The organism is Streptomyces sp. NPDC093598 (genome assembly GCF_044764825.1).
Lineage (GTDB): Bacteria > Actinomycetota > Actinomycetes > Streptomycetales > Streptomycetaceae > Streptomyces.
The window spans coordinates 57,672-113,046 of record NZ_JBIWIV010000016.1; the positions used below are offsets into that span (position 1 = coordinate 57,672).

Below are 55,375 nucleotides of genomic sequence, written 5' to 3' on the forward strand. Positions count from 1 at the left end.
GGACGGCGTCCATCGCCTCCCGGCACCTGGTGGAACTGCCGGTGCAATTCTCGCCCAAGCCGCCGCAGGACGTGCAGGAGGTACCGAACCACAAGCCGGTCGCCGCGCAGCGCTCGGACTGGCAGATCGGCATCGCGCAGCCGCAGGCCGCACCGGCCGTGGCACAGCCTCAGCCGGCCGTCGCACAGCCCCAGCCCCCGGCCGCGCAACCGCAGCCGGACCCGGTGCTGCCCCAGCCGGTCCCGGCACCTCCGCTGCAGGCCGTCGCGGAACCGCCCCGCCGCAAGGGTGCCTGGCAGCGCTTCCTGAGCTGGTGGATCGGCTACTGACCGTCTGACGGGCCGTCGTACGTCCCGGCGGCCCACCGGTCGTACGACGCCCAGGCCGCGAGCACCCGGCCGCTGTGGAACCGGTGCTCCTCGCCCGTGACCGGGTCGGTGAACTCCAGGGACCGCGCCAGCAGTTGGAGCGGACGCCGGAAGTCGCCGGCCGGCACGGGGGCGGTCGGCTCCGGGTAGAGCGGGTCGCCGAGGATCGGCACGCCCAGGGCGGTCATGTGAACGCGCAACTGGTGCGTCTGCCCGGTGGCGGGGGCGAGCCGGTACCGGGCGAGTCCGCCGGACCCACCGGGGCGGTCGCGGTGCTCGACGAGCTCGACGCGGCTCACGGCGTTGGGCTCGCCCGGCACCTCCCGGGCGGTGAGCACCCCGCGCTCCTTCACGATCCGGCTGCGCACGGTCCGGGGCGAGGCGAGGGCGGGGTCGTACGGGGCGACGGCCTCGTACTCCTTGCGGATCCGGCGGTCGCGGAACAGCGTCTGGTACGCGCCGCGCTCCTCGGGGCGCACGGTGAACAGCACGAGTCCCGCGGTGAGCCGGTCCAGGCGGTGCGCGGCGGTGAGCGCGGGAAGGTTCAGCTCGCGGCGGAGCCGGGCCAGCGCAGTCTCGGCGACATGGCCGCCGCGCGGGGTGGTGGCGAGGAAGTGCGGCTTGTCGGCGACGACGATGTGCTCGTCCCGGTGCACGACCTCCAGCGGGAAGGGCACCGGCACCTCGTCGGGCAGGTCCCGGTGGAACCACACGAACATCCCGGGCACGTAGGGGGCGTCCGCCGCGACGGGCCGTCCGTCCGCCCCGACGATCCGGCCCGCGTCGAACATGCCGTCGACGACCCCGGCGCCCGCCCCGGAGAGCCGCTCCACCAGATGCTCGCGCACCGTGCCCCACGTCCCCGCGACGGGCAGCCGCACCCGCACCGGGTCCACGCCGTGGCGCTGCGGCAGGGGAGAGGGCGGGGTGTGGGTCTTGCGTCTCATCGCGGCCCAGCGTACGAGCCCGGTGTGCGGGGCGGAAAACCACTGGGACCGCCCCGTGGACCTTGCCAGGATGCGGGTATGCCGTTCCTCATCAGCCCGGTCCTGACCCCCGGGACGCTCGCAGGCCGCCCGCAACCCACGCTCCCCGCCGACGGCGGACTCGTACTGCGCCCCTGGCGGGCCGGCGACGCGCCCGCGGTGTACGAGGTCTTCCAGGACCCCGTGATGCACCAGTGGCACGCCCGGGCCGCGGACTCCGTGACGGAGGTCGGCGACTGGATCCAGGAGTGGCACCGGGCGTGGAAGGGGGAGCGGGAGGCGCACTGGGCCGTGGCCGACACGGACTCCGACGCGCTGCTGGGCCGGGTGGCGCTGCGCGAGCTGCGGCTCGACGACGGGACGGCGGAGGTGGCGTACTGGACCGTCCCGGCGGCCCGGGGCCGGGGGGTCGCCGCCCGCGCCACGACCGCACTCACCCAGTGGGCCCTGGACGAGGCAGGCTTCCACCGGCTGGAACTCCTGCACGCCGTGCGCAACGAGGCGTCCTGCCGCGTCGCCGGCAGGACCGGCTTCGCCCTGGAGGGCACCAAGCGCAGTGCGGTCCTCCAGCCGGACGGGTGGCACGACATGCATCTGCATGCGCGGGTACGGGGGGACTGAGCCGCCTCCCGCGCACCACGCTGCCCTCAGGCGGCGGACACGCGCTCCTGCTCCGCCTCGATCCGGGCGTTCCACTCGCGCTTGGAGGCCTGCCAGCCGTCCTCGTTGTGGCCACGGCGCCAGTAGCCGGAGATCGAGAGGTCCTCGCGCGGGATATGGCGCTCGACGCGGAGCAGATGGCGCAGCTGCTTGACGAAGTGCGCCTCGCCGTGGACGAAGGCGTGCACCCGGCCCGCGGGGAACTCCAGGCCCCGCACGGCCTCGACCAGGGCCTCGCCGTGAGGCCGGGCGCCGCGATGCAGCCACACGATCTCCACGTCCGAGTCGATCTTCTGCTCTTCCTCGGGGCCGGAGACCTCCACGAAGGCGTACGCCCTGGCCCCGCGCGGCAGCGCCTCAAGGGCGCAGGCGATCGCGGGCAGCGCGCTCTCGTCACCGGCGAGCAGATGCCAGTCGGCGTCCGGGGCGGGCGTGTACGCCCCACCGGGTCCCATGAAGCGCACCGTCTCGCCCGGCCGGACGCGCACGGCCCACGGACCGGCCAGGCCCTCGTCACCGTGGATGACGAAGTCCAGCGTCAGTTCGCGATGTTCGGCGTCCCACTGGCGGACCGTGTACGTCCGGGTCACCGGCCACTGTTCGCGCGGCAGCTCGTCCCGGACGCGCTGGAGGTCGAAGGGTTCCGGATAGGTCACGCCCACGGGCGGGAACAGCAGCTTCACATAGTGGTCGGTGCACGTGCCCGCCGCGAAGTCGGCGAGGCCCTCGCCGCCGAGCACCACACGCTGCATGTGCGGGGTCAGCCGCTCGGTGCGGACGACCTGCGCGGAGTGGAGCCGACGCGGCTGGCGTCCCGGTCGCTCTGCCATGAGGACCTCCCTGTCTCGCATAGTTAGGGTTACCTAAGTTAGCACCTTGTCCTCACTTCACACCTCTCGTGCGGGCAGTCACGTCGTTCTCTTACGAAAGAGTCAGGTCGCAAGCGTCGTCAGCAGGCGCTCCAGTGATCCGCCCAGTCCCCATCGGGCCGCCAGCGCCTCCAGTGCCTCCGGGTCGCGCGGCGCCCGCGGCAGTGCCGTGGAGACGTCCGGCAGGGGCACGTCGTCCGCGACCCGGACCACCTTCGGCGCGACGGCGAGATACGGACGCGCCTCGTCCAGCCGCCTGCGCTGCGTCGGAGTCAGCTTCGACCGCCGGTCCTCGACCGCCGCCATGATCCCGGCCAGGTCCCCGAACTCGGCCAGCAGCTTGGCGGCCGTCTTCTCGCCGATGCCCGGCACGCCCGGCAGACCGTCGCTGGGGTCGCCGCGCAGCAGGGCCAGATCCGCGTACCCGCTGCCGCCGACCCCATACTTCTCACGCAGCACCGCCTCATCGGTGTGCTGCAGCGTGCCCACGCCCTTCAGCGGGTACAGCACGCGCACCCCGCGCGCGTCGTCCACCAGTTGGTACAGGTCGCGGTCGCCCGTGACGATGTCGACCGGGCCCTTTGCCCGCGCGGTGAACGTGCCGATCACGTCGTCCGCCTCGTATCCGGCGACGCCCACGCGCGCGATGCCCACCGCGTCCAGCACCGCCTCGATGACCGGCACCTGCGGCGACAGCGTGTCGGGCACCTCCTCCTCGTCCGGGCCCACCGCGTGCTCCTCGGCGACGCGGTGCGCCTTGTAGGACGGGATCAGCTCCACCCGCCAGTGCGGCCGCCAGTCGGCGTCCATGCAGGCCACCAGAAGGTCCGGCCGGTGGTCCTTGACCAGGCGGTCGATGAAGTCGAGCAGGCCGCGCACGGCGTTCACCGGCGTGCCGTCCGGGGCCCTGACCGAGTCCGGGACGCCGAAGTAGGCGCGGAAGTACAGGGAAGCGGTGTCGAGGAGCATCAGTCGTCCGGTCACGCCACGCATCATGCCGTACGCCGCCGACAGCCACCCGCCGCTGCGCAACGCGTTGCGCCCTGCGCCTCGGGTGTGAAGCGCCACACCTTTCCGTTTGCTTTCGGGGATCGAGGGGAGGCGCCGCCCCGGAGCGAGGCTGGTTGCGCATTTCAACTGTTTGCGCCCTGTCCTCGCTCTGTTCTGTTGCCAAGGAAATAGAGGTGCACGTGTCAGCGACGCTGGAAGCGACGAGTCTGTACAAGGTGTTCGGCAGGAGACCGGACCGGGCCGTCGAGCGGCTGCGCGGCGGAGCCGACCGCGAGGAGCTGCGGGCCGAGGGCACGACCGCCGCCGTGATCGACGCGTCCTTCACCGTCGAGCCCGGGCAGATCTTCGTCGTCATGGGCCTGTCCGGCTCCGGCAAGTCCACCCTGCTGCGCATGCTCAACGGCCTGCTCGAGCCGACCGCCGGACAGGTGCGCTTCGACGGCCAGGACCTGACCGCGCTGAGCGACCGCGAGCTGCGCCAGGTCCGCTCCAAGAAGATCAGCATGGTGTTCCAGCACTTCGCGCTCTTCCCGCACCGCAGCGTGCGCGAGAACGCCGCCTACGGTCTGGAAGTGCAGGGCGTGCCCCGCGCCGAGCGCGTACGCCGCGCCGACGAGGCGCTCGCCCTGTGCGGTCTGGCCGGCTGGGAGAAGTCCTGGCCCGACGAGCTGTCCGGCGGCATGCAGCAGCGCGTCGGCCTCGCCCGCGCGCTCGCCACCGACGCCGACCTGCTGCTGATGGACGAGTCCTTCAGCGCCCTGGACCCGCTGATCCGCCGTGACATGCAGGACCAGCTGCTGGAGCTCCAGCAGAAGCTCAAGAAGACGATCGTCTTCATCACCCACGACCTGAACGAGGCCATGCGCCTGGGCGACCGCATCGCCGTCATGCGCGACGGCCGGATCGTGCAGATCGGCACCGCCCAGGACATCCTGCTGCGGCCGGCGAACGACTACGTCGCCTCCTTCACCCAGGACGTCGACCGATCCCGCGTCCTGACTGCGGGCGAGCTCATGGACACCTCGGTCACCGCCGACGACCCCGGCTGCCACTGCGAGACCGCCACGCCCGACACCCCCTTCACGGAGCTGTGCGCCATCAGCGCCCGGCTCACCCACCCCGTCTCGGTCGTGGACCAAGACAACAGGCAGATCGGCGTCATCCCCCGGCAGCGCCTGATCGGCTTCCTCGGCGACGAGCAGGACGCCACCCCGGAGCCCTGCGACTCCCCGCGGGACAAGGGCGGAGAGAAGGTGACCGCCCGTGCCTAGGATTCAGCTCGGCACCTGGGTCAACGACGCGGTCGACTGGCTCACCACCCACATGGCGTGGCTGTTCGACTTCTGCAAGACCGTCTTCCTCGGCCTCTACGACGGCATCAACGCCGTCCTCCAGGCCCCCGAACCGCTGCTCCTCGCCGGCATCTTCGCCGTGATCGCCTTCTGGCTGCGCGGGACGCTCGCCGGTGTCCTCACGTTCGCCGGATTCGCGTTCATCGACTCCCTCGAACTGTGGGAGAACGCGATGATCACCCTGGCGCTCGTCCTCGTGGCGACCGTCATCGCGCTGGTGATCTCCCTGCCGGTCGGCATCTGGGCGGCCCGCTCGGACCGCGTCAGCTCACTGGTACGGCCCGTCCTGGACTTCATGCAGACGCTGCCCGCGATGATCTACCTCATCCCGGCGATCCTGTTCTTCGGCACCGGCGCCCCCGCCGGCATCGTCGCCACCCTGATCTTCGCGCTCGCCCCGGGCGTGCGCATGACCGAGCTGGGCATCCGGCAGGTCGACAAGGAACTGGTCGAGGCGGCCGAGGCGTTCGGCACCTCGCCCCGCAACACTCTGCTGCGCGTCCAGCTGCCGCTCGCCCTGCCCACCGTCATGGCCGGCGTCAACCAGGTCATCATGCTCGGCCTGTCCATGGCCGCGATCGCCGGCATGGTCGGCACCGGCGGCCTCGGCGGCGACGTCAACGAGGCCATCGGCCAGCTCAACGTGGGCCTCGGCTCCGAGGCCGGTGTGGCCATCGTGATCCTCGCGATCTACCTGGACCGGATGACCAGCGCCCTGGGCACCCAGGTCTCCCCGCTCGGCCGCCGCGCCGCCGCCAAGCTGCGCGCCGCGCAGGGGCTGAGGATCTGGTCCTACCGGCCGCGCCCGGCGGTCGCCGTGATCGGCGTCGTCGTCCTCGCGCTCACCGCGGGCGGCATGGGTGTCCTCGGTGGCGGCACCGGCACCGAGGCCGCGGCGGACGGCAAGAACGTCGGCCAGGGCAAGAAGATCAGCATCGGCTACATCCCCTGGGACGAGGGCGTCGCCTCCACCTTCCTGTGGAAGGAGGTCCTGGAGCAGCGCGGCTACGAGGTCGAGGCCAGGCAGTTCGACGCCGGCCCGCTCTACACCTCCCTCGCCCAGGGCGACGTCGACTTCCAGACGGACGCCTGGCTGCCCACCACGCACGCCCAGTACTGGAAGAAGTACGGCAAGCAGCTCGACGACCTCGGCGCCTGGTACGACAAGACGTCCCTGGAGCTCACCGTGCCCTCCTACATGAAGGGCATAGACTCCCTGGCGGACCTCAAGGGCAGGGCCTCCGAGTTCGGCGGCGAGATCACCGGCATCGAGGCCTCCGCCGGTGAGATGGCGCTGCTGAAGAGCAAGGTCCTCAAGGAGTACGGCCTCGACAAGGAGTACGAGGTCGTCGACAGCTCCACGCCCGCCATGCTGGCCGAGCTGAAGCGCGCCTACGCCCAGAAGAAGCCGATCGTCACCACCCTCTGGTCGCCGCACTGGGCGTACAACGACTACGACCTCAAGAAGCTCAAGGACCCGAAGGGCGCCTGGGGCGAGGGCGACGGCGTGCACACCCTGTCCCGCAAGGGCTTCGCGGACGACGACCCGACGGTCGCCGAGTGGCTGAAGAACTTCACGATGAGCGAGAAGCAGCTCACCAGCCTCGAGGCCGAGATCAACAAGGCGGGCAAGGGCAACCAGCAGGACGCCGTCCGCGCCTGGCTGAAGCAGAACCCCGGCGTCGTCGACAAGCTCGCCCCGGTGCGGAACACCGGCGGCAGCACGCCGGCCGAGGCGAAGCAGCCCCTGGACGTCGCCTGGTTCCCCTGGGACGAGGACATCGCCGTCACCTACCTCTGGAAGAACGTCCTGGAGCGGCGCGGCTACACGCTGAACCTCAAGCAGATGGACGTCGGCCCGGTCTACACGGGGCTGGCCTCGGGCGACCTCGACCTCAACTTCGACGCCTGGCTGCCCTACGCCCAGAAGAACTACTGGGACAAGAACAAGGACCGGCTCAAGGACCTCGGCACCTGGTACGAACCGACCTCCCTGGAGCTCGCCGTACCGTCCTACGTGAAGGGCGTCGACTCCCTGGAGGACCTCAAGGGCAGGTCCGGCACCTTCAAGGGGAAGATCATCGGCATCGAGCCGGGCACCGGCGAGATGGACCTGCTGAAGAACAAGGTTCTGCCCGGCTACGGCTTGGACAAGGAGTACGAGGTCGTCGACGGCTCGACGCCCGCCATGCTGGCCGAGCTGAAGCGCGCGTACGCCGAGAAGGAGCCGATCGCCGTCACCCTCTGGTCGCCGCACTGGGCGTACAGCGACTACGAGCTGACCAAGCTGAAGGATCCGAAGAAGGCCTTCGGTGAGGGCAACACGATCCGCACCATCTCCAACGAGAAGTTCCCGGAGGAGTACCCGCAGCTCACGAAGTGGATCAAGAACTTCACGATGAGCGAGGCCGAGCTCGGCAGCCTGGAGAGCGAGATCAAGGATCGCGGCCAGGGCCATGAGGAAGAGGCCGTGGCCGAGTGGCTCGAGCAGCACCCGGACATGGTGAACCGCATGACTCCGCAGTAGGGTTCCGGGGTGGGACGCGCGACACACCGCGTCCCGCCCCGCCCGCCGATCCCACGAGCGGGATCCGGACAACCACAGAGCGCCACGCCACCCCCTGAACCCCCTCTTCCGCCCTGATCCTCCGGCGAGCGAACGGCCCGCCCCGTTCCCTTCGGCGGCGGATCCCCTGGCGCGAAGCGTGAGGTCGGCACCGTCCCGTATGACGTCCATGTGACGGGCGCGGGAAACGGTTTGCCGAACATGCGTAGGGTGCAGACAACTCAACAGAAGCAGTGCGCCGGGACACCGTCGCACAGGGAGCGGATCGACGGGCGAAGGAGGGAGCCGGAGCGATGGGCGACCACAAAGAACAGCCTCTTCGGGTGGGCGCGGCCGTGCGCCGGCGGCGCCGCGCGCTGGGGCTCACACTCGCCGTCGTGGCCGCGCGCAGCGGCCTGTCGGTCCCCTTCCTCAGCCAGATCGAGAACGACCGGGCGCGGCCCAGCACCAGTTCCCTGGAGAAGGTCGCCGACGCCCTGCGCACCACCGCCGTGGAACTGCTCGCCGCGGCCGACCCGGCGTGCAGCGTGGACGTCGTCCGCGCCGACGGCACCGAGCCGCTGCTCCAGCCGCAGGCGCGCTCCCTGGTCCGCGGCCACCACCAGATGCACGCCTCCGAGTTCATCGGCGACCATGACGCCGGCCGTGAATTCCAGTACCGCAACGACCAGTTGATGTACGTCGCCGACGGCGCGGTGGAGATCGAGGCGGAGGGCCGCGCCTACCGCCTGGGCCGCGGCGACACGCTGTACCTGACCGGCGGTGTACGGCATCGCTGGCGGGCGGCCGAGTCGGACACCCGCGTGATCGTCGTCGCCGTGGCGGAGCACATCGAGGCGGTCCGGGACCGGCCACGCCGGTGAGAGTCGTCTCGCTGGTCCCCTCGCTGACCGAGGCCGTGGCCCGGTCCGCGCCCGCAACCCTGGCCGGCGCCACCGACTGGTGCACGCATCCCCCCGACCTGGACGTCGTACGCGTCGGCGGCACCAAGAACCCGAAGACCGACCGGATCCTCTCCCTCGCGCCCGACCTGGTCATCGCCAACGAGGAGGAGAACCGCGCACCCGACCTCGCGGCCCTGCGCGCCGCGGGAGCCGAGGTCCTGGTGACCGAGATCCGCGACGTGCCGCAGGCCTTCCGGGAACTGGCCCGGGTGCTGGACGCCTGCGGGGTGACGGGCCGCCCGCGCTGGCTGGACGAGGCGGAAGCCACCTGGGCGTCTCTGCCGGAGCCCGGTACGCGAGCGACGGCGCTCGTGCCGATCTGGCGCCGCCCGTGGATGGTCCTGGGCCGCGACACCTTCGCGGGCGACGTCCTCGCCCGCCTCGGCGTCGACCTCGTGCACGCCACGCACCCCGACCGCTATCCCCGCGTCCCGCTGGAGGAACTCCGCGCCTCGGCACCTGACCTGGTGGTGCTCCCGGACGAGCCGTACCGCTTCACCGCGGACGACGGCCCCGAGGCCTTCCCCGGCCTGCCCTGCGCGCTCGTCAGCGGACGGCACCTGACGTGGTACGGGCCGTCGCTGGCCGAGGCGCCGAGGGTGCTGGGCCGGGCGCTGCGAGCAGCTCGCCCCTGAGCAGCCCGCGCACGGTGCCCGCGACGGCGGTGCCCCACGCCGCGACCAGCACCGCGTACAGCACGACCGCCGGCCCCGTGTACGCCACGAGCCCGGTGTGCCGGCCCAGCGCCTCGGCGCCCGTGACACAGGTGCCCACCGGGAAGGTGAACGACCACCAGGTCATCGAGAACCGCATCCCGTGCCGCCGGGCACGCAGCACATGGACGGCGGCCAGGCAGAACCACAGCAGCGCGAACCCCATCACGGGCACGCCGTAGAGCACGGCGAGGACCCCGAAGCCCTCGCTGTACGGCGGGGACACGACCCCTGGCGCGACGTCCGCGAACGCGCCGACGGCGGTCGTGGACTGCCCGAGCGGGCCCAGCACCAGGACCAGCGTCGGGGTGAGGGCGAGGGGCAGCGGCCCACCGGTGAGCAGCCTGGCGAAGACCAGCGGCAGCATGACCAGGGTCGCGAGCAGGCTGAGCCCGAACAGCGCGAAGCAGCCGAGGAGCAGTGTCCCCCGGGCCTGACCGGACGGCAGATGCGGCACCAGCGACGGCCCGACGGCGGCCGACACCATGGGCGCGACGAGCGGCAGCAGCCAGACGGGCGTGGCCTGCCCCGGCTCCACGCGATGGCGCACGGCCATCAGATACGGCACGGCGACGGCAGCGGCGAGCCCGAGCACCGTACCGGCGGTGAAGAGCACCACGTCGAGGGCGACGGCCGCCCGTATGCCGATCCAGTCCCGGCCGACCGTGAGGGCACCGCCGCCCACGGCGAGCAGGGCCATGGCGAGGCAGCCGTAGAACGGTGCCGTAGCCGGGTCCAGGAGGTGGACGCGGGCCTGGTCCCGGTGCCGGCTCCAGTGCGCGGCCCGTCCGGCGAACAGCGCCAGGAGCAGGGCGAGCGAGAGGGCCCACACCCCCGCCAGCACGCCGCGCAGCCCCGGGACGTGCGCTGGAAGGGCTGACCCGGCGGTGGCGACGACGGCGGTCCCCATCACGGTGGCGTACCAGTTGGGTCCGAGATGCCGGACGGAGAGCGGGTAGGTGACGGGCTGGGCTGCGGTGACCATGACGCCACGGTGGGGCCGGGGGAGGCGCACCACCAGGGAGGACGCCTCTATGGCGACATAAACTGGGTTTATGAGCAACGCGGATGAGCAGGCCGGGCCGTCGGCCGCCGGGCCCCTGGGGCACCGGGTGCCGGATCTGGGCGCCCTGGAGCTGCTGCTGGCGGTCGCACGGCTCGGCAGCCTCGGTGGTGCCGCGCGGGAACTCGGTATCACCCAGCCCGCGGCCAGCAGCCGGATCCGGTCGATGGAGCGGCAGCTCGGGGTGGCGCTGGTCGACCGGTCGCCCCGCGGGTCCCGGCTCACGGACGCCGGGGCGCTGGTGACGGACTGGGCGCGGCGGATCGTGGAGGCGGCGGAGGCCTTCGACGCGGGGGCGCAGGCGCTGCGCGTCCGCCGCGACTCCCGGCTGCGGGTGGCCGCGAGCATGACCATCGCGGAGTACCTGCTGCCGGGCTGGCTGCTCGCGCTGCGCGCGCAGCGGCCCGACACGGCGGTGTCGTTGCACGCGGGGAACTCGACCGTGGTGGCGGAGCGGCTGCTGTCCGACGAGGCGGACCTGGGGTTCGTGGAGGGGCTGTCGGTGCCGGCCGGTCTCGACTCGGCGGTCATCGCCCACGACCGGCTGATAGTGGTGACCGCGCCGGGGCATGCGTGGGCGCGGCGGCGGCGGTCGCTGGCCGCGGAGGAACTGGCGTCGACGCCGCTGATCCTCCGGGAGAAGGGCTCGGGCACGCGTCAGGTCCTGGACGCGGCGCTGGGTGGCCTGGCCCGGCCGCTGATCGAGCTGTCCTCGACGACGGCGGTGAAGGCGGCGGCGGTGAGCGGCGCGGGCCCGGCGGTGCTGAGTGAACTGGCGGTGGGAGAGGAGCTCTCGATGCGCCGGCTGGTGCGGGTGCCGGTGGACGGGGTGGCGCTGGCACGGGACCTGAGGGCGGTGTGGCCGACAGGGCACCGCCCTACCGGGCCCGCACGGGACCTGCTGTCGCTGACGCGGGGATAGCCCCTGCCCGTCCGACTGCTGCGGATCAGGCGCCGGAAGCCGCCTCCACCAGCGCCCGCATCACCCGCACGTCCTCCCCCATCTCCGGATGCCACTGCACGCCCAGGACCCAGTCGGCCGAGGGGAGTTCCACCGCCTCCACCGTCCCGTCCGCCGCGTACGCCGAGGGGACGAGGCCCGCGCCCAGGCGATCCACGGCCTGATGGTGGTACGTCGGCACGAACGTCTCCTCCGGCACGACACCGGCGTACAGACTCCCCGGCACCGGCTTCACGGCATGGCCCCCGAAGACGCCCACGACCTCGGCATGCCCGTCGATGTGCTGCACGAGCGTCCCCCCGAGGGCGACGTTCAGCAACTGCATCCCCCGGCAGATCCCCAGCAGGGGCACCCCGGCCGCCAGCGCGGCGTCGATCAGCGCCAGCTCCCAAGCGTCCCGCTCCGGCGCCGGCGGCCCCGTCCGCTCCTCGCGCTCCGCCCCGTAGCGGACCGGCTCCACGTCCGGACCGCCAGCGATGACCAGCCCGTCCAGCCGGGCCACGGCGGCCGCCGCGTGGCGCGGGTCGTCCGGTGGCAGCATCGCGGCCAGGCCGCCCGCCTGCTGCACCAGCCGGGGGTAGCCGACCGGCAGCAGGGCCGCCTCCAGCTCCCACACGCCCCAGCGCGCACCCGATTCCAGATAGGTGCTGACCCCGATCAACGGCCTGACCACGACAACTCCCTCACCACTCGACGCCTCAGTCCCGTGCCAACTCTGCCTCGGCCGCCGCCAGCGCCGCGAACTCCTCCTCCGGCGCCTTCGCCACCAGCCGCTTACGGCTGTACAGGCCGAAGTACCCGACGGCCACGACGTACACCGCGAGCGCGATCAGTGCCGCCGTCACGTCCACCAGGAACGTCGCGACCAGCGCCGCGCACGCCAGCACCAGGGCGACCGAGGACGTCAGCACCCCGCCGGGCGTGCGGTACGGCCGTGGCAGCTCCGGCTCGCGGCGGCGCAGCACGATGTGCGACAGGGACATCAGCGCGTAGGAGATGGTCGCGCCGAAGACGGCGATGTTCAGCATCCGGGCCCCGTTGCCCGACACCGCCGCCAGCAGGAAGCCGATCGTGCCGGGCACCAGCAGGCCCAGGTAGGGCGCCTTGCGGCGACTGGTGAGGGAGAGGAAGCGGGGCAGATAGCCCGCGCGGGACAGGGCGAACAGCTGGCGCGAGCCCGCGTAGATCAGGGAGAAGAACGACGCCACCAGGCCGGCCAGGCCCGCGTAGTTCACGATCCGGCTCAGCGTCGTCGCCTCGCCGTTCGGCTGGAGCGCCTCGACCAGCGGGTTGCCCGCCTCCTGGATCGCGTCGGAACCGCGTGCTCCGGCCGCCGCGAAGAAGGTCACCACCGCCAGCACCACCAGGATGCCCATCGACCAGCGGATCGCCTTCGGCAGCGTACGGGCCGGTTCCCTGGTCTCCTCGGCGGCCAGCGGCACGCCCTCGACACCGAGGAAGAACCACATGCCGAAGGGGAACGCCGCCCAGATGCCGAGCAGGCCGAACGGCAGCCAGGAGTTCGACCCCGCGGCGGAGGAGTCGACCGGGATGTCGTCCAGGGACGCGAAGGAGAAGTCGGGCAGCGCCGCCAGCGCGAACACGATCAGGGCGACCACCGCGATGCCGGTGACGACGAAGCTGAAGCGCAGCGCCTCGCCCACGCCCCACAGATGGATGCCGAGGAAGATCGCGAAGCAGACCAGGTACATCGGCCAGCCGGACTCCAGGCCGAACAGGCCCAGCGACTCGACGTAGTCGCCGATGAAGATGACGATCGCGGCGGGCGCGAGGACGTACTCGATCAGGATCGCCGTGCCGGTCAGGAAGCCGCCCCACGGGCCGAGCGCCCGCCGGGCGAAGCCGTAGCCGCCGCCCGCCGTGGGCAGGATCGAGGACAGCTCGGCGAGCGCGAAGACCATGCACGCGTACATCGCGCCCATGAGCACCATGGCGATCGCGAGACCCCCGAAGCCGCCTTCGGCGAGGCCGAAGTTCCAGCCCGAGTAGTCGCCGGAGACGACGTAGGCGACGCCGAGGCCGGTCAGCAGCACCCAGCCGGCGCTGCCCCGGCGCAGTGCTCTGCGTTCCAGATAGTCGTCGCCCTCCGGGGCGGCGGGTGTGACGGTGGGTTCCTGGGACATGGGCAGACTCCCGACGGGGCGGCGGCGGTCACGGGGGCGAGCGGACTGCGACTCAATGGAATGGAGCCATACCTTTGCGGTGCCGACCGAGCGAAGGCAAGACCCGTGCGTTAATCGCCCGTAAATCCTCACCGCGCGAAGACACCGCCCGGCTCAGCCGAGGAAGCCCCGCAGCAGCGCCGCCGTGCCCCCGCAGTGCTCGCGCATGATCTCCCGCGCCTGGTCGGCGTCGCCCTCGATCACCGCCTCCACCAGGGCGGTGTGCTGCCGCTGGGAGTGCTCCAGGTTGCGCACCAGCAGCGGAATGCAGTCGAGCAGGTCGTTGACCCTCGCGCGGACGGCCGCGTACTGGGCGGTGAGCGTCGGGGAGCCGGACAGCTCGGCGAGCGTGAGGTGCAGCAGCGTGTCCAGGCGGCGGTACTCGGCGAGCGGCGCGTCGTGCGTGCGCGCCAGGGCCTCGCGGAGCCGGTCCGCCTGCTTCTCCTCCAGCCCGTGCGCCGCGCACAGCCCGGCCGCGCCCACCTCCAGCACCTCCCGGAACCGCAGCACGTCCTCGATGTCGACCTCGGCGACCCGGCGCCGCAGCTCGTCCTCGCCGACGGCGTCGGTGCGCGGCAGCACGAACGTCCCGCCGTACCGGCCGCGCCGCGACTCGACGAGACCCTGGTCCTGGAGCACCTTCAGCACCTCGCGCAGCGTCACCCGGCTGATCCCCAGCCGCTCCGCCAGCTCCCGCTCGGCCGGCAGCCGCTCGCCCCCCGGCACCAGACCCAGCCGTACGACCTGCAAGATCTGCTCCAGCGCCTCCTCGAAGCCGTTGCCCGCGCGCACCGGCCGCAGCACCGGCGTCAGCCCGTCGCGCTCCACCCCGCCGCCGTCCGCTTCCTCCGGCATGGGCCGTGCCCCCTTCCCAAGCAATGGTTCTCCGCAATACCTTATGGCTCCCGGCGGACCCAAGGAGCCAAGGAGGCCCTCCCGTGGCAGACCGCACACCCCCGCTGAGCGTCGAGGAGCTGCACACCCTCGTCGCCGGCGGTGAGATCGACACTGTCGTCCTGGCCTTCCCCGACATGCAAGGGCGACTCCAGGGCAAGCGGTTCGCCGCACGCTTCTTCCTCGACGAGGTCCTCCGGCACGGCACCGAGGGCTGCAACTACCTGCTCGCCGTCGACACCGAGATGAACACCGTCGACGGCTACGCGATGTCCTCCTGGGACCGCGGCTACGGCGACTTCGCCATGCACCCGGACCTGACCACCCTGCGCCGCGTTCCCTGGAACGAGGGCACGGCCATGCTCCACGCCGACCTCGCCTGGAGCGACGGCTCCCCGGTCGTCGCCGCCCCCCGCCAGATCCTGCGCCGCCAGCTGGAGCGCCTGGCCGAACTCGGCTACACCGCCCAGGTCGGCACGGAGCTGGAGTTCATCGTCTTCAAGGACACCTACGAACAGGCCTGGGACGCCGGCTACAAGGGCCTGACCCCGGCCAACCAGTACAACATCGACTACTCGGTCCTCGGCACCGGCCGCATCGAGCCCCTGCTGCGCCGCATCCGCAACGAGATGGCCGGCGCCGGCCTCACCGTCGAGTCCGCCAAGGGCGAGTGCAACCCCGGCCAGCACGAGATCGCCTTCCGCTACGACGAGGCCCTGGTCACCTGCGACCAGCACTCCGTCTACAAGACCGGCGCCAAGGAGATCGCCGCCCAGGAGGGCATGTCGATCACCTTCATGGCCAAGTACAACGAGCGCGAGGGCAACTCCTGCCACATCCACCTCTCGCTCGCCGACGCCGACGGCACCAACGCGATGGCCGGGGACGGCGAAGGCGGCATGTCGGACGTCATGCGCCACTTCCTCGCCGGCCAGCTCGCCGCCCTGCGCGAGTTCTCCCTCCTCTACGCCCCCAACATCAACTCCTACAAGCGGTTCCAGCCGGGCTCCTTCGCGCCGACCGCCGTCGCCTGGGGCCAGGACAACCGCACCTGCGCGCTGCGCGTGGTCGGCCACGGCCGCTCCCTGCGCTTCGAGAACCGCCTGCCCGGCGGCGACGTCAACCCCTACCTCGCCGTCGCCGGGCTGGTCGCGGCAGGACTGCACGGCATCGAGCAGAAGCTGGAACTGCCCGACCCCTGCCCCGGCAACGCCTACGCCGCCGACCTCGACCACGTCCCCACCACCCTGCGCGAGGCCGCCGAGCTCTGGGAGAACAGCACCGTCGCCCGGGCCGCATTCGGCGACGAGGTCGTCGCGCACTACCGCAACATGGCGCGCGTCGAACTGGACGCCTTCGACGCCGCGGTGACCGACTGGGAGCTGCGCCGCTCCTTCGAACGTTTGTGAGGTCCTTCTTGTCTTCCGAGCACCTTCTGGAAGTACTGAACCCCGCGACCGAGGAGGTCGTCGCCGCCGTCGCCGGGGCGAGCCCGGCCGACGTGGACACGGCCGTCACCTGGGCCGCCAGGGCACAGCGGACCTGGGCCGCCCTGGCCCCGGCGGACCGCGCCCGGCTGCTGCGCCGCTTCGCCGCCACGGTCGACCAGCACCTGGAGGAACTGGCCCGGCTGGAGGTCCGCGAGGCAGGCCACCTCATCGGCAACGCCCGCTGGGAGGCCGGCAACGTCCGTGACCTGCTGGACTACGCGGCCGGGGGAGTGGAGCGGCTCACCGGCCGGCAGATCCCGGTGCCCGGCGGTCTGAACGTCACGATCCTCGAACCGCTCGGCGTCGTCGGCGTGATCGCGCCCTGGAACTTCCCCATGCCGATCGCCGCCTGGGGCACCGCCCCCGCCCTCGCAGCCGGAAACGCCGTCCTCCTCAAGCCCGCCGAGACCACCCCTCTCACCGCCCTGCGCCTGGCCGAACTCGCCCTGGAGGCAGGGCTCCCCGAGCACCTCTTCCAAGTCCTGCCGGGACGCGGTGACATCACGGGCGACGCCCTGGTCCGCCACCCCGGTGTCGCCAAGATCGTCTTCACGGGCTCCACCCGGACCGGGACGCGCGTCGCCGCCCTCGGCGCCGAGCAGGTCAAGCCCGTCACCCTCGAACTCGGAGGCAAGAGCCCCAACATCGTCTTCGCCGACGCCGACCTCAAGACCGCCGTCGACCCCTTCTCCTTCCTCGACAACTCCGGCCAGGACTGCTGCGCCCGCACCCGCGTCGTGGTCCAGGAGACCGTCTACGACGAGGTCCGCGAGCTGCTCGCCGAGGCGCTGGCCGCCGTGGTGGTGGGCGACCCGGCCGACGACAAGACCCAGATGGGCCCGCTGATCTCCCGCCAGCAGCTCGACCGCGTCCGCGGCTTCGTGCCCGACGACGCCCCGGCCCTGCGCGGCAGCGCCCCCGAGGGCCCCGGCTTCTGGTTCCCGCCGACCGTCCTCACCGGCGAGAGCCCCGACTCGGCGGCCGCCTGTGAGGAGATCTTCGGCCCCGTCGCCGTGCTCCTGCCCTTCACCGACGAGCAGGACGCGATCCGCCTCGCCAACGGCACCCCCTACGGCCTCTCCGGCTCCATCTGGACCCGGGATGTCGGCCGTGCCCTGCGCGTCTCCCAGGCCGTCCGCGCCGGCAACCTGTCCGTCAACTCCCATGCCAGCGTCCGCTACTGGACCCCCTTCGGCGGCTACAAGCAGTCCGGCGTCGGCCGCGAGCTCGGCCCCGACGCCCTGGCCGCCTTCACCGAAACCAAGAACGTCTTCATCAGCACGGAGGGCCCCGCACAGTGACTGCCCAGGAGAACATCTGCCGCCGCCTGGTCGGCCGTACCGCCGTCGTCACCGGAGCCGGCAGCGGCATCGGCCTCGCCGCCGCCCGCCGCCTCGCCTCCGAGGGCGCGAACGTCGTCTGCGGCGACGTCGACGACACCCGCGGCAAGGCCGCCGCCGAGGAGGTCGGCGGCACCTTCGTGAAGGTCGACGTGACCGACCCCGAGCAGGTCGAAGCCCTCTTCAGGACCGCTCACGACACCTACGGCAGCGTCGACATCGCCTTCAACAACGCAGGCATCTCCCCGCCCGACGACGACTCCATCCTGGAGACCGGCCTGGAGGCCTGGAAGCGCGTCCAGGAGGTCAACCTCACCTCCGTCTACCTGTGCTGCAAGGCCGCCATCCCCTACATGCGGCGCCAGGGCAGGGGCTCGATCATCAACACGGCGTCCTTCGTCGCCAGGATGGGCGCGGCCACGTCGCAGATCTCGTACACGGCCTCCAAGGGCGGCGTCCTCGCCATGTCCCGTGAACTGGGCGTGCAGTTCGCCCGCGAGGGCATTCGCGTGAACGCCCTGTGCCCCGGCCCGGTCAACACCCCCCTTCTCCAAGAGCTGTTCGCCAAGGACCCGGAGCGGGCCGCGCGCCGCCTGGTGCACATCCCGCTGGGCCGGTTCGCCGAGGCCGAGGAGATCGCCGCCGCCGTCGCCTTCCTGGCCAGCGACGACTCCTCCTTCGTGAACGCCACCGACTTCCTGGTCGACGGCGGGATCGCGGGGGCGTACGTCACACCCCTGTAAGCGAGGGTCCGGACGGCCCGGGTCGCGCCCTACAGTGCCGGGATGAGCATGACGCCGCCGCCCGGCTGGTATCCCGACCCGCACGCCCCGCACCTGCAGCGCTGGTGGGACGGCACGGCCTGGACCGAGCACCGCCGTGCGCCCGGGACCCCCGCCGCCCCGCCGCCCGGCGGCGGCACCGGCCGGACGAAGGTGGTCGCCCTGGCCGCCGTCGGCGCCGTCCTGGCAGCGGCGATCGTCACCGGAGCCGTCGCCCTCGGCGGGGGCGACGGCGACGGCACGGAAACGAGGACGGTCCCCTCGTCCGCGCCCCCGGCCCGGACCGGCTCACCGGAACCGACCCCCGAGGCGTCCACCTCCGAGCCGTCCGCCGACGACCCCGCGGTCGTCGAGGACCAGCTCAACGGCGTCACGTTCGCGCTGCTCGACGGCTGGGTCCGCCCGCAGTACGTCGCCCAGGACGACGTCGTCATGACGACCGACGGCACCTACGACTGCCCCGGCGGTGTGGGCCTGTGCCGTCACGGCATGGTCTTCTCCCGCACGGTGACCGAGAACGACGAGAAGTCCCCCCGGGCCCTCGCCGAGGCGGACATCTCCGAGGCCGCCGACGAGGCCTACGACCGCGACAAGCTCGGCCGCGAGCTCCACGGCGGCCTGGAGTCGCACCAGGTCGTGAAATCCGGGCCGGTCGCGGTGGCGGGCCGCGCCGGGTACCTCGTGCGCTGGCGCGTCAAGACCGCCAAGGGCCCCGGCGGCTACGTCCAGTCCCTCGTCTTCCCCTCCAGCGTCGGCACGGAGTCACCGGTCCTCGTCCGGTACGTCTTCGATGCCGGCGAGGACGGACCGCCGCTCGCCGACATGGACCGCATCACCGAGGGCATCCGCCCGGTCGGCGACGCGGACACCGGCGGCGGCGTCGGCAGCAGCATCGGCCCGACGGACTGACGCCTACAGGAAGGTGTGGCCCTCGCCGCGATAGGTGGGCGCGGTCGCCGTCACCGCGTCGCCCTCGATCAGGTGCAGCCGGTCGAACCGCTCGCACAGCTCACCGGCCTTCGCGTGCCGGAACCACACCTTGTCGCCGATCAGCAGATCGTCGGCGGGCGAACCGAGCAGCGGCGTCTGCACCTCACCGGCACCCTCCTGCGGGTCGTAGCGCAACCCCTCGGGCAGATACGGCACCGGCAAGCGGTCGGCCCCGGCCGCACCCGAGGCGGGATATCCACCACCCAGGACCGTCACCACTCCCACCCCCGGCCGCCGTACGACCGGCTGGGCGAAGAGGGCCGACGGACGGCCTTTAAACGACGTGTAGTTGTCGAACAGGCGCGGCACGTACAGCCCCGACCCGGCGGCGATCTCCGTGACCGCGTCCTCGGCCGCCGTGTGCTGCACCGAACCCGTGCCGCCGCCGTTGACGAACTCCAGACCCGGCACGACGGCCCGCACCGCGCGCACCACCTCCGCACGCCGCTCGGCGAGTTCACGCCTGGCGGCGGCCTGCATCAGCCGGATGGCACGGGAGCGCAGCGGCCGCCCCGCCAGCGCGTCCCCGACACCGGCGACATGACCCTCGTAGGCCATGATCCCCACGACCTGGAAGCCAGGACGCCGGGCCACCGCCCGGGCCACGTCGGCGACCTGGGCGGGGGAGTGCAGCGGCGAACGCCGGGCCCCGACCCGCACCCGCCCGCCGAGCAGCTTCAGGGACGTGTCCAACTCCAGGCACACGCGGACCACTTCACGCCCGCCGCCCCGGGAGGCGTCGATCAGATCCAGCTGGGCGACGTCGTCGACCATGACGGTCACGGCTGCGGCGAGCTTGGGATCACCGGCGAGTTCGGCGTACGCGGCACGGTCGGCGGACGGGTAGGCGAGCAGCACGTCGTCGAAGCCCGAGCGGGCCAGCCACAGCGACTCGGCGAGGGTGAACGACATGATCCCGGCGAAGCCGTCCCGGGCCAGGACGCGTTCCAGCAGCGCCCGGCAGCGCACGGACTTGCTGGCGACCCGGACGGGCTTGCCCCCGGCGCGGCGGACCAGGTCGGCGGCGTTGGCGTCGAAGGCCTCCAGGTCCACGATCGCGAGTGGGGCGTCGAGATGGGCGGTGGCCCGGTCGTAACGGGCCCGGTCGGCGGCGCGCGCAGTCATGAACGCAGCCTGCCAGACTGGATTACCGCAGGGTAGGGGGACGTTCCGGGCAGATGCCCCGGCCTCGTGGACTGGTTCCCGTTCGCCCAGGAACAAGCCGTAGAGTGACGCGCACGTACGGCGGACGACGCCGGCCGGGGATCCGCGCCGGGATGACGCTCCGTCCGTACGGGTATGTGTGCCCGGGACGATTCCGTACCGGGCCTCGGGCAGGCGACACCGGCCCGCGCGAGACGAGCGGCCCGGGCATGAGGAAACGGGGGGTGCATGAGCACGGAAGCGCAGCGCGCCTCCTTCCCCCCACGCCCCACCGCCCCGCCACGCCCGCCGCACCCCCCGGCCGCGCCTGAAGACCCGGCGCGGGACGAGCGGAACACCCCCGGCAAGGCCTCCGACCCGGCGCCGGGCCCGGAAGCCACCACGCCCGGGACGGATGGCGTGAAGCCCACCGGCAGGTCGGCCGGCCGCCCCCGGTTTCCGGGCCTCGGTGCCACCCCACCGCAGCGCGTCGAGCCCGCCTCACCGCCCCCGCCCCGCGCCTCCACCCGCTTCCCGGACAAGCCGCCCAGCGTCGGCCGCGAGACGCGACCCGACTCCGCAGCACCTGCCGCCCCTCCGCGGCCGCGTCACCTCCCCACGCCGGGCTCCTCCGGCCCGGCGGGGCGTCCGGACACTGTGGACGGGACCTCGCCCGAGACCTCCGGCCGGCCGTTCCGGCTCTCCGGGCCCGGCCGTCCGGACGCTTCGGCCGGGACGCCGTCGGAGACCACCGGCCGGCCGTTCCGCCTCCCCGCGCCCCGCCGCACCGGCACCCCCGGCGAAACCTCGTCCGAGACGACCGCGCGCCTGCGCCCGGTTCCCGCCGACCCGGCCGCGGACGAGCCCGCCGGCCCCTTCGCCCGGCCTGCCACGCAGGGTGCGACGGCAGCCCGCCCCGGCTCCGTACGCCCCGGCACCCCGCCGCGCCCCGCGCCCGAGCCACCGGCCACCACCGGCACGGATGCGGACACCGACACCGGTTCCGGCACCGGGCGTGGCATACGCCTGCCTTCGGCTCCCACCCGACCGCCGGTCCTCTCCGCCCCGGCACCCCGCACCCCCGCCCCGGTCTCACCCGACCCCGCCCTCTCCTGGAGCGCCACGCGCCCCCTGGTCTCGTTCGGCGAGCCCGAGGGCTACGACGGTGACGCACGACCCCGGCCGCTCGGCGGGCGCGGGGCGTCGCAGGCCGCCGCGGCCGCCGCCTGCCTCGTGCTCGGGCTGGGCCTCATCTCGGGCGCGGTCACCGGCAGCTGGCTCGTCGGGGGCTCCGGGGAAGACGGCGCGCCCAGTACCTTCGCCGCGGCCGGAAGCCTCTGGCACAGCGTCCCGGTCGACCAGCTGTTCCCGCCCATGGTGCAGGGCCAGGGCGCCGGCCCCGGCGGAGCCGACCGCACCTGGACCCGTATCGCCGTCGCCCCGGACAGCGGCTGCAAGGACGCCTTCGACCCGCTGCTGCGCAAGGCCCTCGCCCCCGTCGGCTGCGAACGCCTCCTGCGCGCCACCTACACCGACGCCACCGAGAGCTACGTGACCACCGTCGGCCTGCTCTTCACCACAGCCGACGCCTCCGGCATGACCGCCCTCGCGAACCGTTTCCGCAACGAACGCCTGGACCGCCGCAGCGACCTGATGCCCCTGCCCTACGCCGCCAAGGGCACGCCCGCCGCCGATTTCGGCGCCGGGCAGCGCGCCTCCTGGACCGTCTCCGTGCTCACCGAGGCCCCGGTCGTGGTCTACGCCGTCTCCGGATGGGCCGACGGCCGCAGCGTCGACGACCCGCAGCCCGCCGAGGACGCCATGGAGGCCGGCGCCACCACCGCCGCCGCCCAGGCCGGCCTCGGCAACGAGGCGCAGGGCCTCGCGGACCGCGTCGAACGCGACTTCCGCAGAAACGTCCGCTCGGCCTCGGAGCAGCCGTCATGAAAGCCGTGCCCACCAAGGCCGGAAAGCCCCCGCGCAGGCCGTCCCGGAAGGCCGCCGCCCTCGGCGTCCTGCTCACCGCCGGCCTCGTCCTCCTCCCCGCCGCCACCGCGCACGCCGACGGCATCCGCGCCCAGCAGTGGGCTCTGGAGGCCATGCACACCGAGCAGGCCTGGCAGACCACGAAGGGCGCGGGCGTCACCGTCGCCGTCCTGGACACCGGTGTCGAGGCCGACCACCCCGACCTGGCCGGCAACGTCCTGCCCGGCAAGGACCTGATCCGCTTCGGCGCCGAGCCCGGCGACCGCGCCTGGGCCCGGCACGGCACCGCCATGGCCGGCATCATCGCCGGCCACGGACACGGCCCGGGCAACGCCGACGGCGTCCTCGGCATCGCCCCCGAGGCGAAGATCCTCCCCGTCCGCGTGATCCTCGAGGACGGCGACCCCTCCCGGGCCAAGGCCCGCAGCACCCGCGGCAACGCCCTCGCCGAGGGCATCCGCTGGGCCGCCGACCACGGCGCCGACGTCATCAACCTCTCCCTCGGCGACGACTCCGCCTCCGCCCACCCCGAACCCACCGAGGACCAGGCCGTCCAGTACGCCCTGAAGAAGGGCGTGGTCGTCGTCGCCTCCGCGGGCAACGGCGGCGAGAAGGGCGACCACATCTCCTACCCGGCGGCCTACCCGGGCGTCATCGCCGCCACGGCCGTCGACCGCGCCGGCACCCGCGCCTCTTTCTCCACCCGCCGCTGGTACGCCACGGTCAGCGCCCCCGGCGTCGACGTCGTGATCGCCGACCCCGACCACAAGTACTACGAGGGCTGGGGCACCAGCGCCGCCGCCGCCTTCGTCTCCGGCGCCGCCGCCCTGGTCAAGGCCGCCCACCCGGACCTGGCCCCGGCCCAGATCAAGACCCTCCTGGAGGACACCGCCCGCAACGCCCCCGCCGGGGGCCGCGACGACTCCCGCGGCTTCGGCTTCGTCGACCCGGCCGCCGCCCTCGAGGCCGCCGGCCGGCTCGAGCCCGAGGGTCTCCAGTCGGCGTCCTACGGCGCGAAGTACTTCGGCAGCGGACCGGACACCGACTCCTCCGGCGACGACACCGCCGACTGGGCGGCCCCCCTCGCGGGCGGCACCGGCGGCGTCCTGCTGGTCGCGGCGGTCGTCCTGTGGCGCGGCCGCCGTACGGACCGCGAGGACTTCTGAGCCGCTGCCGATGGCGCGACAACCGGCCGATAGGGTCGACGAGTGGCGAACAAGAACATCCCGGACTCCGGCTTCTCCGACGACGACGGCTCCGCCGACCCCCGGCTGAGCGCGGCACTCGCCGCCTGGTCCGCGGACCGCGGCGCGCTGGGCCCGGTCCTCGACGCCCTCAAGGGCGCCCGTCTGCTCGTCCCCGTGGTGGCCGTGCTCGGCGAGGCCGAGGAGGACGAGCGGGGACTGCGCCGCGAGAAGACCAGCGACATGGCCGTACCGACCCTGAAGGCCGGGAACCGCACCGCCCTGCCCGCCTTCACCTCCACGGAGTCCCTCGCCCGCTGGGACCCGGCCGCCCGTCCCGTCGCCGTACCGCTGCACCAGGCCCTCCAGGCCGCCGCGCACGAGAAGGCGGACACGATCGTGCTCGACATGGCGGGGCCGGTGCCCTTCGAACTGACCGGCCCCGCCCTGCTCGCCCTCGCCGAGGGCCGCGCGACCACCGACCCGCTCGCCGACCCGGCCGTCGTCGAGGCGGTACGGGACGCTGTGGCCGCCGAGCCCGCCGTCCTGCGCGCCCATCTCGGCCCCGGCCAGGCCGACGGCACCCTCGCCCTCGTCCTGGACCCCTCCGCGGCCCCCGCCGAAGCAGCCCGGTCCGTGGCCCGGCGGATCGCCGCCGACGAAACGCTGAGGGCCCGCCTGGTGCGCGGCCTCGACCTGGCACTGCTGCCGGCCGAGGCGACGCCACCGGGCGAGCCCTTGTTCGTGCGCTGAGGTCCGCTCTAGCCGTAGACCGGGCCCGTGTACTTCTCGCCGGGGCCCTGGCCCGGCTCGTCCGGGACGAGCGAGGCCTCGCGGAACGCCAGCTGGAGCGACTTCAGACCGTCGCGCAGGGGCGCCGCGTGGAAGGAGCTGATCTCGGTCGCGGTCGCGTCCAGCAGACCGGCCAGGGCGTGCACCAGCTTGCGGGCCTCGTCCAGGTCCTTGTGCTCCTCGCCCTCCTCGGTCAGACCGAGCTTCACTGCGGCGGCGCTCATCAGGTTGACGGCGACCGTCACGATCACCTCGACCGCCGGGACCTCGGCGATGTCTCGGGCCATGGCGTCGAAGTCGGGGGACTCAGGAGGGGTCTCACTCATGCCCCACACGATAGGCGCAGGAAGTGGGCGGTCCCCACGTGACCCCGGCTCGTCCCGATTGGCCGCTGTCAGCCATTGCTGATAGCCTCGTGTAACGACCGGTCGGACACGTATGCCTCACAGCCCGCGAGCCCGGCCCACAAGTGGAGGCTTTCGAACTCCCACCCGATCACCCTCAGGGCGGCGGGTCACCGGTCAGGCGGTCCCGTCCCAGCGGCGGCGATCCGTCCGAAAGCGCGCCCCGCGGCTTCCCCGCGGCGGTGCTCCGGTAGTTCGAGGAGCCCCGCCTGGGATCGTCCGGGGCATTTTTGTTGCACCGGCGCGGTTAGGTCTATCGACAAAAGACGTTACGCGGCCGTCCGCCAGACCGTCGCGTGGTGCTACCGAGGAGGATCCATCAGCGCCGAGCCCCGCATCAACGACCGGATTCGCGTTCCAGAGGTGCGACTTGTCGGTCCCAGTGGCGAGCAGGTGGGCATCGTCCCCCTGGCCAAGGCACTGGAGCTTGCGCAGGAGTACGACCTGGACCTGGTCGAGGTGGCGGCTACCGCCCGTCCGCCTGTGTGCAAGCTCATGGACTACGGGAAGTTCAAGTACGAGTCGGCCATGAAGGCCCGTGAGGCGCGCAAGAACCAGGCGCACACGGTCATCAAGGAGATGAAGCTCCGGCCGAAGATCGACCCGCACGACTATGACACCAAGAAGGGTCACGTCGTTCGGTTCCTCAAGCAGGGCGACAAGGTCAAGATCACGATCATGTTCCGTGGTCGCGAGCAGTCCCGGCCCGAGCTGGGCTACCGGCTGCTGCAGCGTCTCGCGGAGGACGTCCAGGACCTCGGGTTCGTCGAGTCGAACCCGAAGCAGGACGGCCGAAACATGATCATGGTTCTCGGTCCGCACAAGAAGAAGACCGAGGCGATGGCCGAGGCTCGCCAGGCGCAGGAAGCCCGCAAGGCGGATGCGAAGGCCAACCCCGGCAAGTCGCAGAACGTCGCGGAGACCGAGGCGCCGGCTGAGGAGCCCGCCGAGGCGTGACTCCCGGGACGCCAGTCCCAGGAAGCAACCGAAACAAGACGACGCTCCACCGTGCCCGGTTTCGCGACCGGGCACCGGAGCGCCACCGACGAGGAGAGAACGGCGCTATGCCGAAGAACAAGTCGCACAGCGGTGCCAGCAAGCGCTTCAAGATCACCGGCTCCGGCAAGGTGCTCCGTGAGCGTGCCGGCAAGCGCCACCTGCTCGAGCACAAGTCGTCCCGCGTGACGCGTCGCCTCACGGGCAACGCCGAGATGGCCCCGGGCGACGCCGCGAAGATCAAGAAGCTTCTCGGCAAGTGACGTCCCGGCGCGTGAGCGCCGTACGGACGCCGGACCGGGACCCAATCGATTTCGGGTCGTGTGAGCACCCCCACGACCCCGCTACAAGGAGTTAACAAGTGGCACGCGTCAAGCGGGCAGTCAACGCCCACAAGAAGCGCCGGGCGATCCTCGAGCAGGCCTCCGGCTACCGCGGTCAGCGCTCGCGCCTGTACCGCAAGGCCAAGGAGCAGGTCACCCACTCGCTGGTCTACAACTACAACGACCGCAAGAAGCGCAAGGGCGACTTCCGTCAGCTGTGGATCCAGCGCATCAACGCCGCTGCCCGCGCCAACGGCATGACCTACAACCGCTTCATCCAGGGTCTGAAGGCCGCGAACGTCGAGGTCGACCGCAAGATCCTGGCCGAGCTGGCCGTCAACGACGCCGGTGCGTTCGCCGCCCTCGTCGAGGTCGCCCAGAAGGCGCTGCCGAGCGACGTGAACGCGCCGAAGGCTGCGTGACGCCGGCTCCGAGCCGATGTGACTGAAGGACCCGCAGGCCGGACGGTCTGCGGGTCCTGCTGTGCAGCTACCGAGAAAGCGAACAGGATGCCCCCCGCCACCCCCGAGCTCATCTCCCCCCGCTCCCCCCGCGTCCTGGCCGCGCGGCGGCTGGCCAAGCGGAACTTCCGGGGCAAGGAGCGGCTGTTCCTCGCGGAGGGACCGCAGGCCGTGCGGGAGGCGGCCGGGCACCGGGCAGGGGACGCGGCCACGCTCGTGGAACTGTTCACGACGCTGGAGGCCGCCGAGCGCCACGCCGACATCGTCGGGGCGGCCCGGGACGCCGGAGCCCGGGTGCACCTCGCCGCCGAGCAGGTCATCGCCGACATCTCCACCACCGTCACCCCGCAGGGGCTCGTCGGTGTCTGCCGGTTCCTGGACACGCCCTTCGAGGAGGTCCTCGCGGCCCGGCCCCGGCTCGTCGCCCTCCTCGCCAACGTCCGCGACCCCGGCAACGCCGGGACCGTGCTGCGCTGCGCCGACGCGGCCGGCGCCGAGGCCGTCGTCCTGACCGACGCCTCCGTCGACGTGTACAACCCCAAGGCCGTCCGCGCCTCCGTCGGCTCCCTGTTCCACCTGCCGGTCGCCGTCGGCGTCCCCGTGGAGCAGGCCGTCGACGCGCTGCGGCACGCCGGTGTCCGGGTCCTCGCCGCCGACGGCGCGGGCGACCGCGACCTCGACGACGAGCTCGACAAGGGCACCATGGGCGGGCCCACCGCCTGGGTCTTCGGCAACGAGGCCTGGGGGCTGCCGGAGGAGACCCGTGCCCTCACGGACGCCGTCGTCCGCGTTCCGATCCACGGGAAGGCGGAGAGCCTGAACCTCGCCACCGCCGCCGCCGTATGTCTCTATGCGTCGGCGCGTGCACAGCGCGCCCCCGGAGGGTGCCGGTCCGTCACCGGGAACTAGTAGGGTGACCAGCTCAGGACCCCTCTGCGGAGCCTTGGAGGTGGGGTACGGGGATGAGTGTCGGCACGAGCAGCGCACCGGGAGCCCAGGACGCCGGGAGCCCGCCCGCCGCGTCCCGGCCACCCGGTGACGGCACCGACCTCGGCATCGACCCCGACCAGCTGCCCGACGGGCTCGTCGTCGCCGACGAGCAGGGCCGCGTCATCTGCTTCAACGCGGCCGCCGAGCGCATCACCGCCGTCCGTGCCGGGGACGCCCTCGGGCAGCGACTGGAGAAGGCCCTGCCGTTAGAGGATCTGGAGGGCCGGCGCTGGTGGCAGCTGACCGACCCGTACGGCGGCCTCGCCATCCGTGTCGCACAGCCCGAGCGCAACCTGCTCCTGCCCGGCGGCCGCGAGGTGCTGGTCTGCGCGCGCTACGTCCGCACCCGGCCCACCGGACCCGTCCGGCGCCTGGTCGTCACCCTGCGCGACACCGAGGCCCGCCGCCGCACCGAGCGCAGCCACGCCGAGCTGATCGCCACCGTCGCCCACGAACTGCGCTCCCCGCTCACCTCCGTCAAGGGCTTCACCGCCACGCTGCTCGCCAAGTGGGAACGCTTCACCGACGACCAGAAGCGGCTGATGCTGGAGACCGTCGACGCCGACGCCGACCGGGTCACCCGGCTCATCGCCGAACTGCTCGACATCTCCCGCATCGACTCCGGCCGGCTGGAGGTGCGGCGCCAGCCCGTCGACATCGGCGCCGCCGTAGGACGGCACATCCAGGCCTACGTCGCCGCCGGGCAGCCCGCCGACCGGTTCCTGCTGCGCGTCCAGCAGCCGCTGCCGGACCTGTGGGCCGACCCCGACAAGATCGACCAGGTGCTCAGCAACCTGCTGGAAAATGCCGTGCGGCACGGCGAGGGAACTGTCACGATCGACGTCACGGCCACGGCGTCCCCCCGCGAGGGCGAGGAGACCGGTACGTCGGTCACGGTGAGCGACGAGGGGCCCGGCATCCCGGAGGAGTCCATGAACCGCGTCTTCACCCGCTTCTGGCGGGGCAGCAAGCGCGGCGGGACCGGCCTCGGGCTCTACATCGTCAAGGGCATCGTCGAGGCCCACGGCGGCATCATCACGGTCGGCCGCGCCCCCGGCGCCGGCGCCGAGTTCCGATTTACGTTGCCCGTGAGCGCTCCGGCCTATCTCGCCTGAGCCCCGCGGGCGCATTCGTACACCTCCACCCCGTTAGACTCGGCCATTGGCACCTTTGTGTCCCACCAGACGGCCGTCCGAGTCGGTGACGGGGACCTTCAGCCAGCCAATCGGAAGCACGGGAAGAGATGTCGGCACCGAATAAGTCGTACGACCCTGTCGAGGTCGAGACGTTGAAACCGGAAGAGATCGAGCGCATGCGGGACGAGGCGCTCGCCGCCTTCGCCGCCGCGGACTCCCTCGACGCGCTCCACGAGGCCAAGGTCGCCCAGACCGGCCCCACCTCGCCGCTGGCCCTCGCCAACCGCGAGATCGGCGCCCTGCCCCCGCACGCCAAGGCCGAGGCCGGCAAGCGCGTCGGCCAGGCCCGCGGCGCCGTGAACAAGGCCCTCGCCGCCCGGCAGGCGGAGCTCGAGGCCGAGCGGGACGCGCGCGTGCTCGTCGAGGAGGCGGTGGACGTCACGCTGCCCTACGACCGCGTACCGTCCGGCGCCCGGCACCCGCTCACGACCATGATGGAGCGGGTCGCGGACGTCTTCGTGGCCATGGGCTACGAGGTCGCCGAAGGACCGGAGGCCGAGGCGGAGTGGTTCAACTTCGACGCCCTCAACTTCCTGCCCGACCACCCGGCCCGGCAGATGCAGGACACCTTCTTCGTGCAGGGCCCCGAGGGCACCGAGGAGTCCGGGTCCGGCGTCGTCCTGCGCACGCACACCTCGCCGGTGCAGGCCCGCGCGCTGCTCGACCGTGAGCTGCCGGTCTACATCGTCTGCCCCGGCCGGGTGTTCCGCACCGACGAGCTGGACGCCACGCACACGCCCGTCTTCCACCAGATCGAGCTGCTCGCGGTGGACGAGGGCCTGACGATGGCCGACCTCAAGGGCACCCTGGACCACATGGTCCAGGCGCTGTTCGGCGAGGACATGAAGACCCGGCTGCGGCCGAACTTCTTCCCCTTCACCGAGCCGAGCGCCGAGATGGACATGCTCTGCTACGTCTGCAAGGGCGAGTCCATCGGCAACCCCGACCGCCCCTGCCGCACCTGCTCGTCCGAGGGCTGGATCGAGCTCGGCGGCTGCGGCATGGTCAACCCGCGGGTGCTCACCGCCTGCGGCGTCGACCCCGAGAAGTACAGCGGGTTCGCCTTCGGGTTCGGCATCGAGCGGATGCTGATGTTCCGCCACAACGTCGAAGACATGCGAGACATGGTCGAGGGTGACGTCCGGTTCACCCGGCCGTTCGGGATGGAGATCTGATGCGGGTCCCGCTTTCTTGGCTGCGGGAGTACGTCGACCTGCCGGAGACGGAGACCGGTCGGGACGTGCAGGCCAAGCTCATTTCGGCCGGTCTGGAGGTCGAGACCGTCGAGCAGCTCGGCGCCGACCTCAAGGGTCCGCTGGTCGTCGGCCAGGTGGCGACGATCGAGGAGCTGACGGAGTTCAAGAAGCCGATCCGCTTCTGCACCGTCGACGTCGGCCAGGCCAACGGCACCGGGGAGCCCCAGGAGATCGTCTGCGGCGCCCGCAACTTCGCCGTGGGCGACAAGGTCGTCGTCGCCCTGCCCGGCGCCGTCCTGCCCGGTGACTTCCAGATCGCCGAGCGCAAGACGTACGGCAAGATGTCCCGCGGCATGATCTGCTCCAGCGACGAGCTGAACATGGGCGACGACGGCACCAAGGGCATCATCGTCCTGCCGCCGGAGACCGAGATCGGCAAGGACGCCGTCGAGCTGCTGGAGCTGGTCGACGAGGTCCTCGACATCGCCGTCACGCCCGACCGCGGCTACTGCCTTTCCCTCCGCGGTGTCGCCCGCGAGACCGCCATCGCCTACGGCCTCCCGCTGCGCGACCCGGCCCTGATCGACGTGCCCGGCCCGAACGCGTACGGCTACCCGGTGCGAATCTCCGACCCCACCGGCTGCGACCGCTTCACCGCCCGCACGGTGACCGGGCTGAGCGCCGAGGCCCGCTCGCCGATCTGGCTGCAGCGCCGGCTGCAGAAGGTCGGCATGCGCCCGATCTCGCTCGCCGTCGACGTCACCAACTACGTGATGATGGAGCTCGGCCAGCCGCTGCACGCCTACGACCGCGGTCTGGTCCAAGGCACGATCGGGGTGCGCCGCGCCGAGGCGGGCGAGAAGCTCACCACCCTCGACGGTGTCGAGCGCACGCTGGACGCCGAGGACCTGGTGATCACCGACGACCGCGGCCCGATCGGGCTCGCCGGTGTCATGGGCGGCGCCAACACGGAGATCGCCGACCACGACAACACGGAGAACGCCACGGCGGACGTCGTCATCGAGGCCGCGCACTTCGACGCGGTGTCGATCGCGCGTACGGCCCGTCGGCACAAGCTGTCCTCCGAGGCCTCCCGGCGCTTCGAGCGCGGCGTCGACCCGCTGGCAGCGGCGGCCGCCGCCCAGCGCACCGTCGACCTGCTGGTCCTGCTCGCGGGCGGCACCGCCGAGGCCGGCGTCACCGAGGTCCTCGCGCCCTCCGCGCCGCGCACCATCACCATCCCGGCCGACCACCCGGACAAGGTCGCGGGTGTCGCGTACGGCCGGGAGACCGTCGTGCGCCGCCTCCAGGAGGTCGGCTGCGACGTGTACGGGCAGGACGAGCTGATCGTCACCGTGCCGTCCTGGCGGCCCGACCTCACCGACCCGAACGACCTGGCCGAAGAGGTCATCCGGCTGGAGGGTTACGAGAACCTGCCCTCCACGCTGCCCAAGCCCCCGGCGGGCCTCGGCCTGACCGGCCGGCAGCGGCTGCACCGCCGCGTGGGCCGCGCCCTGGCGGGTGCCGGGTACGTCGAGGCGCTGAACTACCCGTTCATCGGCGAGCAGGTCTTCGACCAGCTCGGCCTCGAGGCGGACGACCCGGCCCGCCGCGTCGTGAAGCTCAGCAACCCGCTGAGCGACGAGGAGCCCGCGCTGCGCACATCGCTGCTGCCGGGTCTGCTCGCCGCCCTGCGCCGCAACGACGGCCGGGGCTCGCACGACCTCGCGCTGTTCGAGACCGGTCTGGTCTTCCGGCCGCGCGAGGAGCAGCGGATCGCGGCCGTGCTGCCCGTCGACCGCCGCCCGACCGACGAGGAGCTCGCCGAGCTGGACGCGGCGCTGCCCGAGCAGCCGCGGCACGTGGCCGTGGTTCTCGCCGGTGCGCGCGAGCAGGCCGGCTGGTGGGGCAAGGGACGTCCGGCCGACTGGGCCGACGCGGTCGAGGCCGCGCGGGCCGTCGCGCGGGAGGCCGGAGCCGAACTCGTCATCCGCAAGGGGCAGTACGGGCCGTGGCACCCCGGACGGTGCGCCGAGCTGGCGCTCACCGTGGACGGTGCCGAGCGGGTCGTGGGGCACGCGGGCGAGTTGCATCCGCGGGTCGTGAAGGCCCTCGGGCTGCCCGCCCGCACCTGCGCGATGGAGATCGACCTGAACGCGGTGGAAGCCGCCGGTGATGCCACGGTGGCGGCGCCGCGGATCTCCACGTTCCCCGTCGCCACGCAGGATGTCGCCCTGGTCGTCGACGCGTTCGTGCCGGCCGTGGACGTGGAGGCGGCGCTACGGGACGGGGCCGGGGAGCTGCTGGAGTCCATCCGGCTGTTCGATGTGTACGAGAACGTCGAGCAGTTGGGGGAGGGACGGAAGTCGCTCGCGTACGCGCTGCGGTTCCGGGCCTCCGACCGGACGCTGACCGTGGACGAGGCTTCCGCGGCCCGGGACGCGGCGGTCGCCCTCGCGGGCGAGCGCGTGGGCGCCGAGCTGCGGAGCTGAGCGGGCCTCACTCGTACGAGTGGTAAACGGCGGTGATCCCTGCCCTTGGGGATGGACTGTCGACAGAATCGGACCGGCCTTCTCGGGCCGGTCCGATTCTGTGTGTCAGGGCCTATTGGGGGGCCATCGGCATGATCCGCATCAGGGGTCGGGTGCGCAGCCTCGGTCTGCCCACGGTGTGGGGCGCGGCGGCCGTCACGTACAAGCTGGCCTGTCCGCTCGCCCAGGACACCGGCCTTCACGCCCGGATCGTCACCAGCGCCGTGTTCTTCGCGGTCGGGACCGGGCTGATTCTGCACGTGCGGCAGACGCTGATGCGCGAACTGCGTCAACTGCGCCGGGTCGCGGGTGCCGCGCAGAGCGCGCTGCTGCGGCCGTTGCCCGCCCAGATCGACGGGCTGGACGTGGCGGCGGCCCAGGTGTCGGCGGAGCGTGGCGCCGCGGTCGGGGGCGACCTGTACGAGGTGGTCGCCACCGAGTACGGCGTACGGGCCGTGATGGGTGACGTACGCGGGCACGGGATCGGCGCGTTCGGGACCGTCGCCGCCGTGCTCGGCGGTTTCCGCGAGGCCGCGCACGACGAGAAGGACCTCGGCGGGGTGCTGCGCAGGCTGGAGCGGACCTTGGACCGGCATCTGCGCCAGGAGCGTTCCGTGAGCGCCGCCGAGGAGTTCGTGACCCTGCTGCTCGTGGAGATCCGGCCCGACGGGGAGATCCTCGCCCTGAACTGCGGGCACCCGTGGCCGTACCGGATGAGCGGCGGCCAGGTGGCACAACCGGCCCCGGGCGATCCGCACCCGCCCCTGGGCCTGTTCCCTCTGCCGACCGAGCTGCCCCCCGTGAGTCTGGGGTACCTGGAGCACGGTGACGCGCTCTTCCTCCACACCGACGGCGCCCAGGACGCGCGGGACGCCCGTGGCCGGTTCTTCCCCCTGTCGGCCGTGCTGGCGAGCGTCGTACGCGACGAGTCGCTGGTGCCGCAGGCGGTCCTCCGCGGCGTCCAGCGTGCGCTTGCCGACCACACCGGCGGGGCCCCGGCCGACGACATCGCCCTGTTGGTCATGAGGAACGCTCGCCGCATGCCCTCGGGGGCGCGGGGAACCGCGCGGACAACCCCAGCGCACCCGCAGTCGACGACGGCACCCTAGACACCGCGGCGCAGGACGCTCGCCGGCGGAGCCGTCCGCCCCGCCACGGAGTGTCGGGCAGGCAGCCGGGCGGACGGCGGTAGCGGGCCGCCGCACTGTACGAGGGGGAGCCGGCGGCCCGGCCGGCCTCTTTCGAGGCAATTCAGTCAACCGGCCGGCGACTCTGAGCGACAGTGCGCACACAGCGCGGATTCGAGCACTCCGTTCACACCCCGTGTGAAGACGGAACCACTAATCTGGCCGCACCGAGTCATCCGGGGGGCCCCTATGCAGCCCAACACTCTGCTCGACGCGATCCTGGACGAGGCGGGGATCTCGCACGCGGGGCTGGCCGCACACGTCAATCAGGCGGGACGGGCACGTGGTCTGTCCCTGAGGTACGAACACACCGCCGTCGCCCGGTGGTTGAAGGGGCAGCGCCCGAGGGGCCAGGTGCCCGACCTCATCTGCGAGGTGCTCGCGGGCCGGTTGCAGCGGCAGGTCACCCTCGACGACATCGGCCTCGGCGTGCCCGGCGAGCCGTCCGCCCCGCACACCGGCTCGTTGTCCGGGTTCGTCGAACGGGCCACCGCCCTGTGGCGCTCCGACCAGCAGCAGCGCCCGCACATCCTGGGCGCGCCCGCCCTCACCGGCACGCCCGCGGTGATGCCGGTGTGGGAGTGGGAGAACCCGCCCGAGGACGTGGACGTCTCCCGCGGCGGCAGACACCGCGTCACCCCGGGCGACCTGGAGATGCTGCGGGCCGCCCGTACGCACTACGAGCAGATGTACCGCAAGGCCGGGGGCATCGCGACACGGGCACGTATCGTCGGCTTCCTCAACGCCGAGGCCGCCCCGCTGCTGCGCGGCAGCTACACCGACGAGACCGGCCGGCAACTGCACCGCGCGACGGGCGGGTTGGTGGCGGTCGCCGGCATCTGTGCCTACGACTCCGACGCGCACGGACTGGCCCAGCGGTACTTCCACCAGGCGCTGCGGCTCGCGAAGGCCAGCGGGGACCGGGGGCTCGGGGCGTATGTGATCGCCCTGCTGGTCAACCAGTCGCTGTTCATGCGGGAGTACCGGCAGTCCGTCGCCTTCGCGGAGGCCGCGCTGCGGGCCGCGGGCAAGCACATCACCCCGGCGCTCGCCTCCGACCTGTACGCGATGCAGGCCAAGGCGTACGCGCATCTCGGCGACGGCGGCAGCGCCCTGTCCTGCATCCGGCGGGCCGAGCAGGCGGCCGAGCGGATCCGGCGCGGCTATGAGCCCGACGAGACCGGTTATGTCCAGCCGGGCCTGGTCAACGTGCAGGTGGCGGAGGCGCTGCTGAGCCTCGGGGAGATCGCGGCCGCCGGGGAGCATGCCGCGGCCGCCGTCGGCAACCCGGCGCACGACCGCGGCCGGGTGCACCGGCTGGCCATGCTCAGCACCATCGAGCTGCGGCAGGGCAACGCCGACAAGGCCGTCGCCATCGCCGTGCAGATGGCCGAGCAGGCCCGGGGCATGGAGTCCCAGCGGCTGCGCGACCGGCTGCGCGCGGTGCGGGAGCACCTGGTGCGCAGCGGCTGCGCCGGCACGGCCGAAGCCGCCGAACTCATCGACGGAGCACTGCGCGTACCGTTGTAGATCCGGGCGGTGGTGCCCGTGTCGCTCCGAGGCGCGTCCTGTGCGCCTGCTCTCCGTACGTCCCTGCTGCGATATTGCCACTTACTCGACGGAAGGTGGCAGAACCGTGCAGTGGACGAAACACAACGAACAAGCTGTGTACTCAAACCGCTGGTTCAGCGTCAATCTCGCGGATGTCGAACTGCCGGACGGCCGGCACCTGGACCACTTCCTCATACGGCTGCGGCCCGTCGCGGTGGCCACGGTCGTGAACGAGGCCAACGAGGTGCTCCTGCTCTGGCGGCACCGTTTCATCACCGACAGCTGGGGGTGGGAACTCGCGGCCGGGGTGGTCGAGGACGGCGAGGACATCGCCCGCGCGGCCGCCAGGGAACTGGAGGAGGAGACCGGCTGGCGGCCGGGGCCCCTGCACCACCTCATGAGCGTGGAGCCGTCCAACGGGCTCACCGACGCCCGGCACCACGTGTACTGGGCCGACGAGGGCGAGTACGTCGGGCACCCCGTGGACGACTTCGAGTCGGACCGCCGGGAATGGGTGCCTCTCAAACTCGTCCCCGACATGGTCGCCCGCGGCGAGGTCCCGGCCGCCAACATGGCGGCCGCGTTACTTCTGCTGCACCATCTCAGGTTCGGTCAGGACACGTTGCCGTGAGCTAATGTCCCAGCGCCTGCCAGATCGCCACGACGAGGGCACCCACGGCGGTGAGGGCGGCGACCGCGGGCAACGGCCAGCGCGCGTGTTCGAGTGTGTGGATCCGGGTGTTGAGCTCGTCGAGTTCCTTGGCGGTCTCCTCGGTGCGGTGACTGAGCAGAGCCAGGCCGCCCTCGACGCGGGCGTAGGCCACATCGAGGCGGCGTCGTAACTCTGCGAGTTCTCCATGGACGACGGGATGCTCGGGATCGGCGCTCACGAGTCCGCTCCTTTCCGTAGTCGTTTCACATCCCTTGCATGCGCATGAGGAGTCAACTCGCCTGGTGGGCGCCTGGGGAGAGTGTGCGAGGGGCATATGCGAGCCCGGCGCGCACACGGTGTGTGAATGCCGCGAGCCCGGCACCAAGTCTGGTGCCGAGCCCGCAGTTTGGCCGAAATCTGACCGTCCGTAATCGGCCTCGGGGGTACCCGGGACATCATGACGAAGTGGCAGAGGAACGCGGCGTACGCACTGGCGCTCTACGCACTGCTGGTCGTGGTGTTCCGGTACTCCTCCGGCGGCGAAGGATGGGGCACGGCGCTGCTGCTCGCCCTCGTGGCCACGCCCCTCGCCCTCTGGATGGGCTGGCTGCGCCGCCGCATCAGCGAGCAGGCGCAGGAATGGGGACGCCGCCGGGTCCGGCCGTGGCCGGAGGAGCGGCGGCGTTGAGGTGGCTGCGTCAGCCGGACGGTCAGGCGTAGGTGTAGAAGCCCGAGCCCGTCTTGCGGCCCAGCCGGCCCGCGTCGACCATGCGCTGAAGGAGCGGGGGAGCGGCGTACAGGGGCTCCTTGTACTCCTCGTACATGGACTGCGCGACCGAGGCGACCGTGTCCAGGCCGATCAGGTCGGACAGCTTCAGGGGGCCCATCGGGTGGGCGCAGCCCATCTCCATGCCGTTGTCGATGTCCTCGCGGCTGGCGATGCCCGTCTCGAACATCCGGATCGCGGAGAGCAGGTACGGGATCAGCAGTGCGTTGACCACGAAGCCGGAGCGGTCCTGTGCGCGGATCGCGTGCTTGCCGAGCAGCTTCTCGGTGAAGATCTGGGCGCGGCTGATCGTGCCCTCGGACGTGGTGAGCGCCGGGATCAGCTCGACGAGCTTCTGCACGGGGGCCGGGTTGAAGAAGTGGATGCCGATGACCTGGTCGGGCCGCGAGGTCGCCACCGCCAGCTTCACCAGCGGGATCGAGGAGGTGTTGGACGCCAGGATCGCGTCGGGCCGGGTGACGACCTGGTCGAGCACCTGGAAGATCTCGGTCTTGACCTGCTCGTTCTCGACGACGGCCTCGATCACCAGGTCACGGTCGGCGAACTCGCCGAGGTCCGTGGTGAAGCTCAGGCGGGCCAGAGTGGCCTCCTGCTCCTCCTCGGTGATCTTGCCGCGCTCGGCTGCCTTGGCCAGGGAGGTGAACAGCCGGGTGCGGCCGATCTCCAGGGCTTCGCCGGTGGTCTCGGCGACCATGACGTCCAGGCCGGCCCGGGCGCACACTTCGGCGATCCCCGCGCCCATCTGACCGCAGCCCACGACTCCGACGCGTGCAATGTCTCCCGCTGGGATGTCCGTCACATCGTCCCTTTCGCTGCTGATCCACGACCGGGCAGGCCGTCCGGGTTCCGGCGCCTGCTCCGTTCGTGCACGTTACCGCCAAGTATCGATGATCGATCGCGGGGGGCGGGTCCGCTTCGGGCATGCTGGGCCCGAAGCGATCCGCGACCGGGCGGATCCGCGGCTTTTGGGGCATGCGGATGGGACGAGTCTCACGCAGGGCGTTCGCGGTGGCGGCGCTGTCGGCTTTCACGATGATGCCTCAGGCGTCGGCCGCGACCGGACGCGGAGGCGGGGCGCAGGAGCCGGAGATGCGCGGCGTCTGGCTCGCCTCCGTCGCCAACCGCGACTGGCCGTCGAAGCCCGGCCTCACCGCGTCGCAGCAGCGTGCCGAGCTCCGGGCCCACCTCGACACGGCGGTCCGCAACCGGCTCAACACCGTGTTCTTCCAGATCCGGCCCACGGCGGACGCGATGTGGCCCTCGCCGTACGAGCCGTGGTCGCAGTACCTCACCGGCACCCAGGGCAAGGACCCCGGCTGGGACCCGCTGGGCACGGCCGTGAAGGAGGCCCACGCCCGGGGCCTGCACCTGCACGCCTGGTTCAACCCGTACCGGATCGCCGTCCACGCCGACCCGGCCCGGCTCGCCGCCTCCCACCCCGCCCGCCGTAACCCCGACTGGGTGGTGACGTATGGCGGGAAGCTCTACTACAACCCGGGTCTGCCCGAGGTCCGTGCCTTCGTCGAGGACGCGATGATCGACGCGGTGGCGAAGTACCCCGTGGACGGCGTCCACTTCGACGACTACTTCTACCCGTATCCCGTGGCGGGGCAGATTTTCGACGACGACGCCGCCTACGACGAGCACGGCGGCGGCTTCCCGGACCGGGCCGCCTGGCGGCGCGACAACATCGACCGGCTGGTGCGGGAGACGGCGGACCGCGTCAAGGAGGTCCGGCCGGGCGCCCGTTTCGGCATCAGCCCCTTCGGCGTGTGGCGCAACGCCGCGACCGACCCGCTCGGCTCGGACACGCGGGCGGGCGTGGAGACGTACGACGATCTGTACGCGGACACGCGCAGATGGGTGCGCGAGGGCTGGATCGACTACATCGTCCCGCAGCTGTACTGGAACATCGGTTTCGCCGCCGCCGACTACGCCAAGCTGGTGCCCTGGTGGGCGGAGGTCGCGCGCGGCAGCTCGACGCAGCTCTACGTGGGGGAGGCGCTGTACAAGGCCGGCGCCCCCGCGCAGCCCGCCGCGTGGCAGGAGCCAGGCGAGCTGTCCCGGCACCTGACACTGGCCGGGCGGCACCCGCAGGTGCGCGGACACGTGTACTTCGCCGCCAAGGACGTGGCGGCCGACCGGATCGGGGCGATGGCGCGGGTGGTCGCCGACCACTACGGGCAGCCGGCGTCGCCCCCGCGCTGAATCACGGCCCGGTGGTGGTCTCCCTGTGCCGGATCTCCGTGTCGGGCCCCGGGGAGCACACACCCTCGTGCCCGTCCTCGAACCGGACGCGGTACGGGGGGTTGCCCTCCTGGCCGAGCACTTCGACGATCTCGCCGACCTTGTCGTGCTGACCGACCACCCTGCCGTGCTGGACAAGCTGGTCGCCCACGGTTGCGCGCATCTGGGGCCTCCTCACGGGGTGCGGAGCAGCGGTACGTGGCCTCGAGTCTACGGCGGGGGGCGCCTGCCGGCTGTGGCTGTGCGCCGTCCCGCTCAGCCACGTGATCGCTGTGTGACGGCGATGCAGACCAGCACCGCCGCGGCCGTCAGCGGGGCGGCGACCGTGAGGTGTTCGCCCAGCAGCAGCACCGACCACACCAGTGTGAGCAGCGGCTGGGCGAGCTGCAACTGGCTGGCCTTCGGGATGCCGATGGCCGCCATGCCGCGGTACCAGACGACCAGCCCGGCGAACTGCGAGCCCGCCGCGACCCACAGCAGTCCGGTGACGCTGTGCGCCGTCAGGTGCACGGGTTCGTGCGCCAGGGCGAGCGCGGCGACGGGCACGGCCAGCGGCAGGCACAGCACCAGCGCCCAGCCGATCACCTGCCAGCCCGGCATGACCCGGGCCAGCCGGCCGCCTTCGGTGTAGCCGGCCGCGCAGACCAGCAGCGCGGCGAAGAGGTACAGGTCGGCGGTGGTCAGGGCGCCGCCGCTCTGCTGCACGGTGAACGCCAGCACCGCCGCCGCGCCCGCGAGGGCGGCGATCCAGAAGGTGCGCGAGGGCCGGGTGCCGACGCGCAGGGCCGAGAGGAGCGCCGTGGTGAGGGGGAGCAGGCCGACCACGACGGCGGCGTGCGCGGTGGTGGAGGTCTCCAGCGCGAGCGTGGTGAGCAGCGGGAAGCCGAGAACCACACCGGCCCCGACGACCGCGAGGCCCGGCCAGTGGCGGCGGGCCGGCAGCGGCACGCGCAGCACCAGGAGCGCGGTGCCCGCGATCAGCGCGGCCAGCACGCTCCGCACGGAGACCAGCGACCAGGGCCCGAAGCCTTCCAGCCCCCAGGCGGTGGCGGGGAACGTGAGGGAGAAGGCGACGACGCCGAGCGCGGCCTGGAGGGTTCCGAAGCCGGGACGCTCCGGGGCCGGACTGTCGACTGCTATCGGCGGCGGCGCAGTAGCGCTACTCTGAGTTCTCATGCAAGAGCGTAGCAGCGTAGGTGAACTGGCGGAACAGCTGAGGCGGGAGGTCGACCGCTACTCACCTGGTGGAAAGCTGCCGTCGAGCCGGGCGCTCGTCGAGCGGTTCCGGGTGAGCCCGGTGACGGTGTCGCGGGCCTTGGCCCAGCTCGCCGCCGAGGGGCTGGTGGTCACCCGGCCCGGGGCGGGCGCGTTCCGCGCACAGGCCCGGACGGCACCGGCCGCCGCCGGGGACACCTCCTGGCAGGAGGTCGCGCTCAGCGCCGACGGTGCCGCCGACCTTGTGCCGCGCTCGGTGGACGCCTCCGGGGTGCTGGTGTCACTGGCCGCGCCGCCGCCCGGCGTGATCGAGTTCAACGGCGGCTATCTGCATCCGTCGTTGCAGCCGGAGCGGGCGATGGCCGCCGCCCTGTCGCGGGCCGGTCGCCGTCCCGGGGCCTGGGGGCGCCCGCCCATGGAGGGGCTGCCGGAGCTGCGCGAGTGGTTCGCGCGCAGTATCGGCGGCTCGGTCACGGCCGCCGAGGTGCTGGTCACCGCGGGCGGTCAGTCCGCGCTCACCACCGCCCTGCGCGCCCTCGCCCCGCCCGGCGCCCCCGTCCTGGTCGAGTCGCCGACCTACCCCGGCATGCTCGCGATCGCCCGGGCGGCGGGCCTGCGCCCGGTCCCCGTCCCGGTGGACGCCGACGGCGTGCGGCCGGAGCTGCTGGCGGACGCCTTCCGCGCCACCGGCGCCCCGGCCTTCGTCTGCCAGCCGCTCTTCCAGAACCCCACCGGTGCCGTGCTGGCGCCCGAGCGGCGCGCCGAGGTGCTGCGCATCGCCCGGGAGGCGGGCGCGTTCGTCGTCGAGGACGACTTCGTACGGCGGCTCGTGCACCAGGACGCGGGGCCGTTGCCGCGCCCGCTGGCCGCCGACGATCCCGACGGCGTCGTCGTCCACGTCTCCTCGCTGACCAAGGCGACCTCCCCGAGCTTCCGGGTGAGTGCCCTGGCCGCCCGCGGACCGGTCGTGGAGCGGCTGCGGGCCATCCAGGTCGTCGACACGTTCTTCGTGCCGCGTCCCCTCCAGGAGGCCGCGCTCGAACTCGTCGGCTCTCCCGCCTGGCCGCGTCATCTGCGGGCGGTCTCCGCGGCGTTGAAGGCCCGCCGGGACGCGATGACCACCGCGCTCGCCCTGCACCTGCCGGAGTTCGCCCTGCCCCACGTCCCGTCCGGCGGCTACCACCTGTGGCCCCGGCTGCCCGACGGCACGGACGAGGCGGCCCTGACCTCCGCGGCCCTGCGGGCCGGTGTCGCCCTCGCGCCCGGCCGGCCGTACTTCAGCGCCGAACCAGCGGCCGCGCACGTCCGGCTCAGCTTCGCCGCGGTCGCCGGGACCGGGGAGATCGCCGAGGGCGTACGGCGGCTGCGCACGGCCTGTGACGAGGTGCTGGGATAACCGCTCGACGCACCTCCGGGCGGCCTGCGAGCATCGCGCCATGACCGACACGCCGAGCCTGCCCGAGGGCTACGAGATCTCCACCGACCCCTCCCGGATCGACGCCGCACGGGTGCACCACTGGCTGTCCGCCGACGCGTACTGGGCGCTGGGCCGGTCCAGGGAGAAGCAGGACCGGGCGATCGAGGGGTCACTCAACTTCGGCGTGTACGAGACGGTGTCGGGACAGCAGGTCGCCTACGCCCGGGTGATCACCGACCGGGCGACCTTCGCATGGCTGTGTGACGTGTACGTCGATCCATCGGTGCGCGGCAAGGGCGTCGGAAGCGCGCTCGTGGGCGCCGTACGGGACGAGACGCGCTCGTACGGGGTGCGCCGGGTGCTGCTCGCCACGCATGACGCGCACGGGGTGTACGAGAAGCTCGGGTTCGCCCCGCTGGAGCGGCCCGAGCACTGGATGGCGCTCATCTTCGGCCCGTGAGGGCCGGCACACCCTCGGTAACTCGTAGGTAACACCTCTTGACCTGCGCACTTGCGGCGCCCACGATCGCCGCATGCCACTTCGGGTCACCTTCGTCGCCGCCGCGCGCAGCTCCCCGATGCTCGCCGAGCGCTTCGCGGACGAGCGGCCGCTCGACCAAGCCGGCTGGGGCGAGGTGGAGCGCGTCGCCCAGGAGCTGCTGCCGCTCGCCGCGGCCGAACTGCGCTACTGCTCGCCGACGCCGCGCAGCCGGGCGACGGGGGAGGGGCTCGGGTACGCGCCGCTGGTGCAGCTCGGCCTGCGCGACTGCGACATGGGCCGGTGGAGCGGGCTGACCCTGGGCGAGGCGATGGCCCGGGAGCCGGATGCCGTGGACGCCTGGCTCGCCGACCCCCGCGCCACGCCGCACGGCGGTGAGTCGCTGGTCGACTTCATCACCCGGGTCGGCGGCTGGCTCGACACCCGTCCCGTCGAGGACGGCTGCCGGGTCGTGGCGGTGGCCGAGCCGTCGGTGATCCGGGCCGCCCTCGTGTACGCCCTGAAGGCACCGCCCTCGACGTACTGGAACATCGACGTCCGCCCGCTGTCGACGACCTCCGTGACGGGTCGGGCGGGCCGCTGGAACCTGCGCATCGACGGCGCGTCCGCTCACCCCTCGCGCGCGTAGTCGGTTCGCAGGACCAGGTCCTTGGCGGGGCCGCGGACCCGCCACACCGTCCGCCAGCGGTCCAGGTCGCGGACGGTGAACTCACCGCGGTAGAGGTCCGCCGCACAGGGATGGTCGGCGACGTGCCGGCCGGTCGTCAGATCCAGGTCGTGGAACGGCCGCCCGTCGGCGAACCGCACGTCGACGGTGCCGCCCGGGCCCGGCAGGAACCGCAGCGTCCGCTCGGCGGGGCGGGCGACGCCCTGCCAGACGAAGGTGCCGCACTCGTGGTGCAGCAGCCCACCGGTCTCCTCCCGGTCCCCACGGAACTCGGTCGTTCCGGTGAACTCCCCTTCCGCGCCGCTCGCGAGATCCCGCACCGACCGTGACACCCGCCAGCGTCCGGCCAGATACGCCAGTACATCCGGCACTGGCCAGAACTCGCTCATCCTGCCCCGCTCTCCGTCCCGATCGTTGCTGCGCGACCCATTGACGCGCCTCCACCCCCTCCCTATCTTGCCGTTCGAAGTGCTGATCAATGTCTGATATTTCGAACACTCCTCTACCAGAGAGCCGCGGAGTATCCATGCCACGCACCGCCGCCCGCACCCGATGGAGACTCGGTCTCACGACCACCGCCCTCCTGACGGCGACAGCCCTCGTACCGGCCCCCGCGCACGCCGAGGACGTCACCGACTACGCGATCACCGTCGACCCGTCCACCCAGGGCGCGAAGATCGACGACACGATGTACGGCGTCTTCTTCGAGGACATCAACCGGGCCGCCGACGGCGGTCTGTACGCCGAGCTCGTGCAGAACCGCTCCTTCGAGTACTCCACCGCCGACAACGGCTCCTACACGCCCCTGACCTCCTGGACGGCCGGCGGCACGGCCCAGGTCGTGAACGACGCCGGCCGGCTCAACGAACGCAACCGCAACTACCTGTCCCTGGGTGCCGGTTCGTCCATAACGAACGCCGGCTACAACACCGGCATCAGGGTCGAGCAGGGCAAGCGGTACGACTTCTCCGTGTGGGCTCGCGCCGAGAGCGGCAGCACGCTCACCGTCGCGCTGAAGGACGCCGCGGGCACTCTCGCGACCGCACGCCAGGTCGCCGTGAAGGGCGGCTGGGCCAAGTACAAGGCCACCTTCACCGCGACCCGCACCAGCAACCGCGGCCGGCTCACCGTCGCCTCCACGAACGCCGCCGCGCTCGACGAGGTGTCGCTGTTCCCGCGCGAGACGTACAAGAACCAGCCGAACGGCCTGCGCAAGGATCTCGCCGAGAAGATCGCCGCCCTGAAGCCGGGCTTCGTGCGCTTCCCCGGCGGCTGCCTGGTCAACACCGGCTCCATGGAGGACTACAGCGAGGCCTCGAACTGGCAGCGCAAGCGCAGCTACCAGTGGAAGGACACCGTAGGCCCGGTCGAGGAGCGCGCCACCAACGCCAACTTCTGGGGCTACAACCAGAGCTACGGCCTCGGCTACTACGAGTACTTCCGCTTCTCCGAGGACATCGGCGCCATGCCGCTGCCCGTCGTCCCCGCCCTGGTGACCGGCTGCGGCCAGAACAAGGCCACCGACGACGAGGCGCTGCTCAAGCGGCACATCCAGGACACCCTCGACCTCATCGAGTTCGCCAACGGCCCGGCGACCTCCACGTGGGGCAAGGTCCGCGCGCGGATGGGCCACCCCAAGCCCTTCCACCTGACCCACATCGGGGTCGGCAACGAGGAGAACCTGCCCAAGGAGTTCTTCGCCCGCTTCCAGCAGTTCCGGACCGCGATCAAGGCGAAGTACCCGGACATCACCGTCATCTCCAACTCGGGCCCCGACGACGCCGGCACGACCTTCGACACCGCCTGGCAGCTCAACCGCGAGGGCAAGGTCGACATGGTCGACGAGCACTACTACAACAGCCCGACCTGGTTCCTGCAGAACAACGACCGCTACGACTCCTACGACAGGAACGGCCCCAAGGTCTTCCTCGGTGAATACGCCTCCCAGGGCAACGCCTGGAAGAACGGCCTGACCGAAGCCGCCTTCATGACCGGCCTGGAGCGCAACGCGGACGTCGTCAAGCTCGCCTCGTACGCCCCGCTGCTCGCCAACGAGGACTACGTGCAGTGGCGGCCGGACATGATCTGGTTCAACAACCGGGCCTCCTGGAACTCGGCCAACTACGAGGTCCAGAAGCTGTTCATGAACAACGTCGGCGACCGCGTGGTCCCCTCCAAGGCCACCACGACCCCGAACGTCAGCGGACCCATCACCGGTGCCGTCGGCCTGTCGACGTGGGCGACCAGCGCCGCGTACGACGACGTGAAGGTCACCTCTGCGGACGGCTCGACCCTGCTGAGCGACGATTTCTCGTCTGACGCCTCGAAGTGGACGACCAGCGGCCGGGGCAGCTGGAGCATCCAGGACGGGAGTTACGTCCAGACCGACACCGCCGCCGAGAACACCATGGTCACGGCGGGCGACCCGGCCTGGAAGGACTACGACCTGCATGTGAAGGCCACCAAGAAGTCAGGCAAGGAGGGCTTCCTCGTCGCCTTCGGCGTCAAGGACACCGGCAACTACTACTGGTGGAACCTGGGCGGCTGGAACAACACCCAGTCCGCGATCGAACAGGCCGTGGACGGCGGCAAGGGCACCCTGATGACGAAGGCCGGCTCGATCGAGACGGGCCGGGCCTACGACATCGACATCAAGGTGCGCGGCCGCCAGGTCACGCTGTTCCTCGACGGCGAGGAGTGGGGCAGCTTCAAGGACGACAAGCCGGCCGAGCCGTTCCGCCAGGTCGTCACCAAGGACGCCAGGACCGGTGACCTGATCGTCAAGGTCGTCAACGCCCAGGCGGCCGAGGCCCGTACGGCCGTCGACCTCGGTGGCGCCAAGGTCGCCTCCACGGCCCGTGTGACCACACTGGCCGCCGACGAGGACGCCGTGAACACCGAGACGGACACGCCGGTGACGCCGGTGACGTCCACCTTCCGGGGCGTGACCGGGAAGTTCACGTACACCTTCCCGGCGAACTCCGTCACCTTCCTGAGGATCAAGCAGAAGTAGGAACCCCGGTGCGGGCCGCCGTCCGCGGGGCGGCGGCCCACACCATGACAGTGGCCGGGGGCGGGCTCAGCCGCGCGCGGTCCACCCCGGGACCGTCGGCAGCACCGTCTCCGCGACGCGCAGCAGCACCGCGTCGTCCGGCACCACTCCGTCCGCGCGCCACAGGGTGACGTCGAGGGAGCCGCCACGGTCCTTCGCGTCCTGGGCCACGGTGAGAGCCCGGGCCGGAACGCCGGGACCGCTGTCGGCGTCGCCGCCGTCCAGCCGGAAGCTGATGCTGATGGTGCGGTTCGAGTACAACACCCCCGGGCGGCCCAGTACCTTCTGCCGACGGGCATCGCTGCCGAGCAGTGCTTCCGACCCGGCCACCGGAAGGCCGTCGTACGTCGCCGAGAGCGTCACGGTGTACGTCTCGAACTCGACCTGCGCCTGCGGTGTGGCGATGTCCTTGCCGCCGGCGGTCCCGATGGAACTGTCGCTGCCATGGGCGGTCTTCGCGATCTCCGTCGGCGTGCCCAGCAGCGCGGCCAGGTCGGACCGGTTCAGCGCCGCGCACAACTGCGCGCCGGAGAGGCGCTTGCCCTTCGGGGCCGGGCTCTCCCCGTCGGAGCAGGTGGCAGGCTTCGGCTCGCTCTCCGCTGCCGACGTCTTCGCGAGCCCCCAGAAGCCCGCGCCGAGGGCCCCCACCAGCGCCACCGCCGCGAGGGCCTGCCCCCACGCGCTCGCGCTCTTCATGGGCGCGTCGATCTCCTCGGCCATGTCCCCCACCCGCCGTGATCCCCTTCAGTTGTGCCCGGGGACCTTAACCTGTGGTCATGGTCAGGACAAAGCCGGTTTCCGGGGCCGCCGTCGCGACGACCGCGCGGCTCCTGAATGGGATTGCATAAACGTGCAGAGAAACGTATAGTCATGCCCTCTGAGGAGGAGGATCCATGGCGGTACGTGCGGCAGTGGCCGGAGCGAGTGGGTACGCGGGCGGGGAGCTGCTGCGTCTGCTCCTGGCGCACCCCGAGGTCGAGATCGGCGCCCTGACCGGCAACTCGAACGCGGGGCAGAGGCTCGGTGCGCTCCAGCCGCACCTGCTGCCCCTGGCCGGCCGAGTGCTCCAGGAGACCACCCCGGACGTCCTCGCCGACCACGACGTCGTCTTCCTCGCGCTGCCGCACGGGCAGTCCGCCGCCGTCGCCGAGCAGCTCGGCCCGGATGTACTCGTCGTCGACATGGGCGCCGACTTCCGGCTGACGGACGCCGCCGCCTGGGAGAAGTTCTACGGCTCCCCGCACGCCGGCACCTGGCCCTACGGCCTCCCCGAACTGCCGGGCGCCCGCGCTGCGCTGGAGGGGTCCAAGCGCATCGCGGTGCCCGGTTGCTACCCGACCGCCGTCTCCCTCGCCCTCGTCCCGGCGTACGTGGCGGGCCTGGCTGGGCCCGAGGCCGTGATCGTCGCCGCGTCCGGCACCTCCGGCGCGGGCAAGGCGCCCAAGCCGCACCTGCTGGGCAGCGAGGTCATGGGCTCGATGTCCCCGTACGGCGTCGGCGGCGGGCACCGGCACACCCCCGAGATCACCCAGAACCTCAGCGCGGCCGCGGGGGAGCCGGTCTCGGTGTCCTTCACGCCGACCCTCGCGCCGATGCCCCGCGGCATCCTCGCCACGTGCAGCGCCAAGGCCGCCGACGGCGTCACGGCCGAGTCCCTGCGCGCCGTCTACGAGAAGGCCTTCGCCGACGAACCGTTCGTGCACCTGCTCCCCGAGGGGCAGTGGCCCGCCACGGCGTCCGTCCACGGTTCGAACGCCGTTCAGCTGCAGGTCGCGTACGACGAGGCCGCCGGACGGATCATCGTGATCAGCGCCATCGACAACCTGACCAAGGGCACCGCGGGCGGTGCCGTCCAGAGCATGAACATCGCCCTGGGTCTCGACGAGACCACCGGACTTTCCACGATCGGAGTCGCACCGTGAGCGTGACGGCAGCCAAGGGATTCACGGCGGCGGGCATCGCCGCCGGGATCAAGGAGAACGGCAACCCGGACCTGGCCCTCGTGGTCAACAACGGGCCCCGCCGCGCCGCCGCCGGCGTCTTCACCTCCAACCGTGTGAAGGCCGCGCCGGTCCTGTGGTCCGAGCAGGTGCTCAAGAGCGGCCAGGTGTCCGCCGTCGTCCTCAACTCCGGCGGCGCCAACGCCTGTACGGGCCCCAAGGGCTTCCAGGACACCCACGCGACGGCCGAGAAGGCCGCCGAGGTCCTCGGTCGGGGCGCCATCGAGGTCGCCGTCTGCTCGACCGGCCTCATCGGCGTCCTGCTCCCCATGGACAAGCTGCTCCCGGGTGTCGAGACGGCCGCCGAGGCGCTCAGCGAGCACGGCGGCGAGAAGGCCGCGATCGCCATCAAGACCACCGACACCGTCCACAAGACGTCCGTGGTCAGCAAGGACGGCTGGACCGTCGGCGGCATGGCCAAGGGTGCGGGCATGCTCGCCCCCGGCCTCGCCACCATGCTGGTCGTCCTCACCACCGACGCCGCCCTCGACGACGACGTCCTCGACAAGGCGCTGCGGGCGGCGACGCGCACGACCTTCGACCGGGTCGACTCCGACGGCTGCATGTCCACCAACGACACCGTCCTGCTGCTCGCCTCCGGCTCGGCCGACGTCACCCCGGAGCACGAGGAGTTCGCCGAGGCCGTCCGGCAGGTCTGCGACGACCTCGGGCAGCAGCTCATCCGGGACGCCGAGGGCGCCAGCAAGGACATCAAGGTCGAGGTGGTCAACGCCGCGACCGAGGACGACGCCGTCGAGGTGGGCCGCTCCATCGCCCGCAACAACCTCCTCAAGTGCGCCCTCCACGGCGAGGACCCCAACTGGGGCCGGGTCCTCTCCGCGATCGGCACCACGCAGGCCGCCTTCGAGCCGGACCGGCTCAACGTGGCCATCAACGGCGTGTGGGTCTGCAAGAACGGCGGCGTCGGCGAGGACCGCGAGAAGGTCGACATGCGCTACCGCGAGGTGCACATCGTCGCCGACCTCGCCGCCGGGTCCGAGACCGCCACCATCTGGACCAACGACCTCACCGCCGACTACGTCCACGAGAACAGCGCCTACAGCTCATGAGCACTCCGACGCGCAAGCACACCGCGCTGCCCAAGGCGCAGATCCTCATCGAGGCGCTGCCGTGGCTGGTCCGGCACAACGGCAAGACGGTCGTCATCAAGTTCGGCGGCAACGCCATGATCGACGAGGACCTGAAGGCCGCTTTCGCCCAGGACGTCGTGTTCCTGCACCACGCCGGCCTCAAGCCCGTCGTCGTGCACGGCGGCGGCCCGCAGATCAGCGCCGCCCTCGATCAGCACGGCATCGTCAGCGAGTTCAAGGCGGGCCTCAGGGTGACCACCGAGGACGCCATGGACGTCGTACGGATGGTGCTGGCCGGGCAGGTCCAGCGCGAACTCGTCGGTCTGCTCAACCAGCACGGGCCGCTCGCCGTCGGCCTGACCGGCGAGGACGCCCACACCATCACCGCCACCAAGCACCAGCCCGAGATCGACGGCGAACTGGTCGACATCGGCCGGGTCGGCGAGATCACCGCGATCGACACGGGCGCGATCGAGGCCCTGCTCGCCGACGGCCGCATCCCGGTCGTCTCCTCGATCGCCCGCTCCCAGGACGACGGACATGTCTACAACGTCAATGCTGATACGGCGGCTGCGGCACTCGCTGCTGCACTGGGCGCCGAAACCCTCATGGTCCTCACGGACGTCGAGGGCCTCTACGAGGACTGGCCGCACAGCGACGAGGTGATCAGCCGCCTCACCGCCGCCGAACTGGAGCGGCTGCTGCCGGACCTGTCGTCCGGCATGGTGCCGAAGATGGAGGGCTGCCTGCACGCCGTACGCAACGGCGTCACCACCGCCCGCGTCATCGACGGCCGGGTCCAGCACTCGATCCTGCTGGAGATCTTCACCGACGAGGGCATCGGCACGATGGTCGTGCCCGACGAGCAAGAGGGGGATGCCGTATGACCGCCCATCAGGAGTACGCCGAGCGGTGGCAGGGCGCGCTCATGAACAACTACGGCACCCCGCTGCTGCCCCTGGCACGCGGCGAGGGCACCCGGGTCTGGGACGCCGACGGCACCTCCTACCTCGACTTCGTCGGCGGCATCGCCACCAACGCCCTCGGCCACGCCCACCCGGCGGTCGTCGAGGCCGTCACCCGCCAGATCGGCTCCCTCGGCCACATCTCCAACTTCTTCATGGCCGAGCCGACCGTCGCCCTCGCCGAGCGGCTGCTGCGCCTGTTCGGCCGGGACGGCAAGGTCTTCTTCTGCAACTCCGGCGCCGAGGCCAACGAGGCCGCCTTCAAGATCGGCCGGCTGACCGGGCGGACCCACGTCGTCGCCACCGAGGGCGCCTTCCACGGGCGGACCATGGGCGCCCTGGCCATGACCGGCCAGCCCGGCAAGCGCGAGCCGTTCCTGCCCCTGCCCGGCGACGTCACCCACGTGCCCTTCGGCGACGCGCAGGCCCTGGCCGCCGCGGTCACCGAGGAGACCGCGCTCGTCATCCTGGAGCCGATCCAGGGCGAACTGGGCGTCGTCGTCCCGCCGGCCGGCTACCTCAAGGCGGCCCGGGCCATCACCGCCGCGACCGGGGCACTCCTCGTCCTCGACGAGGTGCAGACCGGCATCGGCCGGACCGGGCACTGGTTCGAGTACCAGGCCCACGAGGGCGTCCTGCCCGACGTCGTCACCCTCGCCAAGCAGCTCGGCGGCGGGCTCCCACTGGGCGCGACCGTCGCCTTCGGACGGGCCGCCGACCTGCTCCAGCCCGGCCAGCACGGCACGACCTTCGGCGGCAACCCCGTGGCCTGCGCCGCCGGGCTCGCCGTCCTCGACACCATCGAGAACGAGGGGTTGCTGGAGAACGTCAAGCGGCAGGGCGAGAGGTTGCGGGACGGAATCGAGGGCCTCGGCCATCAGTTGATCGATTTCGTCCGGGGCTCGGGACTCCTCCTGGGTATCGTGCTCACCGAGCCGCTCGCGCCCCAGGTGCGCCAGGCGGCTCAGGAGGCCGGATTCCTGGTGAACGTGCCCGCCCCCGACGTCGTCCGGCTGATGCCGCCGCTGAACCTCGGCGACGACGAGGTGGACGCGTTCCTCGGGGCGCTGCCCGGCATCCTCCAGGCAGTGAACGGGGACGGACGATCCGGGGAATGAGACGACGATGAGCCAGGCGCAGGACCACGAGCAGCCGGGGGCGAACGGGCCCGCCGTGCCGCAGACGCGCACCGCCCGCCACCGCCGGATCGTGGACATCCTCAACCGGCAGCCGGTGCGGTCGCAGAGCCAGCTGGCGAAGCTGCTCGCCGACGACGGGCTGAACGTCACCCAGGCGACGCTCAGCCGGGACCTGGACGAGCTGAACGCGGTGAAGATCCGCAACACCGACGGCGACCTGATCTACGCGGTGCCCAGCGAGGGCGGGTTCCGTACGCCCCGGGCACCGCTGGGCGGGTCGGCGAAAGAGGAGCGGATGCGGCGGCTGTCGCAGGAGCTGCTGATCTCCGCGGAGGCCTCGGCGAACCTCGTGGTCCTGCGTACCCCGCCCGGTGCGGCTCAGTTTCTCGCCTCGGCCATCGACCAGGCCGAGCTGCACGACATCCTGGGGACGATCGCCGGTGACGACACGCTGCTGTTGATCAGCAGGGAGCCGACGGGTGGGCAGGCGCTGGCGGATCACCTGCTGAGGCTGGCGCAGAACGGGCACTGAGCGCCGTGGGGGCGTCTGTTCGTCGGCGGGTGCGGGTCGTCTGTGGCCGTTCGCGCAGTTCCCCGCGCCCCCAGGAGGGCCGGTTCACCCCAGCCTCGCTGCCAACCCCCCGGTACACCGCACCTCGTCCCCGGCCGTGATCAGCAGCGCCTCCACCCCCGGCAGTGACTCCAGCCACGCCAGCCCCTCCCGCGAACCCATCGCGAAGGCCGCCGTCGCCCAGCAGTCCGCCCACGTCAGCCGCGGTCCCACCACCGTCACGGCCACCAGGTCGGTCACCGCCGAGCGCCCCGTGCGCGGATCGACGATGTGCGCGCCCCGCTCCGCCGTACCGGACGTGGCCACGGACAGTTCGTCCGCCCCGGCGGCCGAGATGACCGCCGCCAGACCCCCCGGCCGCAACGGGTCGGCCACCCCCACCCGCCACGGCCGCTGCGCCCCCGGCGTACCGAGGAGCTGCACGTCCCCACCGCCGTTCAGGTTCACCCCGCACACGCCGGGCACCTCGGCGAGCCGCCGCGCCGCCCGCTCGACCGCCCAGCCCTTGACGATGCCGGTCGGATCGAGGCGGCCCTGGTACGACGTGCTGAACCAGCCGTCGCTCAGCCGCTCCGCCTCGGCGGCCAGTGCCAGCACCTCGGCGACCTCGGGATCGCACTCCTCGACGGTCACCTCCCCGCGCTGCAGCCGGGAGACCTGGCTGTCCTCGCGGTACGTGCTGAACACCTCGTCCACCCGGTGCAGTCCGGCGACGGCCTCGTCCAGGGCCGCGCGCACGGCGGCCGGTTCCCCGCCGCGGACGTCGAAGGAGAAGACGGTCCCCATCGTCTCCTCGGCATGACGTACCGCGGCGGGAGCCTGAGCGGAGTCGGCCACCGTGTCAGCCACCGGCCTGGTCCAGCGCCGACTGGAGGGACTGCTTGTAGCCGGCGCTGGTGTACGTCGCCCCGGACACGGCGTCGATCTGCGCGTTTCCAGCCGCGACGGCCGCCTGGTTGAGGCGGGGGACGGAGGAGGAGGTGATCTGGTCGCTGCGGCCGCCCTTGGGGGCCTGGACCGCCTCCGCCTTGGTGATCTTGCCGCCGGCGACGGTCACCCGCACCTGGACCGGCCCGTACTGCGTCTGCGCCACGCTGCCGGTGAGGGTTTGCGTCCCGGCCTGGCCGCCCCCCGACCCCGCGGCCCCGGAGGAATCGCCCCCGGCCGGAGCCTTGTCGAGGGCCGACTGGAGCGACTTCTTGTAGCCGGCGCTGGTGTACGTGGCGCCCGAGACCGCGTCGATGTCGGCGGTCCCGGCCGCGACGGCCGCCTGGTTGAGGCGGGGGACGGAGGAGGAGGTGATCTGGTCGCTGCGGCCGCCCTTGGGGGCCTGGACCGCCTCCGCCTTGGTGATCTTCCCGCCCGCGACGGTCACCCGCACCTGCACCGGGCCGTACTGCGTCTGCGCGACATCGCCGGTCAGCGTCTGCGCGCCGCCCGACCCCTGCTGCGAACCGGCTGACGCCTTCGCCTTGTCCAGGGCCGACTGGAGGGACTTCTTGTAGCCGGCGCTGGTGTACGTCGCCCCGGACACCGCGTCGATCTCCGCGCTCTGCGCCGCGACCACCGCCTGGTTGAGGCGGGGCACCGAACTGGCGGTGATCTGGTCGCTGCGGCCGCCCTTGGGGGCCTGGACCGCCTCCGCCTGGGTGATCTTGCCGTTGCTCATCGTCAGGCGGACCTGCACCGCGCCGTACTGCGTCTGCGCCGCGTCACCGGTGACCGCGCCGTTCACGCCGCCCTGCGGTGCCTGCCCGGCCGCCGCGGGCGGGAGCTGGCCGCCCGCCGCCTGGGCCGAGCCCGGGTCGGAGGCCGGCTTCAACGACAGCAGCAGCACGATCCCGGAGACGGTGGCTGCGCCGGCGAGCACGGCACGCCGGACGGGGTGAGACTTCCTCATCGTTTCCCAAACTCCTGAAAGGGCCGTTGGTGTCCCGTCGCTCACATCTCGAACGACTCGTGATGGATGCGGCGGGCGGGTACTCCCGCGCCGCGCAGTGCCTCGTAGACCGACTGGGCGAAGCCGGGCGGCCCGCACATGAAGACGTCGTGGTCGTCGATGTCCGGGATCTTCCGCCGGAGGGACTCCGCCGAGATGTCGGGGCGTTCCCCCTCCGGGCTGTTGACCGCGTACATCAACCGGGCACCGCGCTCGTCGGCGATCTTGGAGAGTTCGCCCCACAGGGCCAGGTCCTGGGTGGTGTTGGCCCGGTAGAGAAGGGTGATGTCGCCGGACGCGCCCGGCAGCGTCTCGAACAGCGCCCGCATCGGGGTGATGCCGACACCGCCCGCGACGAGCAGTACCTTGCCGCGGCTGCGGCGCTGCGCGGTCATCGCACCGTACGGACCCTCGGCCCACACCTTGGTGCCGGGCTCGAGATCTCGCAGCCGGGAGGTGTGGTCACCGATCGCCTTGACCGTGATCCGCAGCATGTCCGGGCGGGGCGCCGCCGACAACGAGTACGGGTGCGAACTGAAGCGCATGCCCGGGGCCTTGAACCGCCAGCGGAAGAAGTGCCCGGCCTCCGCGCCCATCCGGTGCAGCTTGCGCCCGCTGATCAGCACGGACACGATCCCCGGGGTCTCCTCGATGACCGCCTCGACCCGCATGCGGTGCCGCAGGTTCAGCCGGATCGGGGTGAGGATCCGGTACCAGACGACCAGCACGGTCACCGCGCCGTACAGCCCGTACCAGAAGGTCTTCGCGGCCGGCGCGACGGCGAACTCGTTGCCGGTGGTGATCTGGTGCCAGAACGTCAGGTACACCGCCGCGTACGTGAGCAGGTGCACGTGGTACCAGGTGTCGTAGCCGATCAGGCGGCGGACCCCGCCGATGGACAGGATCCCGATGAGGAACAGCAGGCCCGTGCCGATGGCGGCCTTGCCCATGTCCGGCAGCTGGTTGATGGAGTCGGTCGTCTGCTGGACGATGTCGCCGAGGCCCTTGCCCGCCTGAAGGGCGTATCCCCACATGATGAGGAAGACATGGGCGAGGACCAGGCAGAGCGTGTAGCGGCCGGTCATGGCGTGCCAGCGCGCGACCCGGTCGGTGCCCACCCGGCGCTCCAGCGCGGGCACCCGGGCCATCTGGAGCACCACCAGTGCCATGAGGTAGCCGGCGAGCAGGCCGGTGATCCGGCCCGCGGCCAGGATCTTGCTCGTGGTGTCCGCGAGGGACGGTGTGTTGTCCCACCACAGCCACAGCACGGCCGCCGCACCGGCCCACAGGGCGATCAGCAGCGGGACGGCCGGGGAGCGGCGCGGGCGGATGCGGCGCATCGTCTGGCGGCGGGCGGCACGTCCGCCTGCGAGCGTGGTGGTCACGGTTCCTCCGTGGGGACTTGACCCTTGGCCCACAGATACGTGCCGCGGCACGGGAGTGTTCAGCCGGGTGCCGAGTCGTGTGCGAACAGGAGTGACCGTTGGTAACCCTCACCGGCCGCCGGCCCGTCACCGGCGGGTGACGGCCGTGATTCCGCTCTTCGTCCCCACGGCGATGTGCGGCCTCCGCGCGGGGTCGGCCCACACGAGGATCCGCCGCATCGCCTCCTTGGGCACGGAGACGCAACCGGCCGTCGGCCCCCGCCCGTTGACGTGGAGGAAGATGCCCGCGCCCCGCCCCCGCACGGGCCGCTCGTAGTTGAAGCCGATGACGAGCGCGTGCGCGTACTGCGCGGAAAAGGTGATCAGGTGCTCGGACTCGGCGGCACGGCAGTCGGCCGCGCGCGGCTCGCTCCAGCGGTTGTAGGAGCGGGAGTCGTCGTCCTGGCACCACCAGGAGTCCTGGCGCACCCGGCGGTAGGTGTACGCCGTACCGCGCGGCGCCGCCTTGATGCCGAAGGCGTACGGCAGGCCGTACAGGCCCGTGGGTGTGGTGTTCGTGCCCTGCTTGCGGGAGGCGCCCGCGGCGAGTCCGTTCGCCCCGAAGCGCGCGGGCACGGAGCCCCTCTTCACCCAGCGC

Annotated in this window: 54 protein-coding genes (2 of these 54 only partly in view); 35 read left to right on the top strand and 19 right to left on the bottom strand. The window is 72.1% G+C overall.

From position 1 onward, the window contains the following. A protein-coding gene (locus ACIRDU_RS32135) for a cytochrome P450 (RefSeq protein ID WP_403586081.1) crosses the window boundary here: on the top strand, positions 1-329 show its 3' portion. 1,207 nt of this gene lie to the left of the window's left edge; 329 of the gene's 1,536 nt are visible here — the last part of the coding sequence; the start codon falls outside the window, past its left edge; the stop codon is at positions 327-329. Here ACIRDU_RS32135 and ACIRDU_RS32140 read toward each other — a convergent pair. After that, entirely contained in the window at positions 323-1,315 is a 993-nt protein-coding gene (locus ACIRDU_RS32140; RefSeq protein ID WP_403586083.1) for an RluA family pseudouridine synthase, read from the bottom strand. The two genes, ACIRDU_RS32135 and ACIRDU_RS32140, sit on opposite strands and share 7 nt — an antisense overlap. A 78-nt stretch (positions 1,316-1,393) precedes the next feature. Here ACIRDU_RS32140 and ACIRDU_RS32145 point away from each other — a divergent pair, with 78 nt between their 5' ends. Then, positions 1,394-1,975 (top strand): GNAT family N-acetyltransferase, encoded by a 582-nt coding sequence (locus ACIRDU_RS32145; protein ID WP_403586086.1) that lies wholly within the window; start codon positions 1,394-1,396, stop codon positions 1,973-1,975. A 26-nt stretch (positions 1,976-2,001) separates the two neighbouring features. Here the strand turns inward: ACIRDU_RS32145 and ACIRDU_RS32150 are convergent, their stop codons facing one another. Both ACIRDU_RS32150 and ACIRDU_RS32155 read right to left on the bottom strand, forming a co-directional pair. After that, on the bottom strand, positions 2,002-2,844 hold the full coding sequence (locus ACIRDU_RS32150) for a siderophore-interacting protein (RefSeq protein ID WP_403586087.1): 843 nt from the start codon (positions 2,842-2,844) through the stop codon (positions 2,002-2,004). 102 nt (positions 2,845-2,946) lie between these two features. Further along, on the bottom strand, positions 2,947-3,852 hold the full coding sequence (locus tag ACIRDU_RS32155) for a 5'-3' exonuclease H3TH domain-containing protein (RefSeq protein ID WP_403586341.1): 906 nt from the start codon (positions 3,850-3,852) through the stop codon (positions 2,947-2,949). Positions 3,853-4,073: 221 nt separating this feature from the next. On the opposite strand from ACIRDU_RS32155, the gene ACIRDU_RS32160 reads away from it, so the two are divergent. The 4 genes from ACIRDU_RS32160 (at position 4,074) to ACIRDU_RS32175 (ending at position 9,391) form a co-directional block, all read left to right on the top strand. Next, on the top strand, positions 4,074-5,165 hold the full coding sequence (locus tag ACIRDU_RS32160; RefSeq protein WP_403586344.1) for a glycine betaine/L-proline ABC transporter ATP-binding protein: 1,092 nt from the start codon (positions 4,074-4,076) through the stop codon (positions 5,163-5,165). Further along, positions 5,158-7,773, top strand: a complete 2,616-nt coding sequence (locus ACIRDU_RS32165) for an ABC transporter permease/substrate binding protein (RefSeq protein ID WP_403586089.1) — start codon at positions 5,158-5,160, stop codon at positions 7,771-7,773. Before ACIRDU_RS32160 ends, ACIRDU_RS32165 begins: the two co-directional genes overlap by 8 nt. A 332-nt stretch (positions 7,774-8,105) precedes the next feature. Further along, positions 8,106-8,675, top strand: coding sequence for a helix-turn-helix domain-containing protein (locus tag ACIRDU_RS32170; RefSeq protein ID WP_403586092.1), 570 nt, complete (start codon positions 8,106-8,108; stop codon positions 8,673-8,675). Next, the gene (locus tag ACIRDU_RS32175; RefSeq protein WP_403586094.1) at positions 8,672-9,391 is read left to right on the top strand and encodes a helical backbone metal receptor; all 720 of its coding nucleotides are present in this window, start codon (positions 8,672-8,674) and stop codon (positions 9,389-9,391) included. The genes ACIRDU_RS32170 and ACIRDU_RS32175 overlap by 4 nt, the downstream gene beginning before the upstream one ends. Here ACIRDU_RS32175 and ACIRDU_RS32180 read toward each other — a convergent pair. Then, positions 9,303-10,454, bottom strand: coding sequence for a TDT family transporter (locus ACIRDU_RS32180; protein WP_403586096.1), 1,152 nt, complete (start codon positions 10,452-10,454; stop codon positions 9,303-9,305). The two genes, ACIRDU_RS32175 and ACIRDU_RS32180, sit on opposite strands and share 89 nt — an antisense overlap. 70 nt (positions 10,455-10,524) lie before the next feature. Here ACIRDU_RS32180 and ACIRDU_RS32185 point away from each other — a divergent pair, with 70 nt between their 5' ends. Then, positions 10,525-11,454 (top strand): LysR family transcriptional regulator, encoded by a 930-nt coding sequence (locus tag ACIRDU_RS32185; protein WP_403586099.1) that lies wholly within the window; start codon positions 10,525-10,527, stop codon positions 11,452-11,454. A 25-nt stretch (positions 11,455-11,479) separates the two neighbouring features. Here ACIRDU_RS32185 and ACIRDU_RS32190 read toward each other — a convergent pair whose 3' ends face one another. From ACIRDU_RS32190 to ACIRDU_RS32200, 3 genes are all read right to left on the bottom strand, one after another. Then, positions 11,480-12,154: a gamma-glutamyl-gamma-aminobutyrate hydrolase family protein gene (locus tag ACIRDU_RS32190; protein WP_403586347.1), complete on the bottom strand. Its 675-nt coding sequence runs from the start codon at positions 12,152-12,154 to the stop codon at positions 11,480-11,482. A gap of 37 nt (positions 12,155-12,191) precedes the next feature. Next, complete coding sequence (gene eat, locus ACIRDU_RS32195; protein WP_403586101.1) at positions 12,192-13,637, bottom strand: ethanolamine permease; 1,446 nt, start codon at positions 13,635-13,637, stop codon at positions 12,192-12,194. Between the two features lie 153 nt (positions 13,638-13,790). Further along, positions 13,791-14,531: a FadR/GntR family transcriptional regulator gene (locus ACIRDU_RS32200; protein ID WP_403586104.1), complete on the bottom strand. Its 741-nt coding sequence runs from the start codon at positions 14,529-14,531 to the stop codon at positions 13,791-13,793. A gap of 83 nt (positions 14,532-14,614) precedes the next feature. On the opposite strand from ACIRDU_RS32200, the gene ACIRDU_RS32205 reads away from it, so the two are divergent. The 4 genes from ACIRDU_RS32205 to ACIRDU_RS32220 are packed head-to-tail and all read left to right on the top strand — an operon-like array spanning position 14,615 to position 19,091. Continuing rightward, positions 14,615-15,979 (top strand): glutamine synthetase family protein, encoded by a 1,365-nt coding sequence (locus ACIRDU_RS32205; protein ID WP_403586107.1) that lies wholly within the window; start codon positions 14,615-14,617, stop codon positions 15,977-15,979. 8 nt (positions 15,980-15,987) lie between these two features. Then, positions 15,988-17,361, top strand: a complete 1,374-nt coding sequence (locus ACIRDU_RS32210; RefSeq protein ID WP_403586109.1) for an aldehyde dehydrogenase family protein — start codon at positions 15,988-15,990, stop codon at positions 17,359-17,361. Next, positions 17,358-18,143, top strand: coding sequence for a 3-oxoacyl-ACP reductase (locus ACIRDU_RS32215; protein WP_403586111.1), 786 nt, complete (start codon positions 17,358-17,360; stop codon positions 18,141-18,143). Before ACIRDU_RS32210 ends, ACIRDU_RS32215 begins: the two co-directional genes overlap by 4 nt. 48 nt (positions 18,144-18,191) lie before the next feature. Then, positions 18,192-19,091, top strand: coding sequence for a DUF2510 domain-containing protein (locus ACIRDU_RS32220; protein WP_403586350.1), 900 nt, complete (start codon positions 18,192-18,194; stop codon positions 19,089-19,091). Positions 19,092-19,094: 3 nt separating this feature from the next. Here ACIRDU_RS32220 and ACIRDU_RS32225 read toward each other — a convergent pair whose 3' ends face one another. Continuing rightward, entirely contained in the window at positions 19,095-20,297 is a 1,203-nt protein-coding gene (locus ACIRDU_RS32225) for an amino acid deaminase/aldolase (protein WP_403586113.1), read from the bottom strand. A 267-nt stretch (positions 20,298-20,564) separates the two neighbouring features. Between ACIRDU_RS32225 and ACIRDU_RS32230 the strand changes: the two genes are divergently transcribed. The 3 genes from ACIRDU_RS32230 to ACIRDU_RS32240 are packed head-to-tail and all read left to right on the top strand — an operon-like array spanning position 20,565 to position 24,238. Beyond that, positions 20,565-22,262 carry a hypothetical protein gene (locus ACIRDU_RS32230; RefSeq protein WP_403586115.1) on the top strand — a complete coding sequence of 566 codons (1,698 nt, stop codon included), beginning with the start codon at positions 20,565-20,567 and terminating at the stop codon, positions 22,260-22,262. Further along, positions 22,259-23,467 carry a type VII secretion-associated serine protease mycosin gene (gene mycP / locus ACIRDU_RS32235; RefSeq protein WP_403586118.1) on the top strand — a complete coding sequence of 403 codons (1,209 nt, stop codon included), beginning with the start codon at positions 22,259-22,261 and terminating at the stop codon, positions 23,465-23,467. Before ACIRDU_RS32230 ends, mycP begins: the two co-directional genes overlap by 4 nt. A 42-nt stretch (positions 23,468-23,509) precedes the next feature. Next, positions 23,510-24,238 carry an SseB family protein gene (locus tag ACIRDU_RS32240; RefSeq protein WP_403586120.1) on the top strand — a complete coding sequence of 243 codons (729 nt, stop codon included), beginning with the start codon at positions 23,510-23,512 and terminating at the stop codon, positions 24,236-24,238. 8 nt (positions 24,239-24,246) lie between these two features. On the opposite strand, the gene ACIRDU_RS32245 is transcribed toward ACIRDU_RS32240, so the two are convergent. Further along, positions 24,247-24,603 carry a DUF1844 domain-containing protein gene (locus tag ACIRDU_RS32245; protein ID WP_031142026.1) on the bottom strand — a complete coding sequence of 119 codons (357 nt, stop codon included), beginning with the start codon at positions 24,601-24,603 and terminating at the stop codon, positions 24,247-24,249. A gap of 396 nt (positions 24,604-24,999) precedes the next feature. Here ACIRDU_RS32245 and infC point away from each other — a divergent pair, with 396 nt between their 5' ends. The 10 genes from infC to ACIRDU_RS32295 all read left to right on the top strand — a co-directional run bounded on the left by infC (position 25,000) and on the right by ACIRDU_RS32295 (position 35,743). Then, entirely contained in the window at positions 25,000-25,638 is a 639-nt protein-coding gene (infC, locus tag ACIRDU_RS32250) for a translation initiation factor IF-3 (protein WP_403586353.1), read from the top strand. Between the two features lie 107 nt (positions 25,639-25,745). Beyond that, positions 25,746-25,940, top strand: coding sequence for a 50S ribosomal protein L35 (rpmI, locus tag ACIRDU_RS32255; protein ID WP_003977225.1), 195 nt, complete (start codon positions 25,746-25,748; stop codon positions 25,938-25,940). Positions 25,941-26,038: 98 nt separating this feature from the next. Then, complete coding sequence (gene rplT, locus ACIRDU_RS32260; RefSeq protein ID WP_003989074.1) at positions 26,039-26,422, top strand: 50S ribosomal protein L20; 384 nt, start codon at positions 26,039-26,041, stop codon at positions 26,420-26,422. Between the two features lie 87 nt (positions 26,423-26,509). Then, the gene (locus ACIRDU_RS32265; protein WP_403586124.1) at positions 26,510-27,370 is read left to right on the top strand and encodes a TrmH family RNA methyltransferase; all 861 of its coding nucleotides are present in this window, start codon (positions 26,510-26,512) and stop codon (positions 27,368-27,370) included. 53 nt (positions 27,371-27,423) lie between these two features. Beyond that, on the top strand, positions 27,424-28,566 hold the full coding sequence (locus ACIRDU_RS32270; RefSeq protein WP_403586127.1) for an ATP-binding protein: 1,143 nt from the start codon (positions 27,424-27,426) through the stop codon (positions 28,564-28,566). A 128-nt stretch (positions 28,567-28,694) separates the two neighbouring features. After that, the gene (gene pheS / locus ACIRDU_RS32275) at positions 28,695-29,822 is read left to right on the top strand and encodes a phenylalanine--tRNA ligase subunit alpha (RefSeq protein ID WP_403586130.1); all 1,128 of its coding nucleotides are present in this window, start codon (positions 28,695-28,697) and stop codon (positions 29,820-29,822) included. Beyond that, the gene (pheT, locus tag ACIRDU_RS32280; protein WP_403586132.1) at positions 29,822-32,335 is read left to right on the top strand and encodes a phenylalanine--tRNA ligase subunit beta; all 2,514 of its coding nucleotides are present in this window, start codon (positions 29,822-29,824) and stop codon (positions 32,333-32,335) included. Before pheS ends, pheT begins: the two co-directional genes overlap by 1 nt. A 131-nt stretch (positions 32,336-32,466) precedes the next feature. Further along, positions 32,467-33,483 carry a PP2C family protein-serine/threonine phosphatase gene (locus tag ACIRDU_RS32285; protein ID WP_403586134.1) on the top strand — a complete coding sequence of 339 codons (1,017 nt, stop codon included), beginning with the start codon at positions 32,467-32,469 and terminating at the stop codon, positions 33,481-33,483. 267 nt (positions 33,484-33,750) lie between these two features. Continuing rightward, positions 33,751-35,091 carry a transcriptional regulator gene (locus ACIRDU_RS32290; RefSeq protein WP_403586137.1) on the top strand — a complete coding sequence of 447 codons (1,341 nt, stop codon included), beginning with the start codon at positions 33,751-33,753 and terminating at the stop codon, positions 35,089-35,091. Positions 35,092-35,197: 106 nt separating this feature from the next. Then, the gene (locus ACIRDU_RS32295) at positions 35,198-35,743 is read left to right on the top strand and encodes an NUDIX hydrolase (protein WP_403586140.1); all 546 of its coding nucleotides are present in this window, start codon (positions 35,198-35,200) and stop codon (positions 35,741-35,743) included. Between the two features lies 1 nt (position 35,744). On the opposite strand, the gene ACIRDU_RS32300 is transcribed toward ACIRDU_RS32295, so the two are convergent. Continuing rightward, the gene (locus tag ACIRDU_RS32300) at positions 35,745-36,002 is read right to left on the bottom strand and encodes a hypothetical protein (RefSeq protein WP_403586143.1); all 258 of its coding nucleotides are present in this window, start codon (positions 36,000-36,002) and stop codon (positions 35,745-35,747) included. 219 nt (positions 36,003-36,221) lie between these two features. Between ACIRDU_RS32300 and ACIRDU_RS32305 the strand changes: the two genes are divergently transcribed. Beyond that, positions 36,222-36,452: a hypothetical protein gene (locus ACIRDU_RS32305; RefSeq protein WP_403586146.1), complete on the top strand. Its 231-nt coding sequence runs from the start codon at positions 36,222-36,224 to the stop codon at positions 36,450-36,452. Between the two features lie 22 nt (positions 36,453-36,474). Here the strand turns inward: ACIRDU_RS32305 and ACIRDU_RS32310 are convergent, their stop codons facing one another. Next, positions 36,475-37,350 carry a 3-hydroxybutyryl-CoA dehydrogenase gene (locus ACIRDU_RS32310; RefSeq protein WP_403586148.1) on the bottom strand — a complete coding sequence of 292 codons (876 nt, stop codon included), beginning with the start codon at positions 37,348-37,350 and terminating at the stop codon, positions 36,475-36,477. Positions 37,351-37,523: 173 nt separating this feature from the next. Here ACIRDU_RS32310 and ACIRDU_RS32315 point away from each other — a divergent pair, with 173 nt between their 5' ends. Beyond that, the gene (locus tag ACIRDU_RS32315; RefSeq protein ID WP_403586150.1) at positions 37,524-38,759 is read left to right on the top strand and encodes a glycoside hydrolase family 10 protein; all 1,236 of its coding nucleotides are present in this window, start codon (positions 37,524-37,526) and stop codon (positions 38,757-38,759) included. Position 38,760: 1 nt separating this feature from the next. On the opposite strand, the gene ACIRDU_RS32320 is transcribed toward ACIRDU_RS32315, so the two are convergent. Beyond that, complete coding sequence (locus ACIRDU_RS32320; protein ID WP_010045242.1) at positions 38,761-38,961, bottom strand: DUF1918 domain-containing protein; 201 nt, start codon at positions 38,959-38,961, stop codon at positions 38,761-38,763. A gap of 92 nt (positions 38,962-39,053) precedes the next feature. After that, positions 39,054-39,974, bottom strand: coding sequence for a DMT family transporter (locus tag ACIRDU_RS32325; protein ID WP_403586154.1), 921 nt, complete (start codon positions 39,972-39,974; stop codon positions 39,054-39,056). On the opposite strand from ACIRDU_RS32325, the gene ACIRDU_RS32330 reads away from it, so the two are divergent. The 3 genes from ACIRDU_RS32330 to ACIRDU_RS32340 all read left to right on the top strand — a co-directional run bounded on the left by ACIRDU_RS32330 (position 39,973) and on the right by ACIRDU_RS32340 (position 42,557). Continuing rightward, positions 39,973-41,409 carry a PLP-dependent aminotransferase family protein gene (locus ACIRDU_RS32330; protein WP_403586157.1) on the top strand — a complete coding sequence of 479 codons (1,437 nt, stop codon included), beginning with the start codon at positions 39,973-39,975 and terminating at the stop codon, positions 41,407-41,409. The genes ACIRDU_RS32325 and ACIRDU_RS32330 overlap by 2 nt on opposite strands. Before the next feature lie 40 nt (positions 41,410-41,449). Beyond that, positions 41,450-41,890 (top strand): GNAT family N-acetyltransferase, encoded by a 441-nt coding sequence (locus ACIRDU_RS32335; protein WP_403586159.1) that lies wholly within the window; start codon positions 41,450-41,452, stop codon positions 41,888-41,890. Positions 41,891-41,963: 73 nt separating this feature from the next. Beyond that, entirely contained in the window at positions 41,964-42,557 is a 594-nt protein-coding gene (locus ACIRDU_RS32340) for a histidine phosphatase family protein (RefSeq protein ID WP_403586162.1), read from the top strand. Here ACIRDU_RS32340 and ACIRDU_RS32345 read toward each other — a convergent pair. Beyond that, entirely contained in the window at positions 42,539-42,985 is a 447-nt protein-coding gene (locus tag ACIRDU_RS32345) for a DUF6314 family protein (protein WP_403586165.1), read from the bottom strand. The genes ACIRDU_RS32340 and ACIRDU_RS32345 overlap by 19 nt on opposite strands. 137 nt (positions 42,986-43,122) lie before the next feature. Here ACIRDU_RS32345 and ACIRDU_RS32350 point away from each other — a divergent pair, with 137 nt between their 5' ends. Beyond that, the gene (locus ACIRDU_RS32350; protein ID WP_403586168.1) at positions 43,123-45,609 is read left to right on the top strand and encodes an alpha-L-arabinofuranosidase C-terminal domain-containing protein; all 2,487 of its coding nucleotides are present in this window, start codon (positions 43,123-43,125) and stop codon (positions 45,607-45,609) included. 66 nt (positions 45,610-45,675) lie between these two features. Here the strand turns inward: ACIRDU_RS32350 and ACIRDU_RS32355 are convergent, their stop codons facing one another. Further along, the gene (locus ACIRDU_RS32355; protein ID WP_403586171.1) at positions 45,676-46,368 is read right to left on the bottom strand and encodes a DUF6215 domain-containing protein; all 693 of its coding nucleotides are present in this window, start codon (positions 46,366-46,368) and stop codon (positions 45,676-45,678) included. Positions 46,369-46,541: 173 nt separating this feature from the next. Here ACIRDU_RS32355 and argC point away from each other — a divergent pair, with 173 nt between their 5' ends. Genes argC through ACIRDU_RS32380 form a run of 5 tightly spaced genes read left to right on the top strand, consistent with a single transcriptional unit; the run spans position 46,542 to position 51,375 of the window. Continuing rightward, the gene (gene argC, locus ACIRDU_RS32360; RefSeq protein WP_403586174.1) at positions 46,542-47,570 is read left to right on the top strand and encodes an N-acetyl-gamma-glutamyl-phosphate reductase; all 1,029 of its coding nucleotides are present in this window, start codon (positions 46,542-46,544) and stop codon (positions 47,568-47,570) included. Further along, positions 47,567-48,718: a bifunctional glutamate N-acetyltransferase/amino-acid acetyltransferase ArgJ gene (argJ, locus tag ACIRDU_RS32365; RefSeq protein WP_403586177.1), complete on the top strand. Its 1,152-nt coding sequence runs from the start codon at positions 47,567-47,569 to the stop codon at positions 48,716-48,718. Before argC ends, argJ begins: the two co-directional genes overlap by 4 nt. Next, positions 48,715-49,626 carry an acetylglutamate kinase gene (gene argB / locus ACIRDU_RS32370; protein WP_403586179.1) on the top strand — a complete coding sequence of 304 codons (912 nt, stop codon included), beginning with the start codon at positions 48,715-48,717 and terminating at the stop codon, positions 49,624-49,626. Before argJ ends, argB begins: the two co-directional genes overlap by 4 nt. Next, positions 49,623-50,822: an acetylornithine transaminase gene (locus ACIRDU_RS32375; protein WP_403586182.1), complete on the top strand. Its 1,200-nt coding sequence runs from the start codon at positions 49,623-49,625 to the stop codon at positions 50,820-50,822. Before argB ends, ACIRDU_RS32375 begins: the two co-directional genes overlap by 4 nt. 7 nt (positions 50,823-50,829) lie before the next feature. Next, entirely contained in the window at positions 50,830-51,375 is a 546-nt protein-coding gene (locus ACIRDU_RS32380; RefSeq protein ID WP_403586184.1) for an arginine repressor, read from the top strand. 84 nt (positions 51,376-51,459) lie between these two features. On the opposite strand, the gene ACIRDU_RS32385 is transcribed toward ACIRDU_RS32380, so the two are convergent. The 4 genes from ACIRDU_RS32385 to ACIRDU_RS32400 all read right to left on the bottom strand — a co-directional run. After that, positions 51,460-52,263, bottom strand: a complete 804-nt coding sequence (locus ACIRDU_RS32385) for an FAD:protein FMN transferase (protein ID WP_403586187.1) — start codon at positions 52,261-52,263, stop codon at positions 51,460-51,462. Continuing rightward, positions 52,256-53,314 carry an FMN-binding protein gene (locus ACIRDU_RS32390; RefSeq protein WP_403586190.1) on the bottom strand — a complete coding sequence of 353 codons (1,059 nt, stop codon included), beginning with the start codon at positions 53,312-53,314 and terminating at the stop codon, positions 52,256-52,258. Before ACIRDU_RS32390 ends, ACIRDU_RS32385 begins: the two co-directional genes overlap by 8 nt. 41 nt (positions 53,315-53,355) lie before the next feature. Further along, positions 53,356-54,738 carry a ferric reductase-like transmembrane domain-containing protein gene (locus ACIRDU_RS32395; RefSeq protein ID WP_403586193.1) on the bottom strand — a complete coding sequence of 461 codons (1,383 nt, stop codon included), beginning with the start codon at positions 54,736-54,738 and terminating at the stop codon, positions 53,356-53,358. A gap of 126 nt (positions 54,739-54,864) precedes the next feature. Next, a protein-coding gene (locus ACIRDU_RS32400; protein WP_403586196.1) for a L,D-transpeptidase crosses the window boundary here: on the bottom strand, positions 54,865-55,375 show its 3' portion. Its footprint extends 191 nt past the window's final position; the window shows 511 of its 702 coding nt (coding positions 192-702); the start codon falls outside the window, past its right edge; its stop codon occupies positions 54,865-54,867.

What these genes read in the sequence shown, in the direction of transcription:
- pheT (WP_403586132.1), top strand. Translation starts at nt 29,822, where the DNA reads ATGCGGGTCCCGCTTTCTTGGCTGCGGGAGTACGTCGACCTGCCGGAG.
- ACIRDU_RS32340 (WP_403586162.1), top strand. Translation starts at nt 41,964, where the DNA reads ATGCCACTTCGGGTCACCTTCGTCGCCGCCGCGCGCAGCTCCCCGATG.
- ACIRDU_RS32180 (WP_403586096.1), bottom strand. Translation starts at nt 10,454, where the DNA reads ATGGTCACCGCAGCCCAGCCCGTCACCTACCCGCTCTCCGTCCGGCAT.
- mycP (WP_403586118.1), top strand. Translation starts at nt 22,259, where the DNA reads ATGAAAGCCGTGCCCACCAAGGCCGGAAAGCCCCCGCGCAGGCCGTCC.
- ACIRDU_RS32140 (WP_403586083.1), bottom strand. Translation starts at nt 1,315, where the DNA reads ATGAGACGCAAGACCCACACCCCGCCCTCTCCCCTGCCGCAGCGCCAC.
- ACIRDU_RS32185 (WP_403586099.1), top strand. Translation starts at nt 10,525, where the DNA reads ATGAGCAACGCGGATGAGCAGGCCGGGCCGTCGGCCGCCGGGCCCCTG.
- argC (WP_403586174.1), top strand. Translation starts at nt 46,542, where the DNA reads ATGGCGGTACGTGCGGCAGTGGCCGGAGCGAGTGGGTACGCGGGCGGG.
- ACIRDU_RS32200 (WP_403586104.1), bottom strand. Translation starts at nt 14,531, where the DNA reads ATGCCGGAGGAAGCGGACGGCGGCGGGGTGGAGCGCGACGGGCTGACG.
- ACIRDU_RS32305 (WP_403586146.1), top strand. Translation starts at nt 36,222, where the DNA reads ATGACGAAGTGGCAGAGGAACGCGGCGTACGCACTGGCGCTCTACGCA.
- ACIRDU_RS32270 (WP_403586127.1), top strand. Translation starts at nt 27,424, where the DNA reads ATGAGTGTCGGCACGAGCAGCGCACCGGGAGCCCAGGACGCCGGGAGC.
- ACIRDU_RS32220 (WP_403586350.1), top strand. Translation starts at nt 18,192, where the DNA reads ATGACGCCGCCGCCCGGCTGGTATCCCGACCCGCACGCCCCGCACCTG.
- ACIRDU_RS32265 (WP_403586124.1), top strand. Translation starts at nt 26,510, where the DNA reads ATGCCCCCCGCCACCCCCGAGCTCATCTCCCCCCGCTCCCCCCGCGTC.
- ACIRDU_RS32390 (WP_403586190.1), bottom strand. Translation starts at nt 53,314, where the DNA reads ATGAGGAAGTCTCACCCCGTCCGGCGTGCCGTGCTCGCCGGCGCAGCC.
- ACIRDU_RS32155 (WP_403586341.1), bottom strand. Translation starts at nt 3,852, where the DNA reads ATGCTCCTCGACACCGCTTCCCTGTACTTCCGCGCCTACTTCGGCGTC.
- ACIRDU_RS32290 (WP_403586137.1), top strand. Translation starts at nt 33,751, where the DNA reads ATGCAGCCCAACACTCTGCTCGACGCGATCCTGGACGAGGCGGGGATC.
- pheS (WP_403586130.1), top strand. Translation starts at nt 28,695, where the DNA reads ATGTCGGCACCGAATAAGTCGTACGACCCTGTCGAGGTCGAGACGTTG.
- ACIRDU_RS32285 (WP_403586134.1), top strand. Translation starts at nt 32,467, where the DNA reads ATGATCCGCATCAGGGGTCGGGTGCGCAGCCTCGGTCTGCCCACGGTG.
- eat (WP_403586101.1), bottom strand. Translation starts at nt 13,637, where the DNA reads ATGTCCCAGGAACCCACCGTCACACCCGCCGCCCCGGAGGGCGACGAC.
- rpmI (WP_003977225.1), top strand. Translation starts at nt 25,746, where the DNA reads ATGCCGAAGAACAAGTCGCACAGCGGTGCCAGCAAGCGCTTCAAGATC.
- ACIRDU_RS32170 (WP_403586092.1), top strand. Translation starts at nt 8,106, where the DNA reads ATGGGCGACCACAAAGAACAGCCTCTTCGGGTGGGCGCGGCCGTGCGC.
- ACIRDU_RS32330 (WP_403586157.1), top strand. Translation starts at nt 39,973, where the DNA reads ATGCAAGAGCGTAGCAGCGTAGGTGAACTGGCGGAACAGCTGAGGCGG.
- ACIRDU_RS32145 (WP_403586086.1), top strand. Translation starts at nt 1,394, where the DNA reads ATGCCGTTCCTCATCAGCCCGGTCCTGACCCCCGGGACGCTCGCAGGC.
- ACIRDU_RS32230 (WP_403586115.1), top strand. Translation starts at nt 20,565, where the DNA reads ATGAGCACGGAAGCGCAGCGCGCCTCCTTCCCCCCACGCCCCACCGCC.
- ACIRDU_RS32355 (WP_403586171.1), bottom strand. Translation starts at nt 46,368, where the DNA reads ATGGCCGAGGAGATCGACGCGCCCATGAAGAGCGCGAGCGCGTGGGGG.
- ACIRDU_RS32350 (WP_403586168.1), top strand. Translation starts at nt 43,123, where the DNA reads ATGCCACGCACCGCCGCCCGCACCCGATGGAGACTCGGTCTCACGACC.
- ACIRDU_RS32375 (WP_403586182.1), top strand. Translation starts at nt 49,623, where the DNA reads ATGACCGCCCATCAGGAGTACGCCGAGCGGTGGCAGGGCGCGCTCATG.
- argB (WP_403586179.1), top strand. Translation starts at nt 48,715, where the DNA reads ATGAGCACTCCGACGCGCAAGCACACCGCGCTGCCCAAGGCGCAGATC.
- ACIRDU_RS32380 (WP_403586184.1), top strand. Translation starts at nt 50,830, where the DNA reads ATGAGCCAGGCGCAGGACCACGAGCAGCCGGGGGCGAACGGGCCCGCC.
- ACIRDU_RS32150 (WP_403586087.1), bottom strand. Translation starts at nt 2,844, where the DNA reads ATGGCAGAGCGACCGGGACGCCAGCCGCGTCGGCTCCACTCCGCGCAG.
- ACIRDU_RS32345 (WP_403586165.1), bottom strand. Translation starts at nt 42,985, where the DNA reads ATGAGCGAGTTCTGGCCAGTGCCGGATGTACTGGCGTATCTGGCCGGA.
- ACIRDU_RS32245 (WP_031142026.1), bottom strand. Translation starts at nt 24,603, where the DNA reads ATGAGTGAGACCCCTCCTGAGTCCCCCGACTTCGACGCCATGGCCCGA.
- ACIRDU_RS32335 (WP_403586159.1), top strand. Translation starts at nt 41,450, where the DNA reads ATGACCGACACGCCGAGCCTGCCCGAGGGCTACGAGATCTCCACCGAC.
- ACIRDU_RS32325 (WP_403586154.1), bottom strand. Translation starts at nt 39,974, where the DNA reads ATGAGAACTCAGAGTAGCGCTACTGCGCCGCCGCCGATAGCAGTCGAC.
- ACIRDU_RS32225 (WP_403586113.1), bottom strand. Translation starts at nt 20,297, where the DNA reads ATGACTGCGCGCGCCGCCGACCGGGCCCGTTACGACCGGGCCACCGCC.
- ACIRDU_RS32320 (WP_010045242.1), bottom strand. Translation starts at nt 38,961, where the DNA reads ATGCGCGCAACCGTGGGCGACCAGCTTGTCCAGCACGGCAGGGTGGTC.
- ACIRDU_RS32315 (WP_403586150.1), top strand. Translation starts at nt 37,524, where the DNA reads ATGCGGATGGGACGAGTCTCACGCAGGGCGTTCGCGGTGGCGGCGCTG.